Genomic DNA, 45,660 nt, shown 5'->3' with positions numbered 1-45,660 from the left:
TGGGGAACCTCAAGACCCGCCTGCGTCTTGGCCTTTGACTTTGACTTTCCCCCCATGCTTTGATCTCTGCCCGTCCGGCGAGGACGCTCTTGACTTTGATCTTCGCTCTTCGCCTGAAACCCCGAAGATCAAAAGAATGTCCTCGCCGGACGGGCAGACCCCCGGAGGTGGGGACAAGTCAAAAGCCGGGACGAGCAGGTTGCGGGGCGGGGCAGGCTGCCGACTCAAGACCCAGCGTGCTCGCGGGCCTCTCGTCTTCTCCGCACGACCTTCCGACAGCGAACCACATCCCCACCAACGGCCACCGTTGCGTGGCGTGGCCTCGGCGGCGGTTGCTGTGAGCGTCCGCTGGTGGGGATGCGGTTAGCAGTCTCCAGGCCGTACGGAGAAGACGAGAGCCCCGCTTTGTGGGTTGTCACCCCTCGGCAAAGGCTTTTCGCTTACCAGCTGTCCGCGCGCAGTGAGTCCAAAGCCGTCTGCAAGTCCGCCGGGTACTCGCTGGTGAACTCCACCCATCCCTCATGCGCCGGGTGGTGGAAGCCCAATGACCGCGCCTGCAACCACTGCCGCGTCAAGTTGAGCTTCTTCGCCAGCACCGGATCCGCGCCATACGTCAAATCCCCCACGCAGGGATGCCGCAATGCCGAGAAGTGCACCCGGATCTGGTGGGTCCGGCCGGTCTCCAGCCGCACGTCCACCAGCGACGCCGCCCGGAACGCCTCCATCACCTCGTAGTGCGTGACGCTCGGCTTGCCGCTGGCGACCACCGCGAACTTGTAGTCCTGTCGCGGGTGCCGGTCGATCGGGGCGTCGATGGTGCCCCGGCTGGGATCCGGATGTCCTTGCACCAACGCGTGGTACCGCTTCTCCACGGTCCGTTCCTTGAACGCCCGCTTCAGCACCGAGTACGCGTGTTCGCTCTTGGCCACCACCATCACGCCGGTGGTGCCCACGTCCAGCCGGTGCACCACGCCCTGGCGCTCGGCCGCGCCGGAGGTGGCGATCTGGATGCCCGCGGCGGCCAGGCCCGCGACGACCGTGGGGCCGGTCCAGCCGGGGCTGGGGTGCACGGCGACGCCTACCGGTTTGTCGATGACCACGATGTCGTCGTCCTCGTGCAGCACGACCAGGCCGTCCACCGGGGCGGCGAGCATCGGGGCGGGGTGTTCCGGTTCGGGGAGGGTGACCTCCAGCCAGGAGCCGGCGACCAGGCGGTCGGACTTGCCCGCGGGCTGGCCGTCGAGCAGGACTCCGCCGGTCTCGGCCAGGCCGGCCGCGACCGTGCGGGACAGGCCCAGCAGTTTGGACAGGCCCGCGTCCACTCGCATGCCGTCCAGGCCGTCCGGCACCGGCAGGGTCCTCTGGTCACTCACGCGTTTTCCTCCACCGTGGCCTCAGCCTTCGTCTGATCTGCTCCGCGCCCGGCCCGTCTGCCGTCGTAGTCGACGCCGAAGAGGGCCAGCAGCACCAGGAGCACGCCGCCGCTGACGATGGCCGCGTCGGCGATGTTGAACACCGGCCACACGCTGCCGTCGGGGGCGAACAGTGACAGGAAGTCCACCACATGTCCCTCGGCGAAGCCGGGCGGGCGGGTCAGCCGGTCGGCCAGGTTGCCCAGGGCGCCGCCCAGCACCAGGCTGATGCCCACGGCCCAGCCGGTGGAGCGCAGCCGGGGCGCGAAGATCAGGATGGCCAGCACGACCAGCGTGGTGATCAGCGTCAGCAGCCAGGTCTGGCCGGGGAACAGCGAGAACGCCGCGCCGGGGTTGTGCAGCAGCACCAGGTACAGCGCGCCACCGGCCACCCGGACCGGCGGCTGCCCGTCGAGCGCGGCGACCGCGAGGTCCTTGGTGATCAGGTCCGCCGCGAAGGCCGCCAGCGCCACCAGGGCGAACGGCACCAGGCGGCGGGGCGGCTTGTCGTCGGTGCTCACCGCCCCATTGTCCCGTACGCCGGGACGACCCCTGACCTCAGGCGTTGATGAACGGCGGCAGCGGCCTCGGGTCGTTCACCGGGGCCCACCGGCCGTCCACGATCTCGTACTTCCAGCCCGGCCCGTGCTCGACCAGCTCGCGCAGCGCCAGCAGCACCCGGTCCACGTGCTCGGCGGTGGTGCCCAGACCCAGGCTGACCCGCAGCGCGCGGTCGCTGTCCGACCCGGCCTGGCCGAGCAGCCGCCGGGTGGCGATGTGCGCGCAGAACGCGCCGTCGCGCACCCCGATCCCGTACTCGGCGGACAGCGCGGCGGCCAGCAGACCGGGGTCCTGGCCGTCCACCGTGAAGCTCACCACACCGACCCGGTCCTGCCCCGCGCCGAAGATCGACAGCTCCCGCAGGCCGGGGATGGCCTTGAGTCCGGCGCGCAGCCGGGCGAACAGCTCGGCCTCGTGCGCGATGATCGCGTCCCAGCCGTGCTGGGTGATGGCCTGGCAGGCGCTGGCGAAGGCGTGCACGCCGACCACGTTCGGTGAACCGGCCTCGTGCCGCTCCGGCGCGGGCGCCCAGCCCACGCCCAGGTGGTCGCCCCAGTCCACCACGTGCTTGGTGGCGCCGCCGCCGACCAGGTACGGCTCGGCCTGGTGCAGCCAGTCCGCCCGGCCGACCAGCGCGCCGCTGCCGTAGGGGGCGTAGAGCTTGTGCGCGGAGAGCACCACGTAGTCCACGTCGAGCTGCTGGATGTCCACCGGGCGGTGCGGGGCCAGCTGCGCGGCGTCCAGCACGATCCGCGCGCCGAAGCGGCGGGCCACCGCGGCCAGCTCGCGCACCGGCCACAGCTCACCGGTCACGTTGGACGCCCCGGTCAGCACCACCAGCCGCGCGCCCTCCGGCGTGTTCCGCAGCGCCTCGGCCAGCGCGCCGATGGCGCCCTGCGGGGTGTCCGGGGTGGCGATCCGGGTGACCCTGGGACCCCGCCACGGCAGCAGCGCGGCATGGTGGTCGGTGTCGAAGGTGACCACGCTGGTGCCCCTGGGCACACTGCGGGCCAGCAGGTTCAGCGCGTCGGTGCTGTTGCGGGTGAAGACCACCACGTCGCTGGCGTGCGCCCCGACGAACCGCCGCACCACGTCCCTGGCCTGCTCGTACACCTTGGTGCACACCTGCGAGGCGAACCCGGCGCCGCGGTGCACGCTGGCGTAGTAGGGCAGCAGCTCGTCCACCGCGTCGCGCACCGCGGCCAGGCACGGCGCGCTGGCCGCGTGGTCGAGGTTGGCGTAGGCCACCCGCTCGCCGGTGACCAGCGGCACCGCGGTGTGCGCGCCGACAACGGCGGGCACGGCGGCAGTGGTGGTCGCGGTGGTGGCGGTGGCCTGCGCGGGGATGACAGCGAGCGACATACAACCCTCCGGGGTCCTGATCGGACCTGCCAGGAGGTCCGCGCTTGCCCGCCGCACCTCGCGACGGACCAGGTCCTCACCCGGAGCACCCCACCGCGGTAGGAGGGTTGCCGACCAGCAAGCCGGGGCTGTGCGCTGGTACTCATGACCTTGGCCCCGAAGTTAGCCGACGGACCGGCGACTTGGGAAGTCCCCTTTCCAGATACCGGGAAGCCGCTGGTCCACCCGGCTTCGCCGAACGGGCAGCTGGCCGGGCACCGGTTGGGGCGCATTCCCGGGCGAGGCCGAGTTGATATTTCCATTCGCCCTAACCTGACCGGACGGGTGAATCCACCCGGGAATTCCGCACCAGGGGGCTTTCATGGAGAGAACCAGCACGAGCAGAATCCGGCGCGGCTTCGTGCGATTAGCCGTGGCGACGATGATGATGAGCAGCGCGATCCTGGGCGCGACGGCCGCGGCCCAGGCCGCACCCGCCGAACCGCCGATCCCGGCCGAGACCGCGCCGGCCGGGGTCACAACCAAGCTCGCGGCCCCCAACGGAGTCGCCGCCCCGCTGCTTTGCAGTGGCCACGCGGTCGAGCACGGCAACTGGAACAACGCGGACCCGAACGCCACCGGCATCGCCAGGGCCGAACTGCGGGACTGCCAGTCGGTCACCGTCTGCGAGGGCTCGATCTGCCGCATCGTGCACGACGCGGGCTGGACCATGCGCCTGTTCGGGAAGTGCTCACCGACCAACTGCGACTGGGGCTGGAGCAATTCCGAGTTCCGCCAGTCCACCGGTCACATCCACGCCTTCTACGACCAGGGATACGCCAAGCGGCACGTCTGGGCGAAGATGTCGCAATACCGTCCGGGCCAGCTGTGGATTGCCTGGCGAACTGATTTCGTCGACCCGAACCGACCGGACTACGAAGTGCAGGAATGGTTCCACCGCGGCTGAGCGCGCAGTGACGCACAACACCGGGACGGCTCCGCCACGGGCCGTCCCGTCGCCGCGCTCAGACCTGGAACCGGCCGGGCAGCGACACGCTGAACCCGTCACCGACCCGCTCCGCGCGCCCGGAGTACTGCTGCGCCCCGGCGCGGAACCGCCAGGCGCCCAGCACCTTCCCGTCCACCGGCACGCCGACCTCGGCCGCGACCTTGGTGCTCACGTCCGCATAGGACAGTCCACTCCAGTCCGCGCTGGGCGCCGCGCCCAGCTGCCACAGCGTGAAGTGCACGTGCGCGCCACTGCTGGACCCGCCGCAGGGCAGCGCGTTCCCGGTGCGCCCCAACGGGGTCCCGGCCGAGACGGACTGCCCGTCGCGGACCTGGATGTCCTCCAGGTGGTAGTAGCCGGTGCGCCAGCCGCCCGCGTGGTCCACGGTGACCCAGTCGCCGCCGGCGCAGCGCTGGATCCGCACTGTGCCCTCGGCCGCCGAGCGGGCGACGCCGTCGCTGGGCGAGAAGTCGATCGCGTTCTTGACCCCGCTCTGCCCGTTGTCCGAGTGCACCCCGGCCGAGTAGGTCTGCTGGCCGGTGGCGAAGGGCAGGGCGAGCACCGGGTCCGCGAGCGGCATGGCCACCGCGGTGGGTGCGAGCAGCAGGCCGCCGGAGAGCAGCGCGGCGGCGGCGAGCAGCCAGGTGGGACGGCGGTTCCCCGACATCGTGGACTCCTTACAGGGGCACCCTTTCGGGCGAAGGAGCCATGAAGTTAGCCAGTCGGGCGCGAGCCGTCAGGCCCCAAACGATGTCGGACAAATGGTCTAACCGGGGTCGCTACCAGGGCAAAGGCTCGCCGTGCCGGAAGAAGCCGCCGGTGGGACCACCATCGGGCAGTCGGACGGCCCAGGCCACGCTGGCCGCGCCCTCGGACACCGGGCCGCCGCCCGCGCCGCCCATGTCGGTGGCCACCCAGCCCGGGCAGACCGCGTTGACCAGGAAGTTCTGCCGGCCGAGCTCGGCGGCCAAAATCCGGGTGAGGGCGTTCAGGGCGGCCTTGCTGGTGCTGTAGCCGGGCGTGCCCGCGCCGAGCCGGCTGATCGAGCCGGCCTCGCTGGAGACGTTCACGATCCGCGGGTGCGCGCTCTCCCGCAACAGCGGCAGCAGAGCGAGGGTGACCTGCCAAGCGCCGAAGAGGTTGGTGTCGAAGGCTTTCCGGACGCGGTCCAGGTCGGCGGCGCTGGCCAGCGCGTCGGTGTCGTAGTCGATGGCGGCGTTGTTGACCAGGACGTCCAGGTGGCCGTAGTCCGCGCGCAGCTCCTCGGCCAGGCGGACGATCGAGACCGGATCGGTGACGTCGAGCCGGCGGGTGTCAGCGGCGAAGCCGTCCGCCGACAGGGTTTCCGGGCGGCGGGCGGTCATGATCACCCGGTCGCCCTCGGCGGCCAGCAGCCGGGCGGTGGCCAGGCCGATGCCGCGGTTGGCCCCGGTGATCAGCACGGTGCGGGACATGCCGCCATTCTGCCGACCCAGGACGCCAGCCGTTGGCCAGCCGCGGTCGGCCTGCTGGAACCGGCCAGGAAACGGCTTGGCCCGGGTGGCAGACTCGGCCCCGATGGAACACGTGATCGTGCGCTTCGACGAGAACGCCACCTACAGCGACCCCGAGCCCTACCTTGAGCTGCTGCCCACGCTCGCGCCCCAGCTGCCGCCGGGCGCGCGAGCCTTCGCCACCGAGGCCGAGCACTACGACTTCTTCGGCAAGCGGTGCGTGAAGGACCTCAAGCCCGCCGAGCTCCGCGCCGACGGTGACCGGCTCGTGCTGGAGCTGCGGCACAGCTGCTGGAAGCACGACGCGGACCTGGTGCTGCGCTACACCGGCGTCACCGAGCACACCTTCGACCCGCCGGGCGAGCTGCCCAGGGAGGTGTTCCTGGACGAGCTGCTGCCGCACGAGCGCGGGGTGCGGCACGAGATCGTCTGCCTGACCGGGAGCATCGTGGTGGTCGCCGCGGACGTGATCGCGGAGTGGGTGCCCACCGACTGCACCGGCTAACCGTCGCCGCGCTCGCCGCGCCAGTGCGCGTAGCGGCCGGCCCGGTCGATGGCGCGGATGCGTTTCTCCGCCTCGTCCCGCGCGGTCTCGGTGGTGACCACCAGCAGCTGGTCGTCGAACTGGAGGCGGGTCACCGGCTGCGGGGTGAAGCCCTTGCCCGCGCGGACCACCAGGCTCACCGTGGCGCCCCCGGGCAGGCGCAGCTCGGAGACGTAGACGCCGTGCAGCTTGGAGCCCTTCGGGATGCGGATCTGCAGCAGCTCCGCGCCCAGCTCGTCCAGCGGGCCGGCGTCCACCTGGACCTCCTGCATCTCGCCCCTGCGCACCAGCCCCAGCCAGCGGGCCAGCACCGGCAGCGTGCTGCCCTGGATCAGGGTCAGCAGCACCACCAGCACGAACACCACGTCCACCAGGGTCTGCGCGCCCTCCACGCCCTGGGTAACCGGGATCATCGCCAGCACGATGGGCACCGCGCCGCGCAGGCCGGACCAGGCCAGGAAGGTCTGTTCCCGCCAGGGCAGGCGGAACGGGGTGGCCGAGAGCATCACCGACAGCGGGCGGGCCACCAGCAGCAGCACGCCACCGGCGACCAGGGCCGGGACCAGCACGTCGAACAGCCGGGACGGCGAAGCGTACAGGCCCAGCAGCACGAACAGGCCGATCTGGGCCAGCCAGCCGAGGCCCTCGGCGAAGGACAGTGTGTCCGCGCGGTGTGGCAGCCGGGCGTTGCCCAGCACCAGCCCCGCCACGTAGGCCGAGAGCAGGCCCGCGCCGTGCACGCCCTGGGCGGCGGCGTAGGCCAGCACGCACACCCCGACCGTCGCGAGTGGATAGAGACCGGTGGCCGGCAGCGCCGCCCGGCGCAACGCGGCCGCGCCCAGCCAGCCCATCCCGATGCCCAGCGCGGCGCCGATCACCAGCTCGTAGACCACCAGCGCCGGTGTCCACCAGGTGAACGGGTCGGTGCCGGCCAGCAGCACCACGGCCAGGTACACCGGCGCGTCGTTGAGCCCGGACTCCAGTTCCAGCGCGCCGGCCAGCCGTTTGCTCACCCCGACTCCGCGCAGCACGCTGAACACCGCGGCCGCGTCGGTGGAGGAGAGCACCGCGCCCCACAGCAGCGCGGTGCGCCACTCCAGGTCCAGGATCAGGTGCAGCAGCCCGCCGGTGACCGCGATGCTCACCGCGACGGCCACTGTGGACAGTGCGATCCCCAGGCCCAGCGCGGGTTTCACCGCAGACCAGCGGGTGGTGAGGCCACCCTCGGCCAGGATCAGCACCAGCGCGGCGATGCCGAGGGACTGGGTGAGGTCGGCGTCGGAGAACTGGATGCCGAAGCCGGACTCGCCGATGACAAGCCCGATTCCGAGGTACAGCAACAGAGACGGTAGGCCGAGCCGGACGGACACGCGCACGGCGAGCACCGCCACCAGGAGCACCCCGGCGCCGATTCCGAGCACGGTCGTCAGGTCGGTCATACGGCGCCTCCGGACATCAGACTAAAACTCTGGCGTGTCCATTGTGGCTGCTCAGAACCCATTTTTCGGTAATTGCGATGAATCGTGCATGACTCTGTACCCAGAGGCGCTGGCCGGGATAAGCTTGGGGAATCACCCCGAACCGTTCTCCTTGCTGAGCAATGCCGCCATCGAGGCGTCCAGGTGCGCCCGCCGCTGCGCGCGCGAACGGGGCATCGCGGCCGGGGCCATCCGGAACAGGTGCGCGTGCCCGAGGTAGGCGCTGTAGGCCAGCACCGCGCGCCGCCTGGCATCCGCCTTACCGAAGCCGCACTGGGCGAAAAGCGTTGACAGGTAAGCGATCCGGCGGTCGGTCACCCGGTCCAGCACCGGACGGATGACCGGATCGTCGCCCGCGGCCAGCAGGGCCAGCTCGACCGCGTTGCCCTCCGGCCGGTCCAGCACGCTGGCGAAGAGCAGCCGCAACCGGTGCGCCGGATCGGTTTCCTGTTCGGCCAGCGCGATCACGGCCTCGGTGTGCTCCTGCTCCCAGCGCTCCAGGGTGGCCACCAGCAGCGCCTCCCGGTTGGCGAAATGCCAGTAGGCACTGCCTTTGGTGGCGCCGACCCGGACGGCCAGCGGTTCGATGGCCACCGCGGCGAGGCCGCCCTCGGCGAGTGCGGCCAGCGCGGCGGTGGTCCAGTCCGCGCGGGTCTTCCTGATCTTGGCTGGCACGACCGTACGGTACCGTACGGTCGTGCCGGCCAAGCACCGTCAGGACTTGGCGACCGCGACCCGCACCGCGGTGCCCTCGCCCACCGAGCCGCCGAACCCGGCGTCCCCGGCCGGACCGTGGGTCAGCGCCACGGCCAGCGTCTCCGCCGCGATGAACTCGGCGAAGCGCTCCACCGCGGGACGCACCTCATCCGGCACCTCCACGGTCAGCGCGATCCGGTCCGAGACGTCCAGCGCCGCCTCCCTGCGGGCCTGCTGGATCACCCGGACCAGGTCGCGGGCCAGGCCCTCGGCGGCCAGCTCCGCGGTCACCTCGGTGTCCAGCACGACCAGGCCGGAGCCGCCGGGCAGCGCGGCCGCCGCGCCGGGATCGGAGGAGACCAGCCGCTGCTCGTACTCCGCGGGCAGCAGCTCGATCCCGGCCGCCACCACCGCGCCGGTCTCGCTGGTGGTCCACTCCCCGGCCTTGACCGCCTTGATCACCTTCTGCACGTCCTTGCCCAGCCGGGGGCCGCAGACGCGGGCGTTGACCGCCAGCTCGACCCGGCCGTGCGCGGCCACGTCGGTGGTCAGCACCACGTCCTTGACGTTGACCTCGTCCCGGATCAGCTCCAGGAACGGGGCCAGGTCCGCCGCGTACGGCGCGGCCACCACGAGCTTGGCCAGCGGCAGCCGGACCCGCAGCTTGTTCGCCTTGCGCAACGACAGCGCGGTGGAGCAGACCTGCCGCACCTCGTCCATGGCCGCGACCAGCTTGTCATCGGCGGGCAGGTCGGCCACCTCGGGGAAGTCGGTGAGGTGCACCGAGCGCTCGCCGGTCAGCCCGCGCCAGACCGCCTCGGTGGTCAGCGGCAGCAGCGGCGCCACCGTCCGGCAGACCACCTCCAGCACCGTGTGCAGGGTGTCCACCGCGTCCTGCTCACCGGCCCAGAACCGCTCCCGGGAACGGCGCACGTACCAGTTGGTCAGCACCTCCAGGAACTCCCGGACCGCCTGGTGCGCGGTGGACAGGTCGTAGCCGTCCAGCGAGGTGCGCACCGCCTTGACCAGGTCGTGCGTCTTGGCCAGCACGTACCGGTCCAGCACGTGCGCGCTGTCGACCCGCCACTTCCCTTCCACCCCGGCCGCGTTGGCGTAGAGGGAGAGGAAGTACCAGGAGTTCCACAGCGGCAGCACGGCCTGGCGCACCGCGTCCCTGATGCCGCGCTCGGTCACGCTCAGGTCGCCGCCCCGGGAGACCGGGCTGGCCAGCAGGAACCAGCGCATGGCGTCGGAGCCGTCCCGGTCGAAGACCTCCCGGACGTCCGGGTAGTTCTGCTTCGACTTGGACATCTTCTGCCCGTCGTCGCCCAGCACGGTGCCGTGCACCAGGCAGTTGCGGAAGGCAGGCCGGTCGAACAGCGCGGTGGCCAGCACGTGCATGGTGTAGAACCAGCCGCGGGTCTGCGCGGTGTACTCCACGATGAAGTCACCCGGGTAGTGGTCGTCGAACCACTCGCGGTTCTCGAACGGGTAGTGCACCTGGGCGAAGGACATCGAGCCGGACTCGAACCAGCAGTCCAGCACCTCCGGCACCCGGCGCATCATCGACTTGCCGGTCGGGTCGTCCGGGTTCGGCCGCACCAGGTCGTCCACCACCGGGCGGTGCAGCTCGGTCGGGCGCACGCCGAAGTCGCGCTCCAGCTCATCCAGCGAGCCGTAGACGTCCATCCTCGGGTAGGCCGGGTCGTCGGAGACCCACACCGGGATCGGCGAGCCCCAGTACCGGTTGCGCGAGATCGACCAGTCGCGGGCGTTCTCCAGCCACTTGCCGAACTGCCCGTCCTTGATGTGCTCGGGCACCCAGTTGATCTGCTGGTTCAGCTCGACCATCCGGTCCTTGAACTGGCTGACCGCGACGAACCAGGAGGTCACCGCGCGCTGGATCAGCGGGCTGTCGCAGCGCCAGCAGTGCGGGTACGGGTGGTCGTAGGTCTCGTGGCGCAGCAGCACGCCCGCGGCCTTGAGGTCGCGGATGATCTGCTTGTTCGCCTCGAAGACGTGCGTGCCCGCGTACGGCGGCACCTCGGAGGTGAACTCGCCCCTGGCGTCGACCGGGACGACCACCTCGATGCCCGCGGCGTCGGTGACGGCCTTGTCGTCCTCACCGAAGGCGGGCGCGATGTGCACGATGCCGGTGCCGTCCTCGGTGGTCACGTAGTCCGCGCCGAGGATCTGGTGCGCGTTCTCCCGCCCGGCGAAGAACGGGAACACCGGGGTGTACTTGCGGCCGAGCAGCTCGGCCCCGGTGTAGCGGCGCACCACGTGCTCGGCGGCGTCCTCGCCCAGCTCGCGGGCGTAGGCGGCCAGCCTGGCCTCGGCCAGCAGGTACTGCTCGCCCTCGTGCTCGACCACCACGTAGTCCACGTCCGGGTGCACGGCCATGGCCAGGTTGCTGGGCAGCGTCCACGGCGTGGTCGTCCAGACCAGGGCCAGCTCGCCGGACTCCAGCCGCATGCCCACGGTGACCGCGGGGTCCTGCCGGTCGCGGTAGACGTCGTCCATCTTGGTCTCGGTGTTGGACAGCGGCGTCTCGCAGCGCCAGCAGTACCAGAGCACCCGGAAGCCCTCGTAGACCAGGCCCTTGTCCCACAGCGACTTGAAGGCCCACATGACGCTCTCCATGTACGGGAGGTCCAGGGTCTTGTAGTCGTTGTCGAAGTCCACCCAGCGGGCCTGCCGGGTGACGTAGTCCCGCCAGTCGCCGGTGAAGCGCAGCACCGAGGTGCGGCAGGCGTCGTTGAACTTCTCGATGCCCAGCTGCTCGATCTCGGACTTGTGCGTGATGCCGAGTTCCTTCTCCACCGCGACCTCGGCGGGCATGCCGTGGCAGTCCCAGCCGAAGCGGCGCTCGACCCGGCGGCCCAGCATGGTCTGGTAGCGCGGCACCACGTCCTTGACGTAGCCGGTGAGCAGGTGCCCGTAGTGCGGCAGGCCGTTGGCGAAGGGCGGGCCGTCGTAGAAGACGAACTCGTTGCGGCCGTTCTCCCCGGCCGGGCGGTTGTCGATGCTCGCCTCGAAGGTCCGGTCGGCGGCCCAGTAGGCCAGCACGTCCTGCTCCAGCACGGGGAAGGACGGCTGGGCTGGCACGCCCGGCGCGCTGTCGAGTTGGACCTTGGGGTAAGCCATGGGAGGGGTGCTCCTCGCGTGCGGTTCGTCCGGCGTCGTACGGGCTCGCGCCCACACGGGGACGACGCGCCGTGGCCGGCGCTCCGCGGTACCACCCCGCTTGCCAGGCCCTCGCGGGTCTGGCCACTCGTTTGTCGGCTGTGACGGGCCGTCCCGTCCGGTTCTACTGGGGCGGCGGACCGCCTGTTCTTCCGGAGGCTCCCCGGTGATGGCCGGATCGGTGCCTGTGTTGTCAAGAGTAACCGGGCAGGCAAATCGGTTGCCGCCCTGGCCGGGCTGAGCGCCCGTTAGGCCATACAGGTTGCGGACCCCGTTGTGCTCCCCCGAATGGGGTCACTGTGGGTGAGTTGGTACTACTTAGGCAACTTGAGAGTGATCAGACGGGATGCGACTTGGACCGTGCGGCCGGCTCAGCGGGTGCGTCCGGCCCGGTGTGCTGCCGCGAGGCTGCGGTCCGGGGTGCAGCGCCCGCAGGGGGTGAAGCCCAGCTCGCGGGCCTCCCGCACGGGCAGGCGCAGCGTGGCCGAGCCGGTGAGCCAGGTGCACTCGGCCAGGTGGTAGCGCGGGTGCTCGTCGACCACCCTGACCTCCTCGGCCAGCGAGCTGACGACCAGCAGGTCGGCCGCGTCGGTGTCCTCCTCGCCAGGTTCGGCCGCGGCGCCCGTGGACGGCTTGGCCGGGGATGCCGCCTTCTCGGCGGCATCCCCGGCGTGCACGTCGTCCTCAGGCCCGGTTGCGACCTTCTCCCGCGCGGTGCTGACCGCCTCGGCGTGTTCTCCAGCATCCGGACGGCCGACTTCCCCATCAGCAGCCGGCTCCGGATCCGTGGCGAGCGCCCGGCGTCGGCGCAGGATCCAGTCCGCGAACAGCAGCAGCGCGGCTGCCACGCTCGCGACGACCGAACCCCACGCCCAGGCGGTCACCCCGGAGACCAGGGCGGTGACCAGCAGCCCGAAGGCGGCCAGCACCAGCAGCAGGACCAGGTACAGCACCTGACCTACTCCCTACTGCCCGGGATCAGCCGGCCTCTGCCGCACGGGTGCCGAAGGTGTACCCGGACTGGTTGGCCCGGCTCTCCGTCGGCGCCGCGGGTGCGGCCGAACCCTGGTCGATCAGTTCCTGCAGGCGGGACTCCAGGAAGGTCTTCAACCTGGTGCGGTACTCACGCTCGAAGGTGCGCAGCGTGTCGAGCTTCTTCTCCAGCGCGTTCTTCTCCTGGGTGATGGAGCCCATCACCTCGGTGTGCTTGCGCTGGGCGTCCCGTTCGAGGGCCGAAGCCTTCTCCCTGGCCTGACGCTCCAGGGTCTCGGCACGGGTACGCGCGTCGTTGAGCATGGTCTCCGCCCTGGTACGGGCCTCGTTGACCATGCTGTCGGCCTTGGCACGGGCCTCGGAGAGCAGCTGCTCGGACTTGGTCCGGGCTTCCGACAGCATGCCGTCGGACTCTGCCTTGGCCTCACCGGTGAGCCGGTCGGCCATCTCCTGAGCCAGGCCGAGGACCTTGGCTGCCTGCACGTGGTGGTCGCCTCCAGGGGAGGTCTGCTCCATCACGCTGGGCGGGGGCACGGGGGTGAGGCGACGCGGCTCGTCGACCGAGCGGACCGGGGAGTGCCCGCCCGCGACGGTCTTGGTCCGCGCGTCCTCGAGCTCAACGCGGGCGTTGCTCAGCTGGCTGTCGAGCTGTTCGACCTGCTGGCGCAGGTCGTTGTTCTCCTCGATCAGCCTGGCGAGCTCGGCCTCGATGAGGTCGAGGAAGGCATCGACCTCGTCCTCGTTGTAGCCCCGCTTGCCTATCGGCGGCTTACTGAACGCCACATTATGAACGTCGGCGGGGGTCAAGCCCATCAGATCACCTCACGCACTCGGGGCAGCTTTTTGATCTCGTTCCCCGTCACGAGATCGGCACCAGCCGCATCAGGATGAACACGACCAGCAGCAGCACCATAATCGACAAGTCCAGTCCGATGCCCCCGATCCGGACCATCGGGATCACCCGACGAGCCAGGGAGACCGGGGGGTCGGTCACTGTGTAGATGGTCTCCAGCGTCACCGCAACCCCGCCCGCCGGCCGCCACTCTCTGGCGAACGATCGGACGAGCTCGACGACCACCCTGGCGGTCAGCAGCAGCCAGAAGGCGAAAAGCAGGTAATAGGCGATGACCCAGACCGGTTGCACGCCTCCACTCTGCCACTTTCTAGCTCTGACTGAAGTAGCCACCCTCCGCCAACCGCCGGCGATCTTCCGCCGTGACGTCGACGTTGGGTGGTGAGAGAAGGAACACCTTGTTGGTGACCTTGTCGATGTCGCCCCGCAGCGCGAAGGCCAGACCGGCCGCGAAGTCCACCAGACGACGTGCGTCGGCGTCCGCCATGCCGGTCAGGTTGATGATCACCGGGGTGCCCTCGCGGTAGTGCTCGCCGATGGTCCGCGCCTCCAGGTAGCTGCGCGGGGCCAGGGTGGTGATCCGGCTGAGCGGGTGCGAGGGGTGCTCGATGACGGCACGGGTCCGCGGGGTCGGCTCGTGCTGGGTCTGCGGGTCGACGGCCAGCGCGCCGCGGGTGGGCGGCACACTGGAGACGCTCGGCGTCGACGTGGTGGCCGCCCACGGCCTGCGCGTGCGCGCGGGCTCGGGTTCCGGCTCGTAGTCGTCGACGTCTTCGACCAGTTCAGGGCGGTAGGTGCCGAACCGGCGCCGGCGCGAGCCCCGCTCGGGGTAGGACTCGTAGTCGGCCTCGGCGTAGCGGCGGTCTCCGTAGTCCCGGTCGCCGTAGTCGTCCGCGTACTCCCGGCTGCGGCCGTGGTAGCGGTCGTCCTCTTCGGTGGCGTACCGGTCGACTTCGTCGGCAGGGACCATTCCGAAGTAGGCCTTCAGCTTCTGGAGCGCGCTCATCGCCAGCCCTTCCTACTTCTGGTCGACCTCACCCACCGTGGCCTCCGCTCCACGGGCTATGGCGAGGTTAGCCGCCGTCCGCCGAGCAACGAGGTTCCGACACGCACACAGGTCGAGCCGTGGTCAATCGCCGCTTCCAAGTCCCCGCTCATGCCTGCGGACACCACGACGGCACCTGCATGCTCGTTCCTTAGACGCGCGGACACCTCAGCGAGTTCCCCGAAAGCGTCATGGGGATTACTACCTAGGGGTGCGACGGCCATCACACCTTTCAGGTTCAGTTCACCCGATCGCGTGATCTTTGCCACCAGTTCAGCGAGTTGATCTTGCGGGACCCCGCCACGCTGTGGATCACCGTCCAGGCTCAGCTGAACGAGCACGTCCAGCGGGTCCTCCCGCTCGCCCTCGGCGCGGGCCTTGGCCACCGCCTTGGCGAGCGCCTCGGCCAGCCGGACGCTGTCCACCGTCTGGATGACTCCGGCCCAGCGGAGCACCGCGCGGGCCTTGTTGCGCTGGAGCCTGCCGATCAGGTGCCAGCGCGGGTGGATGCCGGCCTCGGCCAGCTCGGCGGCCTTGGCGCTGGCCTCCTGCTCCCTGGACTCGCCGAACTCGGTGCAGCCCAGCTCGGTCAGCAGGGCCACGTCGGAGGCCGGGAAGTTCTTGGTGATGGGCAGCAGCTGGACCTCGGCAGGGTCCCGCCCGGCCTTGGCGCAGGCGGTGGCGATCCGCTCCTGGATCTCGGCCAGCGCCGCGGCCAGCTCGGCCTTGCGCTCCTCCCTGCTCAGCGCGCCGCTCATTCCGCCTCCACCCAGACCACCGAGGCCAGCCGACCGGTCTGGCCGTCCCGGCGGTGGCTGAACAGGGTCTTGTCCTCCACCGTGCAGCGCGGGTCCAGCCCGACCTTGGCCACCCCGGCGTCGGCGAGCTGCTGCCAGAGCCCGGCCCGCAGGTCCAGCCCCGGCGTGCCCTTGCGCGTCTTGCAGGCCGCGCCGGGCAGGTGCGCGGCCACGTCGTCCTGCATGGCCTGCGGCACCTCGTAGCACTCCCCGCACACCGAGGGCCCGAGCAACGCCTCCACCCGGTCGATCCGGGCGCCTGCCGCGTCCATCGCGCGCAGCGCCGCGGGCAGCACGCCGACCCTGGCGCCCACCCGGCCCGCGTGCACCGCGGCGACCACCCCGGCCTCGGCGTCGCCGAGCAGCACCGGCACGCAGTCCGCGGTCAGCGCCACCAGCGCCAGCCCCGGCGTCGCGGTGACCAGCGCGTCGGTGGCCTCGGCGGGGGTGTCACCCGGCCCGTCCACGGTGGTGACCGTGCGGCCGTGCACCTGCTCCATCCAGACCAGCCGGTCCGCGGACAGCCCGATCCCCTCGGCCAGCCGCTTCCGGTTCGCGCTCACCGCCTCCGGCGCGTCCCCGACGTGGTCGCCGAGGTTGAAGGACTCGTACGGCGCAAGCGAAGCCCCGCCCGCCCGCGTGGTGATGACCCGACGAATGCGCACGCCCGAACGTTAGCGCGCCGCACCCCGTCCCCCACCGCCGTGTTGGCCGAACCCGGAAAAGCGAACACGCCGTGTCGCTGGGCGGCACGGCGTGCTGGCGAGGGTTGGTCAGCGGCGCATGAACGGCGGGACGTCGACCTCGTCGTCATCCGGCTCGTCGGTGATCGGGACCGAGCGGGACGGCAGGCTGCCGCCGAGACCGGAGCTGACCGGGGGCAGGCCGGAGGAGGTGCGCGGCGGCAGCGGGTTCATCGGGTTGGCCTGCGGCGGCTGCGGGGCCGGGGGCTGCTGCACGACCGGCTGCGGCGCGGGCTGGGCCTGCGGCTGCTGGTAGGTCTGCGGCTGCGGAGCCGGCTGGTAGGTCTGCTGCTGAGGCGGCGGCTGGGGAGCCGCCTGCTGCGGTTGCTCGGGCTGCTGCTGGGGGTTGCCGCCGACCTGGCCGGCCTGGGCCGGGGCCACCGGGGCACGCGAGGTGACCGGGGCGGGCTCCAGCTTCTTGTGCGTCGGCGTGCCGCCGTCGAACCCAGCGGCTATCACGGTGACCCTGACCTCGTCGCCGAGCGAGTCGTCGATGACCGTACCGAAGATGATGTTGGCCTCGGGGTGCGCGGCCTCCTGGACCAGCGAGGCGGCCTCGTTGATCTCGAACAGGCCGAGGTCCGAGCCACCCGCGATGGACAGCAGCACGCCGTGCGCGCCCTCCATCGAGGCTTCCAGCAGCGGCGAGTTGATCGCCTTGCCCGCGGCCTGCACCGCGCGGCCCTCGCCCCTGGCCGAGCCGATGCCCATCAGCGCGCTGCCCGCGCCGGACATGACGCTCTTGACGTCGGCGAAGTCCAGGTTGATCAGACCGGGGGTGGTGATCAGGTCGGTGATGCCCTGCACACCGGAGAGCAGCACCTCATCGGCCGAGCGGAAGGCGTCCATCAGGCTGACGCCGATGTCGCCCAGCTGCAGCAGCCGGTCGTTCGGGATGACGATCAAGGTGTCGCACTCGTTGCGCAGCGCCTGGATGCCGTCCTCGGCCTGCTTGGCCCGCCGCTTGCCCTCGAAGGAGAACGGGCGGGTGACCACGCCGATGGTCAGCGCGCCGAGCTTGCGGGCGATCGAGGCGACCACCGGCGCGCCGCCGGTACCCGTGCCACCGCCCTCGCCCGCGGTCACGAAGACCATGTCGGCGCCCTTGATGACCTCTTCGATCTCTTCCCGGTGGTCCTCGGCGGCGCGCTGGCCGACCTCGGGGTTGGCGCCTGCGCCGAGACCGCGGGTCAGCTCGCGGCCGATGTCGAGCTTCACGTCGGCGTCTGACATCAGCAAAGCCTGGGCGTCGGTGTTCACCGCGATGAACTCGACTCCCTTGAGCCCAACCTCGATCATGCGGTTCACCGCGTTGACGCCGCCGCCGCCGATTCCGACGACCTTGATCACCGCGAGGTAGTTGTGCGGGGGCGTCATCGGGTCCGCCTTCCTGATCGTGGCTGTGTGTTCCAGTGCTGTGGCTCGCGGGTCTGGACCGTCGCCACCCGGCGCCAGCCCCGTCTCGAAACCCTCAGCCTCAACTGTCGGTTGAGAGTTATGTCAACCCCTGACCATCGAACGGGACGTTATGCACCGTCGGTGTTCTCCGTCCAGCAGCCACGCCGAGTGAACCCGCACACGTAACCCACGAAGGAAACTTGTAGGCACGCCCCCACCCCTCCGTCACTCTCCGGTCACACCGTCGAGCAGCTCGCGAATGAGGTCGAGATGACCGGCATGGCGTCCGGTCTCCTCGATCATGTGGGTCAGCACCCAGCGCACGCTTACGTTACCGAGTCGCGGATGAACGAATGTCGCCGACAGGTCCTTTCGGGCCAGGACCTCCCGGCTGACCGCGCATTCCCGCTCGTACCCGGCCAGCACATCGGCCAGCGACTGCTCGGCCGGCACCCGGAACTCGGCGTCCGGATCGTCGCCCGCCCAGGGCGGTTCGCCGGGCTGGTCGTCCACCCGGTTGCTGAACCAGGCCCACTCCACCCAGCGCAGGTGGTTGACCAGTCCGACCACCGTCATCAGCGGTGAGCTGGGGATCAGCGGTTTCCGAGCGTCCACTTCGGACAGTCCGGTGGCCTTCATGACCACGGTGGCGCGCAAGAAGTCCAGGAAGCCGCACAGGGTGTCGCGCTCGTCGGCGATCAGCGGCGGTTCGGGACGGGTGTCAGTCATCAGACGACAGTAGGCAGGTCCGGGCTGGAGATGTTAAAGATTTTCCCAGGCCGGCCCAGCAACGGCTCCAGCACCTGCGCCTTGCGGCCGGAGTCGGCGGTGCTGCCCCAGCGCACCTCCCGGCCGCCGATCAGCTGTAGCCGGACGTCGCCGGGCACCTCGGCGGCGACCTCCAGCACCTCCGGCTTGAGCTTGTCCGGCACCGCGGCCAGCACGTCCACCGCGGCCTTGGCCGCCGGGTCGTCCGGCGCGGCGCTGCGCACCTTGACCACCGGCAGGCCGTCCGGCGGCTTGGGCACGGTGGCGTAGGCCCGGCCGGTGCCGTCCACCAGCTGCGGGCCCTCGGCGCCGTTGAACACCCCGACCGGGGTGCGCTCGTCCACGGTGACCACCAGGCTGCCCGGGAAGGAGCGCTCCACGTTCACCGTGAACACCCTGGGCACGGCGCCGATCCTGGCGGCCACCTCGGCGGTGTCCACCTGGAGCAGCGGGGTGCCTTCCGGCACGTTGGCCGCGGTGCGGATCTCCTCGGCGCTGAGCGCCTTGAGGCCGTCGATCCGCACCTCCCTGACCGCGAACAGCCCGGTGTAGTAGAGCAGGTAGCCGAGGCCGACCAGCACGGTCACCACCGACATCAGCACCCAGGGCCGCAGCAGCCTGCGCAGCTTGGCCACCCGCCGCCGCCCGGCCGGACGGCGGCCCCGCACGGACGCCGGGCGCGGCCGGGCGGCCCTGCGGGGGTCGCTGTACCGCTTGCCGCGCTGCGGCGTCGCGCTCATCGTCCGGCGTCCTCGCCGCCGGCCAGCTCGCCGAGGATCTCCGGGCCGAGCATGGTGACATCGCCCGCGCCCATGGTGATCACCAGGTCACCGGCGCGGACCAGGCTGGCCACCAGCTTGGGCGCGTGGCTGATCGAGGACTCGTAGTGCACCCTGCCCTGCGGCAGCGGCACGCTCTCGGCCACCAGCTCGCCGGTCACGCCGGGCTCGGGCTCCTCGCGAGCGCCGTAGACGTCGAGCACCACCACCTCGTCGGCCAGCGCCAGCGCCTGGGCGAACTCGGCGCAGAAGGCCTTGGTGCGCGAGTACAGGTGCGGCTGGAAGACCACCACCAGCCTGCCCGTGCCGCCGACCACCGGCCGGGCGGCGCGCAGCTGGGCGTCCACCTCGGTGGGGTGGTGGGCGTAGTCGTCGTAGACCCGAACTCCGGCGGCTTGGCCCTTGAACTCGAACCGCCGCCGGACGCCACCGAAGGCGGCCAGGCCGTCCAGCAGGCCGTCCAGCGGCGCGCCCAGCTCCAGCCCGGCCAGCAGCGCGGCGACCGCGTTGCCCGCCATGTGCTCGCCTGGCACGGCCACCGTGACGGTGACCTGCTCGCCGCCCAGCTCGATGTCCACCTCGCCACCGGCCGCGGTGGGCCGGTGCACCAGGATGCGGGCGTCCGCGCCCTCAGCGCGGCCGTAGCGCAGCACCCGCACGCCCTGGGCGGTGGCGCGCTCGGCCAGCGCGGCCGAGCCCGGGTCGTCGATGTTGGCGATCAGCACGCCGCCGGGCTCGATCCGGGTGACGAACTCGTCGAAGACCGCCACGTAGGCCTCGACCGTGCCGTGGTGGTCCAGGTGGTCGGCCTCCACGTTGGTGACCACCGCGACCGAGGGGCTGAACACCAGGAACGAGCCGTCGGACTCATCGGCCTCGGCCACGAACGCGCCGCCGCTGCCGTGGTGGGCGTTGGCGCCGGACTCGTTGAGGTCGCCGCCGATGGCGAAGGAGGGGTCCAGCCGGCAGTGCTGCAGGGCCACGGTGAGCATCGAGGTGGTCGAGGTCTTGCCGTGCGTGCCCGCGATGCAGGCCACCCGGTGCCCGGCCATCAGCGCGCCCAGCGCCTCCGCCCTGCGCAGCACGGTGATGCCGCGCTCCTGGGCCGCGGCCAGCTCCGGGTTGCTCGGCCGGATCGCGGTGGAGACGACCACCGCGGTCGGCCCGCCGTCGAGCTGGTCCAGGTTCTCCGCCAGGTGCCCGGTGCTGATCTCCGCGCCCTGCGCGCGCAGGGCCAGCACGGTGGGCGAGTCCTTGGCGTCGGAGCCGGACACCCGCGCGCCGCGGGCCAGCAGGATCCGGGCGATGCCGCTCATCCCGGCGCCGCCGATGCCCACCAGGTGGGTGCGGGCCAGGCGCTCGTCCAGCGGGCCGACCTCGGGGGCGCTCACCGGCGCACCTGGTCCAGCACCATGCGGGCCAGCACCATGTCGGCCTCGCGGTGTCCGCCGGACTGGGCCGCCGCGCCCATCTTGGCCAGCCGCTCCGGGTCCCGCAGCATCGGGATGACCTGCTCGGAGATCCGCTGGGCGGTCAGCTCGCTGTCCGGGATGAGCAGGCCGCCGCCGTTGTCCACCACCGGGTTGGCGTTGAGCGCCTGCTCGCCGTTGCCGATCGGCAGCGGCACGAACACCGCGGGCAGGCCGAGCGCGGAGACCTCGGCCACGGTCATCGCGCCGGAGCGGCAGAGCACCGCGTCCGCGGCGGCGTAGGCCAGGTCCATCCGCTCCAGGTAGGGCACCGGCACGTAGGCGGGCGCGTGCGGCACCTGCTGCACGGCCACGGTGTTCTTGGGCCCGTGCGCGTGCAGCACGCCGATGCCGGCCGCGGCGAACTGGCTGGCCGAGGCGGAGACCGCGGTGTTGATCGAGCGCGCGCCCTGGGAGCCGCCGACCACCAGCAGGCAGGGGGCGGTGGGGTGCAGGCCGAAGAACCGGCGGGCCTCGTCGCGCAGCGCGGCCCGGTCCAGGGTGGTGATGGACTGGCGCAGCGGGATGCCGATGACCTTGGCGCCGGGCAGGCCGCTGCCGGGCACCGCGGCGGCCACCGCGGCGGCGAAGCGGGCACCGACCTTGTTGGCCAGGCCGGTGCGCGCGTTGGCCTCGTGCACCACGATCGGCACCCGGCCGCGGGCGGCCAGGTAGGCGGGCAGCGCCACGTAGCCGCCGAAGCCGACCACCACGTCCGCGCCGTGCCGGTCGAGGACCTCGCGGGTGCGGCGGACCGCGTCCCTGACCTTCAGCGGCAGCCGGAGCAGCTCGGGGGTGGGCTTGCGCGGCATCGGCACCGGGGGGATCAGCTCCAGCTGGTAGCCGCGGGCCGGCACGATCTTGGTCTCCAGGCCCCGCTCGGTGCCCAGTGCGATCACCCTGGCATCGGGCCGGATCCGGCGCACCGCGTCGGCCAGGGCCAGCGCGGGCTCGATGTGCCCGGCGGTGCCGCCTCCGGCGACGACGACACAGGGTCCACTTCGGACGGTTTCACCAGACACTGCGGAAGTCCTCCAGCCCGGTATCCCAGGCGTCGACATGGGGATGCGGATGGCCGCGAGGGTAACAAAATCGGCCTGTGACACTGCGTGCGCCCGGGGCGCTACGCAGTGCCATGGCCGGTGCCGATCAGCGGATGCGGCCTTCTCTGCTGTTCGGGTATCCCGCTCTGCGCCGTGGATCCGGGCTGCCGGTGTTGCGCCTGGTGCGCCGGCGGTCGTCCTGGGCCGTGGCGGCCTGGTGGGCGGCCGCGCGCACCGGGCGGCCTGCCTGGCGGGGCGGGGTGGACGGGCGGACCGGCTTGCGCTTGGCAGGCGGCCGGTAGGGCTCGGGGGCGGGCAGCCGGAGCAGCTTGCCGACCCGGCCGGGGCCGAGGGTGCGCAGCGCGGCCACGGCCTCCGGCTCGTGCCGGGTGTTGTTGGCCAGGATGCCGAAGACCAGCATGGTCACCGCGGCCGAGGTGCCGCCGGAGGAGATCATCGGCAGGGTCAGGCCGGTGACCGGGAGCAGGCCGACCACATAGCCGATGTTGATCGCGGCCTGGGCCACCAGCCACACCGTGAGGGTGGCCGAGACCAGCCGGATCCACGGGTCGGTGTTGCGCTGGGAGATGCGCAGGCCGACGTAGGCGAGCAGGCCGAAGAGCACCAGCACCAGCAGCGCGCCGATCAGGCCGAGCTCCTCGCCGATCACCGCGTAGATGAAGTCGTTGTGCACGTTGGGCAGGTAGCTCCACTTGGCCTTGCCCTGGCCGAGGCCGACCCCGAAGATGCCGCCGTCGCCGAGGGCGTAGAGCGCCTGCGTGGACTGGTAGGAGGCGGTCGGGTCCGCGGTGGGGTCGAAGAAGGAGGTCAGGCGTTCCAGCCGGTAGGCCGCGGACATGGCCAGCGCGATCGCGCCGGTGACCGCGCCCAGGGCGATCACGCCGAACAGCCGCAGCGGCGCGCCGGCGAACCACAGCAGGGACAGCACGATCACCGCGAGGGTGATGGTGGAGCCGAGGTCGGGTTGCAGCATGAGCAGGGCGAACATCATCAGCGCCGCGGGCACCAGGGGCACCAGCAGGTGCCGCCACTGGTGCAGCATGGCGCGTTTGGTGGCCAGCACGTGCGCGCCCCAGAGCACCAGCGCGACCTTGGCCGGTTCCACCGGCTGGAAGGACAGCGGGCCGAGCTTGAACCAGCTGCGCGCCTTGTTCAGCTCGGCGCCGATGCCCGGCACCAGCACCAGGATCAGCAGCAGCAGGCTGACCACCATGGCCGGGATGCTCAGCCGGCGCAGGGTTCTGGCGGGCAGCCGCAGCGCGATCCAGAACAGGCCAAGGCCGACCACCACGTAGGCCAGCTGCTTGGCAAAGATCACGTAGCCGGAGTTGAACTTGTTCAGGCTGTCCGGGATCGAGGCCGACAGCACCATGACCAGGCCGAGGATGGTGAGCAGGCCGAAGATCGCCAGCACCAGGTGGAAGTCGGCCAGCGGCCTGCTCAGCCAGGCGGTCAGCGCCGAGCGCCAGGAGACCCGGGAGGTCCGGCGGGTCCGTCGGGGCATCCCGGCTTCACCCCGCCTCAGGAGCTTGGAGCACCTCTCGCACGGCCTGCGCGAAGGCGCGGCCCCGGTGGGTGTAGTCGGTGAACATGTCCATCGAGGCAGCCGCGGGCGCCAGTAGGACAACATCACCCGGTCGTGCCATTGCGCTCGCCGCTCTCACCACCGACACCATGGCCTTATCGTCCCCCTCCGTCACCGTGTGCACGGGGACCTCGGGGGCGTGTCGCGCCAGCGCGGCGGCGATCACCTCCCGGTCCTGGCCGATCAGCACCACCCCGGCCAGCCGGGGCGCGGCCTCGGCCACCAGCTGCTCCACCGAGGCGCCCTTGAGCAGGCCGCCGGCCACCCAGATCACCCGGTCGTGGGCGTGCAGGGAGGAGGCGGCCGCGTGCGGGTTGGTGGCCTTGGAGTCGTCGATGTAGCGCACGCCGTTGACCTCGGCGACCGGGCTGGCCCGGTGCACGATCGGCTGGAAGTTCGCCAGTCCGGTGCGCACGGCCCCGGCGGGGACGCCGTGCGCGCGGGCCAGCGCGGCGGCGATGAGCGCGTCGGCGATGCCGGGCGGTCCCGGCGGGCGGATCGCGGCGGCCTCGGTGAGCACGGCCCCGGTGGGAGTGGGCTCGGTGACCCGGTCCACCAGGTTGCCGCCGGAGACGCCGAACTGGCCCGGCTCCGGCTCGCCCAGGGTGACGCCGATCTTGCGCGGGGCCGGGCACTCGGCCAGCAGCCCGGCCACGATCGGGTCGTCCAGGTTGCCGATGGCCACCTTGCCGGTGAGCACCGCGGCCTTGGCGCCCGCGTAGGCCGCCAGGGAGCCGTGCCAGTCCAGGTGGTCCTCGGCGATGTTGAGCAGCGCGCCCGCGCTGGGCCGCACCGAGGGCGACCAGTGCAGCTGGAAGCTGGACAGCTCCACGGCGAGCACCCGGTGCCCGGCGCGGACCGCGTCCACCACCGGCAGCCCGACGTTGCCGCAGGCCACCGCGTCCGCGCCGGCCGCGCGCAGGATGTGCTCCAGCATGCCGACGGTGGTGGTCTTGCCGTTGGTGCCGGTGACCACCAGCCACTCGCGCGGGCCGTCCGGGGCCTCCTGGTCCAGCCGCCAGGCCAGCTCGACCTCGCCGATGACCTCGATGCCCGCGTCGGCGGCCGCGGCCAGCAGCGGGGTGTCCGGCCGCCAGCCGGGGCTGGTGACCACCAGGTCGGTGCCCGGCGGCGGCTCGGTGAGCGAAAGCGCGGTGGCGAACTCGGTGATGGCGGCCAGCCGGGCGGCGTTGCCGTCGGTGACGGTGACCTTGGCGCCGAGGTCGGCCAGGGCCTGGGCGGCGGACAGACCGGACACCCCGGCCCCCGCGACGAGGACCGAGGCGCCGCTGAACTGGGACGGGCTCATCCGCCCGAGGCCAGCCACTCGCTGTAGAACAGGCCGAGGCCGATCATGCAGCAGATGCCGCCCATCAGCCAGAACCTGATGATCACCGTGGTTTCCGCCCAGCCCGCTAGCTCGAAGTGGTGGTGGAACGGGGCCATCCGGAACAGTCTTCGTTTTGTGGTGCGGAAGACCATGATCTGCAGGCTGACCGAGAGCACCTCGACCACGAACAGGCCGCCGACGACGAACATCAGCAGCTCGGTGCGGGTGGTGATGGCCAGGCCGGCGACCAGGCCGCCGAGGGCCAGCGAGCCGGTGTCGCCCATGAAGATCTTGGCGGGAGCCGCGTTCCACCAGAGGAAGCCGACGCAGCCGGCCATCGCCGCGGCGGCCACGATCGCCAGGTCCAGCGGGTCGCGGACGTAGTAGCAGGCCGGGTTGAGGCGCTCGGAGCAGTCCAGCCGGAACTGCCAGAACGAGATGACCACGTAGGTGCCCAGCACCATCGCCGCGGTGCCAGCGGCCAGGCCGTCCAGGCCGTCGGTCAGGTTGACCGCGTTGGACCAGCCCGCCACCAGCAGGTTGCAGAAGATGATGAACCCGATGGCGCCGAAGGAGATGATCGAGATGTCCCGGACGAAGGACAGGTTCACCGAGGCAGGGGTGAGGTGGTAGTCGCTGGCGTCCGGGAACTGCAAGACGAGGTAGCCGAAGACGGTCGCGGTGAGCACCTGGCCGACGATCTTCGCGGTGCCGGACAGGCCCAGGTTGCGGGCCTTGCGGATCTTGATGAAGTCGTCCAGGAAGCCGACCAGGCCGAGGCCGGTGGTCAGGAACAGCACCAGGATGCCGGAGGCGGTCGGGCCGACCTGCTCGTTCGCTCCCCTGGTCAGGTAGACGAACAGGTGGCTGGTGCCGTAGCCGGCCCACATGGCCAGCAGGATCGCGATACCGCCCATGGTGGGGGTGCCGCGCTTGGTCTGGTGGTGCTGGGGACCCTCTTCCCTGATCTCCTGGCCGAAGCCCTGCCGGGAGAAGACCTTGATCAGGTAGGGGGTGAGCAGGATGGAGACCATCAGCGCGATCGCGGCCGCGACGAGAATGCCCTTCACGCGGTGTCACCGCCATCGAGCAGCGCGTCGGCGACCCGCCACAGCGCGGCCGCCTTGCTCGCCTTCACCAGCACGACGTCCCCTGGCCGCACCTGTTCGCGCAGCAGCGCGATGGCGGCGTCGACGTCCGGCACGAGTACGGACTCCTCTCCCCATGACCCTTCGAGGTACGCGCCCTGGTGCATCGCGGCCGCCTGCTCGCCGATCACGACGAGCCGGTTGACGTCCAACCGGACCGCGTACCGGCCGATCGCGTCGTGCGCGGCGATGCTGTCCTCGCCCAGTTCGGCCATCACGCCGAGCACGGCCCAGCTGCGGCGGCGCGGCTCCGTGCGGCTCATGGCGGCCAGGGTCTTGAGCGCGGCGCGCACCGACTCCGGGTTGGCGTTGTACGAATCGTTGACCACCGTGACGCCGTCGTCGCGGGTGGTGACCTCCATGCGGCGGGCGGAGACCCGTCGCGCCGCGGAGAGCCGCTCGGCGACCTCCGCGGGTGTCGCGCCCAGCTCCAGCGCGACCGCGGCGGCGGCCAGCGCGTTGGACACGTGGTGCACGCCGTGCAGGCCGAGCTTGACCTCCGCCTCCCCCTGCGGGGAGACCAGGCGGAAGGTGGCGCGGGCCTGCTCGTCGAGGTCGACGTCCTCGGCGCGCACGGTGGCTTTCGGGTCGGTCCCGAAGAAGACGATCTTGGCTTTGCTGCGCCCGGCCATCGCGGCGACCAGCGGGTCGTCGGCGTTGAGCACGGCGACCCCGCCCTCCTCGGCCGAGGGCAGCGACTCGGGCAGCTCGCCCTTGGTCTGGGCGACCGCCTCCTGGGAGCCGAACTCGCCGAGGTGCGCGGAGCCCACGTTGGTCACCACGCCGATCCGCGGCGGCGCGGTCCGGCACAGCTGGCCGATGTGGCCGACGCCGCGGGCGGAGAGCTCCAGCACCAGGAAGCGGGTGGCCGCCTCGGCGCGCAGCGCGGTCCACGGGTGGCCGAGCTCGTTGTTGAACGAGCCGGGCGGCGCGACCGTGGGGCCCATCGGCTCCAGGACCTGGGCGATGAGGTCCTTGGTCGAGGTCTTGCCGGAGGAGCCGGTCACCCCGACCACGGCCAGGCCCTCGCGGGCCAGGGTGTCCACGGAGAGCCGGGCGAGCTTGCTGAGCGCGGCAAGTACCGCGGCGCCGGAGCCGTCGGTGTCGCCGGTGAGCACGTAGGAGCTGTGGTTGGCCTCGGCCACCGGCGGCACGATCACCGCGGGCGCGTCCACCTCCCTGGCCGCCAGCACCCCGGCCGCGCCGGCCTTGACCGCGGCGGCGGCGAAGTCGTGGCCGTCCACCTGCTGACCGGGCAGCGCCAGGAACAGGCCGCCCTCGGTCAACTGGCGGGAGTCGAACTCCACGCTGCCGGTGATCTTCGGGCTGCCGTCAGTGTTGTGCAGGCGCCCGCCGACCGCCTCGGCGATCTCGGCGAGACTGAGCGGAATCATGAACCCTCCGTGGGGTGGACGCCGGAAGCGGCGCCCGGGTTGTCAGTCAGCCGCGCGTCAATGGCCTCGGCCAGTACCTGGCGGTCGTCGAACGGATGCACGACCCCGTTGATCTCCTGCCCCGTCTCGTGGCCCTTGCCCGCGACCACCACCACGTCGCCGGGGCCTGCACGGCGGACCGCCTCGCGGATGGCCGCGCCGCGGTCGCCGACCTCGACGACCTCGCCGCGCTCGCTCTCCGGCACGGCGCGCGCGCCGGCCAGCATGGCGGCCCTGATCGCGGCCGGGTCCTCGGTGCGCGGGTTGTCGTCGGTGACGATGGTCAGCTCGGCGCGGCGGGCCGCGGCCTCGCCCATCAGCGGGCGCTTGGCGCTGTCCCGGTCGCCGCCGCAGCCCAGCACCAGGATGATCCGGCTGTCCTTGGCCTGTTCGCGCACCGAGTCCAGCACCGCGGCCACCGCGCCGGGCTTGTGCGAGTAGTCGACCACGGCGGTGAAGTCCTGGCCGCGCACCACCCGTTCCATCCGGCCGGGCACGTCCACGCTGGAGAGGCCCTCGATGATGGCCGCGTCCGGCACCCCGGCCGCGTGCAGGCAGGCGGCGGCCAGCAGCGCGTTGGACACGTTGAAGTCGCCGGGCAGCCGGATGGCCAGCTTCAGCTCGATGCCGTCCGGGCCGAGGGCGCGGAAGCGCTGGATGCCGGTGGTCTCGGTGCTGATCTCCAGTGCCCGCCAGGTCGCCTCGCCGCCGAGGGAGACGGTGACGGTGTCCTCGGTGACCAGCCTGCGGCCCCACTCGTTGTCCACCACCACGACCGCCTTGTCCGCGCGGCCGTCGAACAGCTTGGCCTTGGCGGCGAAGTAGTCCTCCATGTCGGCGTGGAAGTCCAGGTGGTCCTGGGACAGGTTGGTGAAGGCGCCGACCGCGAAGTGGGTGCCGGCGACCCGGCCGAGGGCGAGCGCGTGGCTGGAGACCTCCATGGCCACGTCGCTGACCCCGCGCTCCAGCATCAGCGCGAACAGGGCTTGCAGGTCGGGGGCTTCCGGGGTGGTGAACGCGCTGTCCAGGCGCTGCCCGGCGATCACGGTGGCGACGGTGCCGATCAGCCCGGTGGTGCGGCCCGCGGCGCGCAGCCCGGCCTCGATCAGCGTGCTGACGGTGGTTTTCCCCGAGGTGCCGGTGATGCCGATGATGGACAGCCGGTCGGAGGGGTTGCCGTAGATCCGCGCGGCCAGCGCGCCCAGCACCGCCCGCGGATCGGGGTGCACCAGCACGGGCAGGCCGGACTCGCGCACCTCGGGCAGTTCCGCGCCCGCGGCGTCGGTGAGCACCGCGACCGCGCCGCCCTCGACCGCCTGGGCGGTGAACGCGGCCCCGTGCGCGCGGGCGCCGGGCAGACCGGCGAAAAGATCTCCTGGCTGGGCCTGCTGGGCGCGCAGGGTGGCGCCGGTGACCCGGACCGCCGCGTGCTCGCGTCCGTTGTCACCAGCGAGAACGGCGCCGACCATGCCGGCTAGCTCGTCCAGTCGGACCGGCTCGGTCAGCGAGGGACGAGGCGGGGCTGTAGCGACCACTGATGGCACGCGCGAGAGGCTACCGGCGTGCGCTGAGTGGCCTAGCACGGCCTTGCTGTGCTAGGCGGTGTCTGGTGGATCTCGGCCGCGATCGCCGGGCCCAGCTCACCCCTGGCGGCGCTGCCGAGACGACCAAGTACGCCCAGTACGAGGCCGCCTCGGCAGCACCGCCAGGGGCGACCTGGACTCCGGCGCTCATCGACCGAGATCCACCAGACACCGCCCGGCGTGATCCACCGCCGCCATACGTGAGATGGGTTCACATTCGCCGTGACCCTCGCTACCTTCAAGCGAACGCTTGCCGTGTCCCAGGTCACAGCCACCACTGGCCGGAAGGGCTGATTCCCATGCGCCTGCACCGCATCAGACCTGCCCTGACCCTCGTCCTGGCCGCCCTGCTCGGCGCCGGGGTGCTGACCCAGCTGGACCCGGCGTCGGCGGAGCCCGCGGACACCTACCTGGTGGGCCGGGGCATCGCCGACGTGACGGGTGAGCCGGCCGAGCGCGGCATGATGGGCTACGCCAAGCTGGACCAGCAGACCGCCGGGATCCACCAGCGGCAGCGGTCCAGGGCGTTCGTGGTGGCCGACTCCGGTGGGGCGCAACGGGTCGCGCTGGTCACGGTGGACGTGGGGCAGATCTTCGCCAGCGTCCGGCAGGCGGTGCTCAAGCGGCTCGGACAGGAGCTGGGCGGGCAGTACACCGACGCGAACCTGTCGCTCTCGGCCACGCACACCCATTCCGGGCCGGGCGGGTACTCGCACTACTCGCTCTACAACATCACGACTTTCGGCTACCACGACGACACGTTCAAGGCGATCGTGGACGGCATCGTGCAGTCGGTGAAGCTGGCGCACCAGGACCTGGCGCCGGGCACGGTGCGGCTGGGCAAGGGCGAGCTGCGGGATGCCAGCGTGAACCGGTCGCGGCGGGCCTTCGACCGGAACCCGGCCGCGGACAAGGCGTACTTCCCGCAGGGCATCGACCCGCAGACCACGTTGCTGCGCTTCGAGCGCGGCGGCAAGCCGGTGGGCGCGCTGAACTTCTTCGCCACCCACGGCACCAGCTTGCGCGGGGACCACAAGCTGATCTCCGGTGACAACAAGGGTTACGCGTCCTACCACTGGGAGCGCGATGTCAGCGGGGTGGACTACCTCAGCGGCTCGCCCGGTTTTGTCGCCGCCTTCGCCCAGACCAGCGCCGGTGACATGAGCCCGAACCTGGCGCTGAAGCCGGGCACCGGTCCCACCGGCGACCACATCGCGAACACCAAGATCATCGGTGAGCGCCAGTTCGCCGCGGCCAAGCGGCTGCTGGACGGCGGCGGCACCGCGGTCACCGGCAGCATCGGCTCCCGGATGTCCTTCGTGGACTTCAGCAACGTCTCGGTGCGCCCGGAGTTCACCGGCGACGGCGCAACGCACCAGACCTGTGGCGCGGCCATGGGCGCGTCCTTCGCCGCGGGCAGCACCGAGGACGGGCCGGGCCCGGACATCTTCAAGGAGGGGGTCGGCAACAACCCGCTGATCGAACTGGTCACCAAGGCCCGCTACCAGGCCTCGCCGGAGCTGCGGGCCTGCCAGGCGCCCAAGGACATCCTGCTGGACACCGGCTCGCTGGGCCTGACCCCGAAGATCCTGCCGGTGCAGGTGCTCAAGATCGGCCAGTTCTACCTGGCCACCATGTCCAAGGAGACCACCATCGTGGCCGGTCTGCGGCTGCGCAGGACGGTGGCCGCGGCGACCGGGGCCCCGCTGGAGAACGTGCTGGTCTCCGGCTACACCAACGACTACTCGGGCTACCTGACCACGCCGGAGGAGTACGACCAGCAGGACTACGAGGGCGGCCACACCATGTTCGGCCGCTGGGCGCTGCCCGCCTACCAGCAGGAGTTCGCCAGGGTCGCAGGCGACCTGAAGGCAGGGCGCGGCACCAACCCCGGCCCCGCGGTGCCGGACCTGTCCGGCTCGAAGTGGACCGTGCAGCCCGGCGTGGTCCTGGACGCCCCGCCCACCGGCCACAACTTCGGCGACACGGTCACTCCTCCGTCGGCCTCCTACACCAAGGGCCAGCAGGTGAAGGTCGAGTTCGCCGGCGCGCACCCGAACAACAACCTGCACCGCGGCGGCAGCTACCTGGAGGTCCAGCGCCAGGAGGGCAGCACCTGGAAGCGGGTCGCCGACGACGGCGACTGGTCCACCAAGTTCCACTGGGCCCGCTGGGGCGCGGCCGCCTCCCGCGTCACGGTGACCTGGGACATCCCGGCCAACGCCCAGCCCGGGAAGTACCGGATCGTGTACTCCGGCGACGCGAAAGCCTTGTCCACCAAGGTCACCGCGTTCACGGGCACGTCGCCGGAGTTCACCGTGAGCTAGACCGGCAACACCCGCCCCAGGAACTCCTCCGTCAACCGCCAGGCCCTGGCCGCCGCCTCCGGGTGGTGGAACGCCGGGGCCATGCGGTTGTGGAAGGCGTGACCGGCGTCCTCCTGGACGTGCAGCTCGACATGCGGCTTGCCCTCGGCCGCGGCTTCCACCTTGGCGATGTCCTCACGGGCGATGTAGGGGTCGTCGCCGCCGAAGTGCATCAGGGTGGGCACGCTGATCTTGTCGAGCAGGGCCGCACTGTCCGGCACAACCGAGCCGTAGAAGGAGACCACGGCGTCCGGGTTTCCTTGCGCACCAAGGAAGAAGGTCATCGAACCCCCGAAGCAGAAGCCCAGCGCGCCGACGGGCTGCCCGGCGACTTCAGGCAGTCCGCGCAGGACGTCGAGGGAGGCCTGGCAGTCGAGGACGCCACGGGGGAAGTCGTACTGGCCGACGAGCGCCATGGAGGCTTGCAGACCGGCGTCGTCATGGTCGGCGGCCCAGTTGCGGTGCTGCCGCCAGAAGAGGTCGGGGGCGGCGACCACGTAACCGAGGGCGGCCAGGTCCTCAGCCACGGCACGGATGTAGGGGCCGACGCCGAAGACCTCCTGGACGAGCAGGATGCCGGGCCGCGGAGTCTCGGGAGCGTCCGGAAGCCAGACGGTGAGGTCAAAGGTGCCGTCAGAGACGGTGACGGTCTCCATGCGCGTCGTCATTGACGCCATGTTAGGAGCACTGATGCACCGGGGTTCGGGCGCAGCCCGGGGTTGAAAACCCACAAAGCGAGCCTCTCGTCTTCTCCGTACGGCCTGGAGACCGCTAACCGCGCCTCCCCGCCCGGCCCCTGCAACCTGCCGCCGCCCTAGCTTCGCAACGTGACGGGGGCCGGGTGGGGAGGTGTGGTTTGCTGTCGGAAGGTCGTGCGGAGAAGACGAGAGGCTCGCGAGCACGCTGGAATCGGCCCCGGCAACCCGAACCCCGCCCCGCAACCTGCTTGTCCCGGCTTTTGACTTGTCAACCCCTCCGGGGGTCTGCCCGTCCGGCGAGGACACTTCTTTTGATCTTCGGGGTTTCAGTCGAAGATCAAAGTCAAGAGCGTCCTCGCCGGACGGGCAGAGATCAAAGCATGGGGGGAAAGTCACAGGCAGAGACGCAAGCGGGTCTTGAGATTCCCCATGCCCGTCAACCTTCCGAAATCGAACCACATCCCAGCGAGCAGCCGCCGTCACGTGGCGTGGCTTTGGCGGCGGTTGCTGTGAGCGTCTGCTCGCTGGGATGTGGTGCGATGTCTCCAGGTTGACGGGCATGGGGAACCTCAAGACTTCGGACAAGTTTTGAAAAGCCAGCCCGTCGCTGGTTGCTCGCTAGCGCTTTGCTTTTCGCGTGCGGCTGACGAGGAAAACCACTGCGACTACGCCAACTCCGGCCAGCAGGATCGCGCCCCAGGACGTGCCGCCTCCGCTGCCTTCGTCTGTGGGTTGGCCCGCTGCCTGGTTCCCGGTGCCGTTCGGTGCCTTCGTCTCCGACTTCTGGGCTGGGGCTGGGGCGTTGCCGCTGGCGAACTTCACCGCGCCGGGGACCGCTCTGATGGGGTCCATTTCCTCGGAGCCGGACAACAGGGTGCCGTCTGGGTCGAATGCGATGGCTTCGCCCTGGGACTCGTTTGGCAGGGGGATTCGCACCGGGTCGCGTTTGAGGGCTTCGGCCAGGTCGCCGTCGGGGGCTGGGAACAGGAGGGCGTCGGTGTAAGTGCGCAGGGCGGCCATGGTGCCGTCTTGGTTTACCGCGCCGCCGGTTACCAGGACTGAGCCGATGCCGCCTACTGGGCCGCCGGGGGTGCTGGTGGTGGTGATGCGGATGGTGCCGACCTTCTCCAGCGCCGTGGGGCCGGGCGCCGTCAGTGCCTTGCTGGGGCGGTAGATGCCAGCCGGGGCGAAGGGCTCCTTGGTGACGATGTACGGGGTGCCTTTGCGGTCCAGCAGCAGGGCTTCGGCGTCGTGGGGGCCGTCTGGGTAGGTCAGGCGGTAGAGGGTCGCCTTGCCGTTGGGGGTCAGGGCGTGCAGGGCGATGTTGTCGCGTTTTTTGCCGTTGTCGCCGGTGTCGGCGAGCCAGAGGGTGCCGTCGGCGGCTCTGGCCAGGTCTTCGACGTCGAAGGGGTCGGTGGCGTTGGTGATGGTGCGTTCGACCTTGCAGTCCGGGGTGAGGACCAGGACTTGCAGGCGGGAACCGCCGTCGGCCATGGCGTACCAGCGTTTGCCGTCGCTGGCCAGGCCGCTGAGCTCCTTGAGGCGTTTGTCGGTGTAGCGGCACTTCTCGACCGGGGCCGGTGGGTCGGCGGCGGCCAGTGCGGGGGCCGCCGACATGCACAACAGCGCTGCCGTTGTTGCCAGCAGCGCTGTTGTGCGGGTCAGCAGCCTTCTGATCACGCCCGGTGGTCCGCGAACTCGCCGAGTTGACCTGCCAGTTCCGGCTTGACCCTGGCGCGCAGCTCGGTGCCGTCCTCGGTGTGCTTCTCGGTCAGCACCTCGCCCTCGGTGTGCACCCGGGAGACCAGCTCGCCCCTGCTGTACGGGATGAGCAGCTCCACCAGGACCTCCGGCCGCGGGATGCGGTCGGCGAGCAGGGCGCGCAGGGAGTCGATGCCCGCTCCGGTGTGCGCGGAGACGAACACCGCGTCCGGGAACAGGTGGCGCAGCCGGGTCGCGGTCAGTTCATCGGCCTGGTCCAGCTTGTTCACCACCAGGATCTCCGGCGGCATCGGCGTGTCCCGGTTGGCGATGATCTCGGTGAAGACCTCGCGCACCGCGGAGACCTGACGTTCCGGCAGCGGGTCCGAACCGTCCACCACGTGCAGGATGAGGTCCGCGTCGGCAACCTCCTCCAGGGTGGAGCGGAAGGACTCGACCAGCTGGTGCGGCAGGTGCCGCACGAAGCCGACCGTGTCGGTCAGGGTGAAGCCGCGGCCGTCCGGGGTCACCGCGCGCCGGGTGGTCGGGTCCAGGGTCGCGAACAGCGCGTCCTCGACCAGCACACCGGCGTTGGTGAGCGCGTTGAGCAGGCTGGACTTGCCCGCGTTGGTGTACCCGGCGATGGCCACGTTCGGCACCAGGTTGGCCACCCGCATGCCGCGTTTGGTCTCCCTGACCGTGCCCATCGCACGGATCTCCTTGCGCAGCTTGGCCATCCGCTTGGTGATCCGCCTGCGGTCGGTCTCCAGCTTGGTCTCACCGGGACCACGCAGACCCACACCGGCGTTGCCACCGGCGCGGCCACCGGCCTGCCTGGACAGCGACTCACCCCAGCCGCGCAGCCTGGGCAGCAGGTACTGCAACTGGGCCAGCTCGACCTGCACCTTGCCGGCCCGTGAGCTGGCGTGCTGGGCGAAGATGTCCAGGATCAGCGCGGTCCGGTCGACCACCTTGACCTTGAGCTTCTCCTCCAGCTGACGCAGCTGGCCGGGTGAGAGCTCACCGTCGCAGATGACCGTGTCGGCGCCGGTCGCGATGACCGACTCGCGCAGCTCCAGGACCTTGCCCGAGCCGATGTAGGTGGCCGGGTCCGGTTTCTGGCGGCGCTGGATGAGTCCTTCCAGGACCTCCGCGCCCGCGGTCTCGGCCAGCCGGGCCAGCTCCGCGAGCGAGGCTTCCGCCTCCTCGGCGTCGCCCTCGGTCCACACGCCGACCAGCACTACCCGCTCGAGCCGGAGCTGCCGGTACTCGACCTCGCTGATGTCCGCGAGTTCGGTGGACAGCCCGGCGACCCTGCGGAGTGCGGCACGGTCGGCCAGTTCCATCTCGCCGGTCGAGAGGATGTCCGTCTCGTCGGCCTGTGTCATGAAGTCCGTCATACGCCACCCAGTGTCCCACGTTCCGCCAGTGATTTCCGGGGCGAAGCGAGGGTTTCGGGTCACCCACCACCGGATGGGTGACCCGAACGGGTGAGAGTCAGGGGGCCAGCACGATCCGGCCGCGGTACCCACCGGCGGCCAGCTTGGTGTAGGCCTCGGTGACCTGCTCGAACGGCAGCACCTCGGCCACCCGCACGCTCAGCTCGCCCTTGGCCACCAGCTCGGACAGCTCGGTCAGCCGGGCCCCGTCCGCGGTGACCAGCACCGCGAGCAGCCGCACGTCCCGGTCGCTCGCCGGCTTGCTGCCGTCCACGCTGACAAAACCGCCCCCGTCACGCACCGCGGCCAGCGCGGCCTCCCCCACCTTCGCCGCGTCGATCACGCCGTCCACCTGCCCGAACGTGGTCAGCGAGGCGCCGCGCGGGATGAACTCGGCCGCGCCGAAACCGCGCACCAGCTCCTCGTCGGCCGCGCCGGCGGTGGCGATCACCCGCAGCCCGCGCGCCTTGCCCAGCTCCACCGCGTACCCACCGACCCCGCCCGCCGCGCCGGTGACCAGCAGCGTGCTGCCCTCTGCCAGCTCCAGCAGGTCGATGGCCTGGTCCGCGGTCAGCGAGTTCAGCGGCAGGCTGGCCGCCTCCGCGGCGGTCTTGCCCGCCGGGAACGGGGCCAGGTCGGTCGCGGGCAGCACCGCGTACTCGGCTTGCACGTCCGGCACCCGGTCCAGCTGGTCGGACAGGCCGATCACCCGGTCGCCTGCCGCGTAGCCGGTGACGCCCTCGCCGACCGCGTCCACCACACCGGCCACGTCCCAGCCCACGCCGTAGGCATCCAGCTGCGCCAGCCGGTTCAGCTTGACGAAGTACCCGCTCGCGCTGAGCAGGTCCACCGGGTTGAGGGCGGCCGCCTCCACCTTGATCCGCACCTGGCCCGCGCCGGGCTCGGGCACGGCCACCTCCGCGACCTCCAGCACCTCGGGGCCGCCGAACTTCTTGATCAGAATCGCTCGCATGACCCAAAACCTAGAGTGAGCTACTCTCCATCGGGAAGTACGTACCTGGAAGTGCGTACCTAACCCGAAGGAGAGCGATGGCCACGCTGACCGCGGCCCAGCGCAGAGAAGCCGAGCGCGAGGCCTACGACGCCTACCTGGCGGCCTGCCCGACCCGGAACCTGCTGGACCGGATCAGCGACAAGTGGGTCACCCTGCTGCTGTGCGCGCTGGAGGACGGGCCGCGCCGGTACAACGAGCTCTCCCGCAAACTGGCCGGGATCAGCCAGAAGATGCTCACCCAGACCCTGCGCACGCTGGAACGCGACGGCCTGGTCACCCGCGAGGTGACCCCGTCGGTGCCGGTGCGGGTCGACTACGCGCTGACGCCGCTGGGCGCGAGCCTGCGCGCCACCGTGCAGCAGCTCAAGCTGTGGGCCGAGGCCAACATGGACGAGGTGTACCTGGCCCGCGCGGGTTACGACGCGCGGACCGAGTCCCACCAGGACTGAGCCAGCACACCCCTGGCGACCTCGACCGCGGGGCCGGTGAGCGTGGCCCGCTGGGCCTGCACCGCGACCCTGACCTGGCCGCCGGGGATGTCCACGGTGACCTCGCCGGTGCCGCGCCCGGTCAGGTGCAGCGCGGCGGCCGCGGTGGCCACCGTGCCGGTGCCGCAGGAGCGGGTCTCCCCCACGCCGCGCTCGTAGACCCGCATGCGCAGCGCGCCAGGACCCAGGGTGCGCACGAACTCCACGTTGACCCCGCGCGGGAACACCGCCGGGTCGTGGCCGGGCGCGGTGCTCAGGTCGAGCTCGTCCAGCCCGCCGTCCAGCGGGCAGACCAGGTGCGGGTTGCCCACGTCGACCGCGACCCCCGGGTACTCCCGGCCGCCCAGGGTGGCGGTGGAGCGGCCGAACACGGTGACCGGGCCCATGTCCACGGTGACCGTGCCGTCGGCGTGCGTGCGCACCGGCCGGATCCCGGCCCTGGTGCCCACCGCGAATTCGCCTGCCTCGGCCAGGCCCTGGTCCACCAGGTAGCGGGCGAAGACCCGGACGCCGTTGCCGCACATCTCGGCGATGGAGCCGTCGGCGTTGCGGTAGTCCATGAACCACTCGGCGGCCTCGACCCCGGCCGGGGCGTCGGCGAGCTTGGCGGTGCGCACCACGCGCAGCACCCCGTCCGCGCCCAGCCCGCGCTGCCGGTCACACAGCGCGCGCACCAGCGCCTCGGTCAGCGCCAGCTCCCCGTCCTCATCGGGCAGGACCACGAAGTCGTTCTCAGTGCCGTGCCACTTGGCGAACTCCACACCAGCCACCAGTTCAGACTACGTCCAGCACGGCCCGGTCAAGGCCGGGGTCCGCCGGGTCGAACCAGTGCGTGCGCTTGTCCCTGCGGAACCAGGAACGCTGCCGCCGGACGAACCGCCGGGTGGCCCGGGTGGTGAGCTCGGCCGCGGTCGCCAGGTCGTGCTCACCGTCGAAGGCGGCCAGCACCTGCTGGTAGCCCAGCGCCCTGGACGCGGTGAGTCCGTCCCGCAGCCCGGCCGCCTCCAGCTTGCGCACCTCCTCGACCAGCCCGCCCGCGAACATCCCGGCCGTGCGCTGCTCGATCCGGGCGTCCAGCGCGGGTAACTCCGGGGCCAAGCCGATGATCACCGTGTCGTAGCGGGGCGGCCCTGGCGTGGGCAGGGTCGCGGAGAACGGCTGCCCGGTGAGCCGGATGACCTCCAGCGCGCGCACCACCCGGCGCCCGTTGCTGGGCAGGATGGCCGCGGCGGCCACCGGGTCCCGCTCGGCCAGCCGGTCGTGCAGCACCGCCGAACCGACCTCGGCCAGCTCGGCCTCCAGCTCGGCGCGCAGGTCCGGGTCGGTGCCGGGGAACTCCAGGTCGTCCAGCACCGACTGCACGTACAGCCCGGACCCGCCGACCAGGATCGGCACCCGGCCCGCCGCCAGCAGCTGCTCCACACAGGCTCTGGCCGCGCGCTGGTAGGCGGCCACCGCGGCGGTCTCGGTGACCTCCAGGACGTCGAGCAGGTGGTGCGGCACGCCCTCCCGCTCGGCCTCGGTGAGCTTGGCGGTGCCGATGTCCATGCCCCGGTAGAGCTGGGAAGCGTCCGCGTTGACCACCTCGCCGCCCAGTCGCTGAGCCAGCCGCACGCCCAGCCCGGACTTGCCGGAGGCGGTGGGGCCGACGATCGCGAGCGGACGCAGTGGAGGCACCCGGACAGCGTAATTCCCGCTGCGCCGGGTGTTCGCGAGCCGCCTAGACCCAGGTCGCCACGTGGTAGCCGACGCCGTAGGGACAGTCGGAGTAGAGCAGCTCGGCCCGCCAGTCCCGCCCGGCGGTGGCGGCCGCGGCCACCTGGTAGGCGGCCCGGCCGTGCGCCCACAGCTCGACGGCCAGCTCCGGGTCCAGCGCGGCCAGCGGGGCCGGATCGCCCCCGGCCAGCGCGCCGGAAATGGCCGCGTCGAAGGCGGGCGCGCGCTCATCCGGCGGGACCGGGGAGCGCGGGGTGAGCCGGGCCGAGGAGTCGGCGAGCACGAACAGGCCGGTCCGGGCCGGTCCGTCGGCCAGCCGGGTCCCCATTTCGTGGCATTCGGCCGGGGACAGGTCCGGCGGTAACAGGCGCACCTGCGCGGAGCGTGCGCCCGCGTGCGCGCGCAGCCAGCCCGCGACCAGCGCCGGGACCGGCAGCAGCGGATCGGCCGGGCCCTCCCCCGCGCCCAGGTCGACCTCCAGCTCGACGCCGAACCCGGCGAAGGTGCCCCTGGAGGCGGGTCCGAGGGTGGCGGGTCCGGCCTGGTCAACCGCTATCACCAGCCAGTCCTCGGCCACTTCGGTGAGGGTGCGGGCGGCGCGCAGGCAGGCTTGGCGCAACGCTTCGGTCTCGGTGGCGGCGCCGGTCACCAGTTCGGGTACCAACAGGGGTGGATGGGGCGCGAAGGCGACTCGGGCGATCACGAGCATCAAGGCTAGTGGGGCTCGGCGAGGGCCGACCGTAGGCAAAAGCAAGGTCACAACCTGGCCCAGGAGTACCACGAGCGGCCCTGACCTGTTTGAATGCGGCGTCGAGGACCGCGAGTGCCGGTCCTCGGCGACGTGCACTGGCCCCGCTGCTGCGGGGCGCCCGCGATCAGACGCGGGCGAGCGAGGCGGGCAGTCAAGGAGGAGCCGGCGATGACGGACCAGGACACGAACCTGGCGACTGTAGCTGCGGCCACACCGGCGCAGCACCCAGGCGGCGCGGGCCCGGCACCATCGGTGCCGGTCGCGTCCGACGATCCAGGCCGCTGGGGCAGGGTCGATGCCGATGGCACCGTGTACGTGCGCACCGAAGAGGGCGAGCGTTCGGTCGGGTCGTGGCAGGCGGGCGAGCCCGCCGAGGGGCTGGCGCACTTCGCGCGCCGCTTCGACGACGTGCGCACCGAGGTCGAGCTGCTGGACACCCGGCTGACCTCCGGCGCCGGTGACCCGAAGCAGGCGCTGGCCAGCGTGCGCACGATCAAGGACAGCCTGGCCGAGGCGCACGTGGTCGGCGACCTGGCCTCGCTGGCCGCGAAGCTGGAGACGCTGATCGTCAAGGCCGAGGCCGCGGTCGAGGCGGGCAAGGCCGCCAAGGAGGCCGCCCGGATCGAGGCGGTGGCCAAGAAGCAGGCGCTGGTCGACGAGGCCGAGCAGATCGCCGAGGACTCCACCCAGTGGAAGGTGGCCGGGGACCGGCTGCGCCAGATGCTGGACGAGTGGAAGGCCGTGCGCGGGGTCGACCGCAAGACCGACGAGCAGCTGTGGCGGCGCTTCGCCAAGGCCCGCGACGCCTTCAACCGGCGGCGCGGCTCGCACTTCGCGGACCTGGACCGGCAGCGGGCCACCGCGAAGCAGCGCAAGCAGGAGATCGTGGAGGAGGCCGAGCGGATCGCCGACTCCGACGACTGGGGCGACACGGCCACCCGCTACAAGGACCTGATGACGGAGTGGAAGGCCGCGGGCCGGGCTCCGAAGGACGCCGATGACGCGCTCTGGCAGCGTTTCCGCGGCGCGCAGGACCGGTTCTTCGCCCGCCGCTCCGAGGCCTTCTCCGAGCGGGACGCCGAGTTCGGCGAGAACGCCCGGCGCAAGGAAGAGCTGCTGGCCGAGGCCGAGCAGATCGACCCGGCCGGTCCCGGTGGGCTGGAGGCCGCGCGCGCCCAGCTGTACAAGCTGCAGGAGCGCTGGGACGAGATCGGCAAGGTGCCCAGGGAGCGGGTCCGCGAGCTGGAGGGCCGGCTGCGCGCGGTCGAGGAGAAGGTGCGCGGCGCGGTGGACGCGCAGTGGCGCCGCTCCGACCCGGAGGCCGAGGCCAGGGTCGCCCAGTTCCGCGAGCGGGTCGAGCAGTTCGAGTCCCAGGCGGCCAAGGCGCGCTCGGCGGGCAACGACCGCAAGGCCAAGGAGGCCGAGGCCCAGGCCGCGCAGTGGCGCGAGTGGCTGGCCGCCGCCGAGGACTCCCTCGCGAGCCGCTGACCAGCGACAGCTAGACCCCCGGTCCACTGCGGACCGGGGGTCTTTTTTGTCTGCCAAAGCCCGCTTCGAAAACCTATACATCCGATCTCTTACCTGGTCGGCGCATTGACTCGCCGGGGCCGCCACTCCTAACTTCGTGCACGACAACGGGGTCGAAGCCGCCATCGTCCCATCCACGTCAGCGGAAGAGGCTTGTCGATGGATGAGCAGAGATGGGATCTTTCTCGGCGGACCTTCCTGGTGGCCACCGCCGCGGCCGGAGTGGCTGGTGCGGCCGTGCCGGGAGTCGCGGCGGCAGCCGACCGCACCGGGATCACCGGACTGTCCGAAGTGGACTGGGCGAAGTTCCTGGCGGCGCAGGACCCGGTGTGGCGGAGGATGCCCGCCGAGTGGTGGCAGGGGCCGTTCCTCGGCGACGGCAGGCTGGGCTCGATCATCCGCAAGGAGCCGGGCCGCAACGCGATCCGGTTCAGCGTGCAGCACGCCGAGGTGCAGGACCACCGGCCGCGGTTCGGCAGCGGGCACGGCGTGTGCCGCCTGCCGGTGGGCCACCTGACCCTGGAACCGGCGGGCACGATCACCGGCGTGGACTGGCGGCTGGACCTGTGGCACGGCGAGTTCACCGGCACCGTGACCACCTCCGCGGGCACGCTGAGGCTGCGCGCGTTTGTGCACACCACCCGCTCGGTGCTGCTGGCCCAGGTGACGCCCAGCGGTGGTGAGCGGGTGCGCTGGGTCTTCCACCCCGAACCCGCGGTCAGCACCCGGCCCGACCCGCCGTCGGGCTACACCCCCAACCCGGACCCGGTGCTGGACACCAGCGGCGCGGAAAGCGTGGTGCGGCAGGAGATGCTGGCCGGTGGGCAGACCGCGACCGCCTACCGGAACCCGGCCTGGACCTCCGGCGAGCACACCCTGCTGCTCGCGGTGGCGCACAGCTTCCCGGCGCGCACCGCCGAGGCCGAGGCGCTCAAGCTGGTCCGCGAGGCGGCCTCGACCGGGGTCGCCGGACTGGTCGCCAGCCACCGGGAGTGGTGGCATGCCTTCTACCGCAGGAGCTTTGTCTCGCTGCCGGACCAGCGGTTGCAGAGCTTCTGGTGGATCCAGCTGTACAAGACCGCCGCCGGCACCAGGGCCGGCGGCACCGTGATGGCCACCTGCGGGCCGTGGTTCGAGCCGACCGGCTGGCCGGCGGTGTGGTGGAACCTCAACGTGCAGCTGGAGTACTGGCTCATCCACGGCAGCAACCACGTCGAGCTGGACGCGATCACCAGCACGCTGCGGGACAACCAGGCGCAGCTGATCAAGAACGTTCGGCCGGAGTACCAACATGATTCGGCCGGGGTCGGCCGCAGCACGGACCGCACCACGCTCAAGGGCAGCTACGTAGCCCGGCCCGGCGACGGCGGCGGCAGCCCCGAGGTCGGCAACCTGACCTGGGCGCTGCACAACGTGTGGCTGACCTACCGGCACACCATGGACGTCTCGATCCTGCGGGAGACGATCTTCCCGATCCTGCGCCGGGCCATCAACTACTACCTGCACTTCCTCAAGCCCGGTACCGACGGCAAGCTGCACCTGCCGGAGACCCACTCCCCCGAGTACGGCAACGCGCCGGACTGCAACTACGACCTGGCGCTGATCCGCTGGGGCTGCCGAACCTTGTTGTACGCCAACGAGAAGCTCGGCATCAACGATCCGCTGGCGACGAAGTGGCGGCAGGTGCTGCGCGAGCTGGTGCCGTACCCGAAGGACGCGAACGGGTTCATGATCGGCGCGGGGGTGCCGTACGAGAAGTCGCACCGGCACTACTCGCACCTGCTGATGGTGTACCCGCTCTACGAGATCACCGGCGAGGACCCGGCCCAGCGCGCGCTGATCGAGACCTCCATCAAGCACTGGCACGCCTTGCAGGGCGCGCATCGCGGCTACAGCTACACCGGGGCCGCCTCGATGCTGGCTGGGCTCGGCCGCGGCGACGAGGCGCTGGCCTACCTGCTGAAGTTCTTCGACCCCAGCACCAGGTACCCGGTCACCGAGAACACCATGTACCGCGAGGGCAGCCCGGTGGTGGAGACGCCGCTGTCGGCTGCGCAGTCCCTGCACGACATGCTGGTGCAGAGCTGGGGCGAGCTCATCCGGATCTTCCCGGCGGTGCCGCGCGGCTGGGCCGAGGTCACCGTGGACAAGTTCCTCACCGAGGGTGCGTTCGAGGTCAGCGCGGTCCGCAAGGGCGGGCGGACGCGGTGGATTGTGTTGCACAGCAAGGCGGGTTCGCCGTGCCGGGTGCGGCACGGGATCCTGCGGCCGATCCAGGTCAGCCGCCCGGACGGCTCGCCGGTCCGGTTCGGCGAGCGGCCCGGCGGCGTGGTCGAGATCGACCTGCCGCGCGGCGGCACCGCGGTGGTGCACCCGCAGGGCGCGCTGCCGGACCTGACCATCGCACCGGTCAAAATTTCCGGCCCCGGCCAGCCCTGGGGCCTGCCCTAGTCACCTCGCCGCCACGAAACCCGTTGCCGGAGGAAGGAGTTGTCGTGCGCAGAAGACTGACGGCCGTGCTGGCCGCGGCGTCCACCGTGGTCGCCGCGACCGGGCTCGTGCTGACCACCGTGGCCGCACCGCAGGCCGAGGCGCTGGAGAACGGACTGGCCCGCACACCCCCGATGGGCTTCAACAACTGGAACACCACGCACTGCCGCGCGGAGTTCAACGAGAAGATGGTCATGGACATGGCCGACATCTTCGTCAGCAAGGGCCTCAAGGACGTGGGCTATCAGTACGTCAACATCGACGACTGCTGGGCCAAGACCTCCCGCAACGCCCAGGGCGACCTGGAACCCGACCCGAAGCGGTTCCCGCGCGGCATCAAGTTCGTCGCCGACTACGTGCACGGCAAGGGCCTGAAGTTCGGCATCTACACCAGCGCGGGCACCAAGACCTGCAACACGCTCGGCTTCCCCGGCGGCCTCGGCCACGAGGAGCAGGACGCCAGGCTGTTCGCCTCCTGGGGCGTGGACTACCTCAAATATGACAACTGCAACAACCAGGGCGTGGACGCCAAACAGCGCTACCGCAAGATGCGCGACGCGCTGAAGGCCACCGGCCGCCCGATCGTGTTCTCCATCTGCGAGTGGGGCCAGAACAAGCCCTGGGAGTGGGCGCAGGACGTCGGCAACCTGTGGCGCACCACCGGTGACATCAACGACACCTGGGCCAAGATGGTGCAGATCTTCAAGAAGAACCTGCCACTGGCCCAGTACGCCAAGCCCGGCGCGTGGAACGACCCGGACATGCTGGAGGTCGGCAACGGCGGCATGACCCCGACGGAGTACCGCTCGCACTTCAGCCTGTGGGCGATCATGGCCGCGCCGCTGCTGATCGGCGCGGACCTGCGCAAGGTCAGCCAGGAGAACTTCGCCACCCTGCTGAACAAGGACGTCATCGACGTGGACCAGGACGTCAAGGGCGTGCAGGGCAGGCAGGTCAAGGCATCCGGCGGCACGTATGTGATCGCCAAGCCGCTGGCCGGCGGCGATGTCGCGGTGGCGCTGTTCAACGAGAACTCCTCGGCCCGGACCATCAGCACCACCGCCGCGGAGATCGGCCTGTCCGGCAACAACTTCCGGCTCAAGGACCTGTGGTCCAAGGCCACCGGCACCAGCACCGGCGCGATCAGCGCCTCCGTGCCCGCGCACGGCACGGTGATGTACCGGGTCAGCCGGGCCGGCGCGCAGACCCCGCCGCCGGTGACGGCAAGCCGCTGACCATCGGCGGCACCAGCTCGGTGGTCTTCGAGGTGCACGCGGACGGGGTCCGGAAGGCGGCCACCGGCGTGCTCACCGGGGCCGGCGGACCGACCACGGTCACCGCGGATGTCGGTGGCGCGGAACAACTCCGGCTGGTGGTCACCGACGGCGGGGACAACATCAACCACGACCACGCGGACTGGGCGGAGGCCAAGCTGACCTGCGGCTGATGCTGATGGCGTAACCACATCACTCGGATGGCCCGCATCGATCGGCGGTGTGCTGGCCCAGGATTGCAAGTCTCCCGCCGCCACGGGAGAACGCATTCCCGCCGCCACTGGGCCGTCTGGCGAGCCTGGCTGCGTACCTGGCCACCAGGAACGCGGCCAGGCGTCCAGGGGCTGAGAGCCCGTTGACACCACAAAACGATCGCCCCTAGCGTCAAACCCATGGCACCGCAGGCATTCCTGACCACCCGGGGTCACATCGACCTCGTCCGGGTGGCTTCCGCGGCCTGTCGCTGATCCCGTAGCGCAAGTCTCCCCTGCCACCAGAGACCCACGGGACAACTCCATGACACTGGCCGTTTCCCCCGACCTGCCCACCCTGCTCCGCACCGGACCGTTCCCGGCCGCGCTGCGCGCCGCGATCCAGGCCAGCGGCCTGAGCCTGGACCGGGTGCGGCACCGATTACGCACCCGCGGCGCCGCGGTGAGCGTGGCGACCCTGAGCAACTGGCAGTCCGGCCGCCGCCAGCCCGAACGCGAGGACTCCTTCCTGGTGCTGGCGCACCTGGAGTCCGTGCTCGGGCTGCCGGAGGCCGCGCTGCGCATCCTGGTCGGCCCGCCCCGCCCGCGCGGCAGGCACGCCATGACCCCGGTCCCCGCGCCGCCGGTGGAACAGCTCTGGTCCCGCCCGGACCGCCTCGGCGCTCTGCTGTCCACTGTGGACACCAGCTCGGACGGCCTGCTGACCAGGCTGAGCCAGCACGACCTGGTCGAGGTCGGCCGGGACGGGCGGCAGCGAAGCCTGCGGGTCAAGCAGGTGCTGCGCGCCGACGCCGACGGCGCGGACCGCTGGCTGGTGGTCTTCGACCCCCGGCACCCGCGCGGCCTGGCCGCCGACCTGGTCCCCTTGCGGCACTGCCGGTTGGGCACGGTCGCGGTCGATCCGGAGAGCGGGCTGATGGCCGCCGAGCTGCTCTTCGACATCCCGCTGGCCAGGGGCGAGACGGTGATGATGGAGTTCGAGATCCTCAGCCCGGCGGGCTCGCCGCCCCGCCAGGGCGAGATGTTCTGCCGCAAGTTCCGCCGCCCGGTCCGCGACTACCTGGCCGAGATCCGCTTCCACCCGGACGCCCTGCCGCAACGCGCCTACCAGGTCACCAGCCCGCTCAGCTCGCCGACCGGCACCCGCCGCCGGGCCCTCACCGTCTCGCCTGCCGGCTCGGTGCACGCCACCGCCCAGGACGTCGGCCCCGGCACCTTCGCCATCCGCTGGGACGGCGTTCCGGTCTGATCCCACGACAACGCCCCCGGGACCGG

40 protein-coding genes, 1 pseudogene and 1 riboswitch are annotated in these 45,660 nt (G+C 71.4%); of the genes and pseudogenes, 10 read left to right on the top strand and 31 right to left on the bottom strand.

Going from position 1 to position 45,660, the window contains the following annotated elements; all coding sequences use genetic code 11:
• Window positions 1–440: 440 nt before the first annotated feature.
• From M8C13_RS41570 to M8C13_RS41560, 3 genes are read right to left on the bottom strand one after another with little or no spacing between them, the layout of a single operon-like run.
• Window positions 441–1,328, bottom strand: a complete 888-nt coding sequence (locus M8C13_RS41570) for an RluA family pseudouridine synthase (RefSeq protein ID WP_252486341.1) — start codon at window positions 1,326–1,328, stop codon at window positions 441–443.
• A gap of 41 nt (window positions 1,329–1,369) precedes the next feature.
• A complete protein-coding gene (gene lspA / locus M8C13_RS41565) occupies window positions 1,370–1,933 on the bottom strand; it encodes a signal peptidase II (RefSeq protein WP_252486336.1) in 564 nt (187 codons plus the stop codon).
• Window positions 1,934–1,970: 37 nt separating this feature from the next.
• Window positions 1,971–3,335, bottom strand: a complete 1,365-nt coding sequence (locus M8C13_RS41560) for an aminotransferase class V-fold PLP-dependent enzyme (protein ID WP_252486335.1) — start codon at window positions 3,333–3,335, stop codon at window positions 1,971–1,973.
• A 35-nt stretch (window positions 3,336–3,370) separates the two neighbouring features.
• Window positions 3,371–3,485, bottom strand: a riboswitch (SAM riboswitch).
• Window positions 3,486–3,735: 250 nt separating this feature from the next.
• Here M8C13_RS41560 and M8C13_RS41555 point away from each other — a divergent pair.
• Window positions 3,736–4,281, top strand: a complete 546-nt coding sequence (locus M8C13_RS41555; protein ID WP_252486334.1) for a hypothetical protein — start codon at window positions 3,736–3,738, stop codon at window positions 4,279–4,281.
• Between the two features lie 58 nt (window positions 4,282–4,339).
• Here M8C13_RS41555 and M8C13_RS45215 read toward each other — a convergent pair whose 3' ends face one another.
• On the bottom strand, window positions 4,340–4,990 hold the full coding sequence (locus M8C13_RS45215) for a M23 family metallopeptidase (RefSeq protein WP_305884058.1): 651 nt from the start codon (window positions 4,988–4,990) through the stop codon (window positions 4,340–4,342).
• Between the two features lie 112 nt (window positions 4,991–5,102).
• A complete protein-coding gene (locus M8C13_RS41545; protein ID WP_252486333.1) occupies window positions 5,103–5,777 on the bottom strand; it encodes an SDR family NAD(P)-dependent oxidoreductase in 675 nt (224 codons plus the stop codon).
• A 103-nt stretch (window positions 5,778–5,880) separates the two neighbouring features.
• Here M8C13_RS41545 and M8C13_RS41540 point away from each other — a divergent pair, with 103 nt between their 5' ends.
• A complete protein-coding gene (locus M8C13_RS41540; protein ID WP_252486332.1) occupies window positions 5,881–6,321 on the top strand; it encodes a hypothetical protein in 441 nt (146 codons plus the stop codon).
• Here the strand turns inward: M8C13_RS41540 and M8C13_RS41535 are convergent.
• The 19 genes from M8C13_RS41535 to M8C13_RS41445 all read right to left on the bottom strand — a co-directional run bounded on the left by M8C13_RS41535 (window position 6,318) and on the right by M8C13_RS41445 (window position 28,594).
• Window positions 6,318–7,799, bottom strand: coding sequence for a potassium/proton antiporter (locus tag M8C13_RS41535; protein WP_252486331.1), 1,482 nt, complete (start codon window positions 7,797–7,799; stop codon window positions 6,318–6,320). The genes M8C13_RS41540 and M8C13_RS41535 overlap by 4 nt on opposite strands.
• A gap of 132 nt (window positions 7,800–7,931) precedes the next feature.
• Window positions 7,932–8,513 (bottom strand): TetR/AcrR family transcriptional regulator, encoded by a 582-nt coding sequence (locus tag M8C13_RS41530; RefSeq protein ID WP_252486330.1) that lies wholly within the window; start codon window positions 8,511–8,513, stop codon window positions 7,932–7,934.
• 39 nt (window positions 8,514–8,552) lie between these two features.
• Window positions 8,553–11,681 (bottom strand): isoleucine--tRNA ligase, encoded by a 3,129-nt coding sequence (gene ileS, locus M8C13_RS41525; RefSeq protein ID WP_252486329.1) that lies wholly within the window; start codon window positions 11,679–11,681, stop codon window positions 8,553–8,555.
• A gap of 410 nt (window positions 11,682–12,091) precedes the next feature.
• Entirely contained in the window at window positions 12,092–12,673 is a 582-nt protein-coding gene (locus M8C13_RS41520) for a hypothetical protein (RefSeq protein ID WP_252486328.1), read from the bottom strand.
• A gap of 25 nt (window positions 12,674–12,698) precedes the next feature.
• A complete protein-coding gene (locus tag M8C13_RS41515; RefSeq protein WP_252486327.1) occupies window positions 12,699–13,526 on the bottom strand; it encodes a DivIVA domain-containing protein in 828 nt (275 codons plus the stop codon).
• A 46-nt stretch (window positions 13,527–13,572) separates the two neighbouring features.
• Window positions 13,573–13,857 (bottom strand): YggT family protein, encoded by a 285-nt coding sequence (locus tag M8C13_RS41510; protein WP_252486326.1) that lies wholly within the window; start codon window positions 13,855–13,857, stop codon window positions 13,573–13,575.
• A gap of 19 nt (window positions 13,858–13,876) precedes the next feature.
• Window positions 13,877–14,572, bottom strand: coding sequence for a cell division protein SepF (locus tag M8C13_RS41505; protein WP_252486325.1), 696 nt, complete (start codon window positions 14,570–14,572; stop codon window positions 13,877–13,879).
• Window positions 14,573–14,628: 56 nt separating this feature from the next.
• Entirely contained in the window at window positions 14,629–15,369 is a 741-nt protein-coding gene (locus M8C13_RS41500) for a YggS family pyridoxal phosphate-dependent enzyme (RefSeq protein ID WP_252486324.1), read from the bottom strand.
• Window positions 15,366–16,073 carry a peptidoglycan editing factor PgeF gene (gene pgeF, locus M8C13_RS41495; protein WP_252486323.1) on the bottom strand — a complete coding sequence of 236 codons (708 nt, stop codon included), beginning with the start codon at window positions 16,071–16,073 and terminating at the stop codon, window positions 15,366–15,368. Before pgeF ends, M8C13_RS41500 begins: the two co-directional genes overlap by 4 nt.
• Window positions 16,074–16,181: 108 nt before the next feature.
• On the bottom strand, window positions 16,182–17,528 hold the full coding sequence (gene ftsZ / locus M8C13_RS41490) for a cell division protein FtsZ (RefSeq protein WP_252486322.1): 1,347 nt from the start codon (window positions 17,526–17,528) through the stop codon (window positions 16,182–16,184).
• A gap of 246 nt (window positions 17,529–17,774) precedes the next feature.
• Window positions 17,775–18,278 carry a DinB family protein gene (locus M8C13_RS41485; RefSeq protein ID WP_252486321.1) on the bottom strand — a complete coding sequence of 168 codons (504 nt, stop codon included), beginning with the start codon at window positions 18,276–18,278 and terminating at the stop codon, window positions 17,775–17,777.
• On the bottom strand, window positions 18,278–19,057 hold the full coding sequence (locus M8C13_RS41480; RefSeq protein WP_252486320.1) for a cell division protein FtsQ/DivIB: 780 nt from the start codon (window positions 19,055–19,057) through the stop codon (window positions 18,278–18,280). The genes M8C13_RS41485 and M8C13_RS41480 overlap by 1 nt, the downstream gene beginning before the upstream one ends.
• Window positions 19,054–20,487 (bottom strand): UDP-N-acetylmuramate--L-alanine ligase, encoded by a 1,434-nt coding sequence (gene murC / locus M8C13_RS41475; protein WP_308202917.1) that lies wholly within the window; start codon window positions 20,485–20,487, stop codon window positions 19,054–19,056. The genes M8C13_RS41480 and murC overlap by 4 nt, the downstream gene beginning before the upstream one ends.
• Window positions 20,484–21,626 (bottom strand): undecaprenyldiphospho-muramoylpentapeptide beta-N-acetylglucosaminyltransferase, encoded by a 1,143-nt coding sequence (gene murG / locus M8C13_RS41470; protein ID WP_374213346.1) that lies wholly within the window; start codon window positions 21,624–21,626, stop codon window positions 20,484–20,486. Before murG ends, murC begins: the two co-directional genes overlap by 4 nt.
• An 88-nt stretch (window positions 21,627–21,714) precedes the next feature.
• Window positions 21,715–23,133, bottom strand: coding sequence for a putative lipid II flippase FtsW (gene ftsW / locus M8C13_RS41465; RefSeq protein ID WP_252486318.1), 1,419 nt, complete (start codon window positions 23,131–23,133; stop codon window positions 21,715–21,717).
• A 7-nt stretch (window positions 23,134–23,140) separates the two neighbouring features.
• A complete protein-coding gene (gene murD / locus M8C13_RS41460) occupies window positions 23,141–24,523 on the bottom strand; it encodes a UDP-N-acetylmuramoyl-L-alanine--D-glutamate ligase (RefSeq protein WP_252486317.1) in 1,383 nt (460 codons plus the stop codon).
• Window positions 24,520–25,614 (bottom strand): phospho-N-acetylmuramoyl-pentapeptide-transferase, encoded by a 1,095-nt coding sequence (gene mraY / locus M8C13_RS41455; protein ID WP_252486316.1) that lies wholly within the window; start codon window positions 25,612–25,614, stop codon window positions 24,520–24,522. The genes murD and mraY overlap by 4 nt, the downstream gene beginning before the upstream one ends.
• Window positions 25,611–27,086 carry a UDP-N-acetylmuramoyl-tripeptide--D-alanyl-D-alanine ligase gene (murF, locus tag M8C13_RS41450; RefSeq protein ID WP_252486315.1) on the bottom strand — a complete coding sequence of 492 codons (1,476 nt, stop codon included), beginning with the start codon at window positions 27,084–27,086 and terminating at the stop codon, window positions 25,611–25,613. Before murF ends, mraY begins: the two co-directional genes overlap by 4 nt.
• A complete protein-coding gene (locus tag M8C13_RS41445; protein WP_252486339.1) occupies window positions 27,083–28,594 on the bottom strand; it encodes a UDP-N-acetylmuramoyl-L-alanyl-D-glutamate--2,6-diaminopimelate ligase in 1,512 nt (503 codons plus the stop codon). Before M8C13_RS41445 ends, murF begins: the two co-directional genes overlap by 4 nt.
• A gap of 413 nt (window positions 28,595–29,007) precedes the next feature.
• Here M8C13_RS41445 and M8C13_RS41440 point away from each other — a divergent pair, with 413 nt between their 5' ends.
• Complete coding sequence (locus M8C13_RS41440; protein WP_252486314.1) at window positions 29,008–31,035, top strand: neutral/alkaline ceramidase; 2,028 nt, start codon at window positions 29,008–29,010, stop codon at window positions 31,033–31,035.
• On the opposite strand, the gene M8C13_RS41435 is transcribed toward M8C13_RS41440, so the two are convergent.
• The 4 genes from M8C13_RS41435 to M8C13_RS41420 all read right to left on the bottom strand — a co-directional run bounded on the left by M8C13_RS41435 (window position 31,032) and on the right by M8C13_RS41420 (window position 35,885).
• Window positions 31,032–31,742 carry a dienelactone hydrolase family protein gene (locus M8C13_RS41435; RefSeq protein WP_252486313.1) on the bottom strand — a complete coding sequence of 237 codons (711 nt, stop codon included), beginning with the start codon at window positions 31,740–31,742 and terminating at the stop codon, window positions 31,032–31,034. The two genes, M8C13_RS41440 and M8C13_RS41435, sit on opposite strands and share 4 nt — an antisense overlap.
• Before the next feature lie 648 nt (window positions 31,743–32,390).
• Entirely contained in the window at window positions 32,391–33,389 is a 999-nt protein-coding gene (locus M8C13_RS41430) for an esterase-like activity of phytase family protein (protein WP_252486338.1), read from the bottom strand.
• Between the two features lie 59 nt (window positions 33,390–33,448).
• Window positions 33,449–34,861 carry a GTPase HflX gene (gene hflX / locus M8C13_RS41425; RefSeq protein ID WP_252486312.1) on the bottom strand — a complete coding sequence of 471 codons (1,413 nt, stop codon included), beginning with the start codon at window positions 34,859–34,861 and terminating at the stop codon, window positions 33,449–33,451.
• Between the two features lie 109 nt (window positions 34,862–34,970).
• The gene (locus tag M8C13_RS41420) at window positions 34,971–35,885 is read right to left on the bottom strand and encodes an NADP-dependent oxidoreductase (protein ID WP_252486311.1); all 915 of its coding nucleotides are present in this window, start codon (window positions 35,883–35,885) and stop codon (window positions 34,971–34,973) included.
• A 77-nt stretch (window positions 35,886–35,962) separates the two neighbouring features.
• On the opposite strand from M8C13_RS41420, the gene M8C13_RS41415 reads away from it, so the two are divergent.
• Window positions 35,963–36,376 (top strand): helix-turn-helix domain-containing protein, encoded by a 414-nt coding sequence (locus M8C13_RS41415; RefSeq protein ID WP_252486310.1) that lies wholly within the window; start codon window positions 35,963–35,965, stop codon window positions 36,374–36,376.
• Here M8C13_RS41415 and dapF read toward each other — a convergent pair.
• From dapF to M8C13_RS41400, 3 genes are read right to left on the bottom strand one after another with little or no spacing between them, the layout of a single operon-like run.
• Complete coding sequence (gene dapF, locus M8C13_RS41410) at window positions 36,343–37,185, bottom strand: diaminopimelate epimerase (RefSeq protein WP_252486309.1); 843 nt, start codon at window positions 37,183–37,185, stop codon at window positions 36,343–36,345. The genes M8C13_RS41415 and dapF overlap by 34 nt on opposite strands.
• Window positions 37,186–37,189: 4 nt before the next feature.
• Window positions 37,190–38,083, bottom strand: a complete 894-nt coding sequence (gene miaA / locus M8C13_RS41405; RefSeq protein ID WP_252486337.1) for a tRNA (adenosine(37)-N6)-dimethylallyltransferase MiaA — start codon at window positions 38,081–38,083, stop codon at window positions 37,190–37,192.
• 52 nt (window positions 38,084–38,135) lie between these two features.
• On the bottom strand, window positions 38,136–38,834 hold the full coding sequence (locus M8C13_RS41400; RefSeq protein WP_252486308.1) for a class III extradiol dioxygenase subunit B-like domain-containing protein: 699 nt from the start codon (window positions 38,832–38,834) through the stop codon (window positions 38,136–38,138).
• Between the two features lie 216 nt (window positions 38,835–39,050).
• Here M8C13_RS41400 and M8C13_RS41395 point away from each other — a divergent pair, with 216 nt between their 5' ends.
• The 6 genes and pseudogenes from M8C13_RS41395 to M8C13_RS45210 all read left to right on the top strand — a co-directional run bounded on the left by M8C13_RS41395 (window position 39,051) and on the right by M8C13_RS45210 (window position 45,634).
• Window positions 39,051–40,370: a DUF349 domain-containing protein gene (locus M8C13_RS41395; protein WP_252486307.1), complete on the top strand. Its 1,320-nt coding sequence runs from the start codon at window positions 39,051–39,053 to the stop codon at window positions 40,368–40,370.
• Window positions 40,371–40,568: 198 nt separating this feature from the next.
• Window positions 40,569–42,860 (top strand): Tat pathway signal sequence domain protein, encoded by a 2,292-nt coding sequence (locus tag M8C13_RS41390; protein WP_252486306.1) that lies wholly within the window; start codon window positions 40,569–40,571, stop codon window positions 42,858–42,860.
• A gap of 56 nt (window positions 42,861–42,916) precedes the next feature.
• Window positions 42,917–44,101 (top strand): annotated as a pseudogene (locus M8C13_RS41385) (alpha-galactosidase); the annotation flags it as partial.
• Window positions 44,008–44,346, top strand: a complete 339-nt coding sequence (locus M8C13_RS45915; RefSeq protein WP_374213345.1) for an NPCBM/NEW2 domain-containing protein — start codon at window positions 44,008–44,010, stop codon at window positions 44,344–44,346. The pseudogene M8C13_RS41385 and the gene M8C13_RS45915, both read left to right, overlap by 94 nt.
• A gap of 219 nt (window positions 44,347–44,565) precedes the next feature.
• A complete protein-coding gene (locus M8C13_RS45910) occupies window positions 44,566–44,640 on the top strand; it encodes a putative leader peptide (protein WP_374213349.1) in 75 nt (24 codons plus the stop codon).
• 49 nt (window positions 44,641–44,689) lie between these two features.
• Window positions 44,690–45,634, top strand: coding sequence for a hypothetical protein (locus tag M8C13_RS45210; RefSeq protein ID WP_305884056.1), 945 nt, complete (start codon window positions 44,690–44,692; stop codon window positions 45,632–45,634).
• Window positions 45,635–45,660: the final 26 nt, after the last annotated feature.

Origin of the sequence: Crossiella sp. SN42 (assembly GCF_023897065.1) — a bacterium.
Lineage (GTDB): Bacteria > Actinomycetota > Actinomycetes > Mycobacteriales > Pseudonocardiaceae > Crossiella.
Note: the sequence above shows the minus strand (reverse complement) of the source record. Positions and strands in the feature narration are given on the sequence as shown.

What these genes read in the sequence shown, in the direction of transcription:
- M8C13_RS41395 (WP_252486307.1), top strand. Translation starts at nt 39,051, where the DNA reads ATGACGGACCAGGACACGAACCTGGCGACTGTAGCTGCGGCCACACCG.
- M8C13_RS41390 (WP_252486306.1), top strand. Translation starts at nt 40,569, where the DNA reads ATGGATGAGCAGAGATGGGATCTTTCTCGGCGGACCTTCCTGGTGGCC.
- M8C13_RS41485 (WP_252486321.1), bottom strand. Translation starts at nt 18,278, where the DNA reads ATGACTGACACCCGTCCCGAACCGCCGCTGATCGCCGACGAGCGCGAC.
- M8C13_RS41435 (WP_252486313.1), bottom strand. Translation starts at nt 31,742, where the DNA reads ATGACGACGCGCATGGAGACCGTCACCGTCTCTGACGGCACCTTTGAC.
- M8C13_RS41535 (WP_252486331.1), bottom strand. Translation starts at nt 7,799, where the DNA reads ATGACCGACCTGACGACCGTGCTCGGAATCGGCGCCGGGGTGCTCCTG.
- M8C13_RS41445 (WP_252486339.1), bottom strand. Translation starts at nt 28,594, where the DNA reads ATGGTCGGCGCCGTTCTCGCTGGTGACAACGGACGCGAGCACGCGGCG.
- M8C13_RS41500 (WP_252486324.1), bottom strand. Translation starts at nt 15,369, where the DNA reads ATGAGCGGCGCGCTGAGCAGGGAGGAGCGCAAGGCCGAGCTGGCCGCG.
- M8C13_RS41545 (WP_252486333.1), bottom strand. Translation starts at nt 5,777, where the DNA reads ATGTCCCGCACCGTGCTGATCACCGGGGCCAACCGCGGCATCGGCCTG.
- M8C13_RS41515 (WP_252486327.1), bottom strand. Translation starts at nt 13,526, where the DNA reads ATGGGCTTGACCCCCGCCGACGTTCATAATGTGGCGTTCAGTAAGCCG.
- M8C13_RS41415 (WP_252486310.1), top strand. Translation starts at nt 35,963, where the DNA reads ATGGCCACGCTGACCGCGGCCCAGCGCAGAGAAGCCGAGCGCGAGGCC.
- M8C13_RS41540 (WP_252486332.1), top strand. Translation starts at nt 5,881, where the DNA reads ATGGAACACGTGATCGTGCGCTTCGACGAGAACGCCACCTACAGCGAC.
- M8C13_RS41560 (WP_252486335.1), bottom strand. Translation starts at nt 3,335, where the DNA reads ATGTCGCTCGCTGTCATCCCCGCGCAGGCCACCGCCACCACCGCGACC.
- ftsZ (WP_252486322.1), bottom strand. Translation starts at nt 17,528, where the DNA reads ATGACGCCCCCGCACAACTACCTCGCGGTGATCAAGGTCGTCGGAATC.
- M8C13_RS41505 (WP_252486325.1), bottom strand. Translation starts at nt 14,572, where the DNA reads ATGAGCGCGCTCCAGAAGCTGAAGGCCTACTTCGGAATGGTCCCTGCC.
- M8C13_RS41420 (WP_252486311.1), bottom strand. Translation starts at nt 35,885, where the DNA reads ATGCGAGCGATTCTGATCAAGAAGTTCGGCGGCCCCGAGGTGCTGGAG.
- murF (WP_252486315.1), bottom strand. Translation starts at nt 27,086, where the DNA reads ATGATTCCGCTCAGTCTCGCCGAGATCGCCGAGGCGGTCGGCGGGCGC.
- M8C13_RS45215 (WP_305884058.1), bottom strand. Translation starts at nt 4,990, where the DNA reads ATGTCGGGGAACCGCCGTCCCACCTGGCTGCTCGCCGCCGCCGCGCTG.
- ileS (WP_252486329.1), bottom strand. Translation starts at nt 11,681, where the DNA reads ATGGCTTACCCCAAGGTCCAACTCGACAGCGCGCCGGGCGTGCCAGCC.
- M8C13_RS41480 (WP_252486320.1), bottom strand. Translation starts at nt 19,057, where the DNA reads ATGAGCGCGACGCCGCAGCGCGGCAAGCGGTACAGCGACCCCCGCAGG.
- murD (WP_252486317.1), bottom strand. Translation starts at nt 24,523, where the DNA reads ATGAGCCCGTCCCAGTTCAGCGGCGCCTCGGTCCTCGTCGCGGGGGCC.
- hflX (WP_252486312.1), bottom strand. Translation starts at nt 34,861, where the DNA reads ATGACACAGGCCGACGAGACGGACATCCTCTCGACCGGCGAGATGGAA.
- ftsW (WP_252486318.1), bottom strand. Translation starts at nt 23,133, where the DNA reads ATGCCCCGACGGACCCGCCGGACCTCCCGGGTCTCCTGGCGCTCGGCG.
- M8C13_RS41430 (WP_252486338.1), bottom strand. Translation starts at nt 33,389, where the DNA reads ATGTCGGCGGCCCCCGCACTGGCCGCCGCCGACCCACCGGCCCCGGTC.
- M8C13_RS41570 (WP_252486341.1), bottom strand. Translation starts at nt 1,328, where the DNA reads ATGCGAGTGGACGCGGGCCTGTCCAAACTGCTGGGCCTGTCCCGCACG.
- M8C13_RS41440 (WP_252486314.1), top strand. Translation starts at nt 29,008, where the DNA reads ATGCGCCTGCACCGCATCAGACCTGCCCTGACCCTCGTCCTGGCCGCC.
- M8C13_RS45210 (WP_305884056.1), top strand. Translation starts at nt 44,690, where the DNA reads ATGACACTGGCCGTTTCCCCCGACCTGCCCACCCTGCTCCGCACCGGA.
- murG (WP_374213346.1), bottom strand. Translation starts at nt 21,626, where the DNA reads ATGTCGACGCCTGGGATACCGGGCTGGAGGACTTCCGCAGTGTCTGGT.